General features: G+C 66.7%; 47 protein-coding genes and 2 tRNA genes. 19 read left to right on the top strand and 30 right to left on the bottom strand.

The window, feature by feature from the left end; genetic code table 11:
• Positions 1–60 precede the first annotated feature (60 nt).
• The 9 genes from AC5RWA_RS17200 to ilvD all read right to left on the bottom strand — a co-directional run bounded on the left by AC5RWA_RS17200 (position 61) and on the right by ilvD (position 13,857).
• Positions 61–900 carry a hypothetical protein gene (locus tag AC5RWA_RS17200; RefSeq protein ID WP_494058463.1) on the bottom strand — a complete coding sequence of 280 codons (840 nt, stop codon included), beginning with the start codon at positions 898–900 and terminating at the stop codon, positions 61–63.
• A 261-nt stretch (positions 901–1,161) separates the two neighbouring features.
• On the bottom strand, positions 1,162–2,721 hold the full coding sequence (metG, locus tag AC5RWA_RS17195) for a methionine--tRNA ligase (protein WP_494058462.1): 1,560 nt from the start codon (positions 2,719–2,721) through the stop codon (positions 1,162–1,164).
• A gap of 33 nt (positions 2,722–2,754) precedes the next feature.
• Positions 2,755–3,510 carry an ABC transporter ATP-binding protein gene (locus AC5RWA_RS17190; protein ID WP_079597736.1) on the bottom strand — a complete coding sequence of 252 codons (756 nt, stop codon included), beginning with the start codon at positions 3,508–3,510 and terminating at the stop codon, positions 2,755–2,757.
• Positions 3,507–6,302 carry an ABC transporter permease gene (locus AC5RWA_RS17185; protein WP_494058461.1) on the bottom strand — a complete coding sequence of 932 codons (2,796 nt, stop codon included), beginning with the start codon at positions 6,300–6,302 and terminating at the stop codon, positions 3,507–3,509. Before AC5RWA_RS17185 ends, AC5RWA_RS17190 begins: the two co-directional genes overlap by 4 nt.
• A gap of 214 nt (positions 6,303–6,516) precedes the next feature.
• Complete coding sequence (gene serA, locus AC5RWA_RS17180; protein WP_494058460.1) at positions 6,517–8,106, bottom strand: phosphoglycerate dehydrogenase; 1,590 nt, start codon at positions 8,104–8,106, stop codon at positions 6,517–6,519.
• 126 nt (positions 8,107–8,232) lie between these two features.
• Entirely contained in the window at positions 8,233–9,258 is a 1,026-nt protein-coding gene (gene ilvC, locus AC5RWA_RS17175; RefSeq protein WP_079597733.1) for a ketol-acid reductoisomerase, read from the bottom strand.
• A gap of 83 nt (positions 9,259–9,341) precedes the next feature.
• Positions 9,342–9,854 carry an acetolactate synthase small subunit gene (ilvN, locus tag AC5RWA_RS17170; RefSeq protein WP_079597732.1) on the bottom strand — a complete coding sequence of 171 codons (513 nt, stop codon included), beginning with the start codon at positions 9,852–9,854 and terminating at the stop codon, positions 9,342–9,344.
• 2 nt (positions 9,855–9,856) lie between these two features.
• Positions 9,857–11,764, bottom strand: a complete 1,908-nt coding sequence (locus AC5RWA_RS17165) for an acetolactate synthase large subunit (RefSeq protein WP_275730902.1) — start codon at positions 11,762–11,764, stop codon at positions 9,857–9,859.
• Positions 11,765–12,138: 374 nt separating this feature from the next.
• Positions 12,139–13,857, bottom strand: a complete 1,719-nt coding sequence (ilvD, locus tag AC5RWA_RS17160; RefSeq protein ID WP_079597730.1) for a dihydroxy-acid dehydratase — start codon at positions 13,855–13,857, stop codon at positions 12,139–12,141.
• Between the two features lie 321 nt (positions 13,858–14,178).
• Here ilvD and AC5RWA_RS17155 point away from each other — a divergent pair, with 321 nt between their 5' ends.
• Both AC5RWA_RS17155 and AC5RWA_RS17150 read left to right on the top strand, forming a co-directional pair.
• Positions 14,179–15,228, top strand: coding sequence for a sunset domain-containing protein (locus AC5RWA_RS17155; protein WP_494058459.1), 1,050 nt, complete (start codon positions 14,179–14,181; stop codon positions 15,226–15,228).
• 315 nt (positions 15,229–15,543) lie between these two features.
• Positions 15,544–15,619, top strand: a tRNA-Lys gene (locus AC5RWA_RS17150).
• 141 nt (positions 15,620–15,760) lie between these two features.
• Here AC5RWA_RS17150 and AC5RWA_RS17145 read toward each other — a convergent pair.
• On the bottom strand, positions 15,761–16,216 hold the full coding sequence (locus AC5RWA_RS17145; protein WP_079597727.1) for a MarR family winged helix-turn-helix transcriptional regulator: 456 nt from the start codon (positions 16,214–16,216) through the stop codon (positions 15,761–15,763).
• A gap of 96 nt (positions 16,217–16,312) precedes the next feature.
• Here AC5RWA_RS17145 and bcp point away from each other — a divergent pair, with 96 nt between their 5' ends.
• From bcp to AC5RWA_RS17105, 8 genes are all read left to right on the top strand, one after another.
• Positions 16,313–16,786: a thioredoxin-dependent thiol peroxidase gene (gene bcp, locus AC5RWA_RS17140; protein WP_494058458.1), complete on the top strand. Its 474-nt coding sequence runs from the start codon at positions 16,313–16,315 to the stop codon at positions 16,784–16,786.
• Between the two features lie 97 nt (positions 16,787–16,883).
• Positions 16,884–16,968 (top strand) — tRNA-Leu (locus AC5RWA_RS17135).
• A 261-nt stretch (positions 16,969–17,229) separates the two neighbouring features.
• On the top strand, positions 17,230–17,904 hold the full coding sequence (locus tag AC5RWA_RS17130; protein ID WP_079597724.1) for a fasciclin domain-containing protein: 675 nt from the start codon (positions 17,230–17,232) through the stop codon (positions 17,902–17,904).
• Between the two features lie 154 nt (positions 17,905–18,058).
• Complete coding sequence (locus AC5RWA_RS17125) at positions 18,059–19,729, top strand: ABC transporter substrate-binding protein (RefSeq protein ID WP_494058457.1); 1,671 nt, start codon at positions 18,059–18,061, stop codon at positions 19,727–19,729.
• 79 nt (positions 19,730–19,808) lie between these two features.
• The gene (locus tag AC5RWA_RS17120; protein ID WP_476245302.1) at positions 19,809–21,311 is read left to right on the top strand and encodes a malate:quinone oxidoreductase; all 1,503 of its coding nucleotides are present in this window, start codon (positions 19,809–19,811) and stop codon (positions 21,309–21,311) included.
• Between the two features lie 69 nt (positions 21,312–21,380).
• Positions 21,381–24,611, top strand: coding sequence for an efflux RND transporter permease subunit (locus AC5RWA_RS17115; protein WP_494058456.1), 3,231 nt, complete (start codon positions 21,381–21,383; stop codon positions 24,609–24,611).
• Positions 24,612–24,724: 113 nt separating this feature from the next.
• Complete coding sequence (locus tag AC5RWA_RS17110) at positions 24,725–25,834, top strand: LLM class flavin-dependent oxidoreductase (RefSeq protein ID WP_079597720.1); 1,110 nt, start codon at positions 24,725–24,727, stop codon at positions 25,832–25,834.
• Positions 25,834–26,304: a MarR family winged helix-turn-helix transcriptional regulator gene (locus AC5RWA_RS17105; RefSeq protein WP_079597719.1), complete on the top strand. Its 471-nt coding sequence runs from the start codon at positions 25,834–25,836 to the stop codon at positions 26,302–26,304. The genes AC5RWA_RS17110 and AC5RWA_RS17105 overlap by 1 nt, the downstream gene beginning before the upstream one ends.
• 37 nt (positions 26,305–26,341) lie before the next feature.
• Here AC5RWA_RS17105 and AC5RWA_RS17100 read toward each other — a convergent pair whose 3' ends face one another.
• Together AC5RWA_RS17100 and AC5RWA_RS17095 are read right to left on the bottom strand one after the other, a co-directional pair.
• On the bottom strand, positions 26,342–27,148 hold the full coding sequence (locus AC5RWA_RS17100; RefSeq protein WP_494058455.1) for a transglutaminase-like domain-containing protein: 807 nt from the start codon (positions 27,146–27,148) through the stop codon (positions 26,342–26,344).
• A gap of 74 nt (positions 27,149–27,222) precedes the next feature.
• Positions 27,223–28,044 carry a hypothetical protein gene (locus tag AC5RWA_RS17095; protein ID WP_494058454.1) on the bottom strand — a complete coding sequence of 274 codons (822 nt, stop codon included), beginning with the start codon at positions 28,042–28,044 and terminating at the stop codon, positions 27,223–27,225.
• 142 nt (positions 28,045–28,186) lie between these two features.
• Here AC5RWA_RS17095 and AC5RWA_RS17090 point away from each other — a divergent pair, with 142 nt between their 5' ends.
• Entirely contained in the window at positions 28,187–28,846 is a 660-nt protein-coding gene (locus AC5RWA_RS17090) for a DUF1684 domain-containing protein (RefSeq protein ID WP_079597716.1), read from the top strand.
• A 79-nt stretch (positions 28,847–28,925) separates the two neighbouring features.
• On the opposite strand, the gene AC5RWA_RS17085 is transcribed toward AC5RWA_RS17090, so the two are convergent.
• The 5 genes from AC5RWA_RS17085 to AC5RWA_RS17065 are packed head-to-tail and all read right to left on the bottom strand — an operon-like array spanning position 28,926 to position 34,820.
• Positions 28,926–30,083, bottom strand: coding sequence for a cysteine desulfurase family protein (locus AC5RWA_RS17085; protein ID WP_494058453.1), 1,158 nt, complete (start codon positions 30,081–30,083; stop codon positions 28,926–28,928).
• A gap of 7 nt (positions 30,084–30,090) precedes the next feature.
• Complete coding sequence (gene nadC / locus AC5RWA_RS17080; protein WP_079597714.1) at positions 30,091–31,008, bottom strand: carboxylating nicotinate-nucleotide diphosphorylase; 918 nt, start codon at positions 31,006–31,008, stop codon at positions 30,091–30,093.
• Entirely contained in the window at positions 31,001–32,791 is a 1,791-nt protein-coding gene (gene nadB, locus AC5RWA_RS17075; protein WP_494058452.1) for an L-aspartate oxidase, read from the bottom strand. Before nadB ends, nadC begins: the two co-directional genes overlap by 8 nt.
• 17 nt (positions 32,792–32,808) lie before the next feature.
• Positions 32,809–34,113: a quinolinate synthase NadA gene (gene nadA / locus AC5RWA_RS17070; protein WP_494058451.1), complete on the bottom strand. Its 1,305-nt coding sequence runs from the start codon at positions 34,111–34,113 to the stop codon at positions 32,809–32,811.
• Positions 34,110–34,820 carry an NUDIX hydrolase gene (locus AC5RWA_RS17065; protein WP_079597711.1) on the bottom strand — a complete coding sequence of 237 codons (711 nt, stop codon included), beginning with the start codon at positions 34,818–34,820 and terminating at the stop codon, positions 34,110–34,112. The genes nadA and AC5RWA_RS17065 overlap by 4 nt, the downstream gene beginning before the upstream one ends.
• Before the next feature lie 223 nt (positions 34,821–35,043).
• Here AC5RWA_RS17065 and AC5RWA_RS17060 point away from each other — a divergent pair, with 223 nt between their 5' ends.
• From AC5RWA_RS17060 to AC5RWA_RS17050, 3 genes are all read left to right on the top strand, one after another.
• On the top strand, positions 35,044–36,423 hold the full coding sequence (locus AC5RWA_RS17060) for an amino acid permease (protein ID WP_494058450.1): 1,380 nt from the start codon (positions 35,044–35,046) through the stop codon (positions 36,421–36,423).
• Between the two features lie 157 nt (positions 36,424–36,580).
• Positions 36,581–37,408, top strand: coding sequence for an alpha/beta fold hydrolase (locus AC5RWA_RS17055; RefSeq protein WP_079597760.1), 828 nt, complete (start codon positions 36,581–36,583; stop codon positions 37,406–37,408).
• Between the two features lie 95 nt (positions 37,409–37,503).
• A complete protein-coding gene (locus tag AC5RWA_RS17050; protein WP_494058449.1) occupies positions 37,504–38,151 on the top strand; it encodes a phosphoribosyltransferase in 648 nt (215 codons plus the stop codon).
• A gap of 81 nt (positions 38,152–38,232) precedes the next feature.
• On the opposite strand, the gene AC5RWA_RS17045 is transcribed toward AC5RWA_RS17050, so the two are convergent.
• On the bottom strand, positions 38,233–39,564 hold the full coding sequence (locus AC5RWA_RS17045; protein WP_079597708.1) for an MFS transporter: 1,332 nt from the start codon (positions 39,562–39,564) through the stop codon (positions 38,233–38,235).
• A gap of 254 nt (positions 39,565–39,818) precedes the next feature.
• Between AC5RWA_RS17045 and AC5RWA_RS17040 the strand changes: the two genes are divergently transcribed.
• On the top strand, positions 39,819–40,553 hold the full coding sequence (locus tag AC5RWA_RS17040) for an IclR family transcriptional regulator (protein WP_079597707.1): 735 nt from the start codon (positions 39,819–39,821) through the stop codon (positions 40,551–40,553).
• A gap of 53 nt (positions 40,554–40,606) precedes the next feature.
• Here AC5RWA_RS17040 and AC5RWA_RS17035 read toward each other — a convergent pair whose 3' ends face one another.
• From AC5RWA_RS17035 to AC5RWA_RS17020, 4 genes are all read right to left on the bottom strand, one after another.
• Entirely contained in the window at positions 40,607–42,001 is a 1,395-nt protein-coding gene (locus AC5RWA_RS17035; RefSeq protein WP_494058448.1) for an MFS transporter, read from the bottom strand.
• A gap of 90 nt (positions 42,002–42,091) precedes the next feature.
• Positions 42,092–45,181 carry an AAA family ATPase gene (locus tag AC5RWA_RS17030; protein WP_494058447.1) on the bottom strand — a complete coding sequence of 1,030 codons (3,090 nt, stop codon included), beginning with the start codon at positions 45,179–45,181 and terminating at the stop codon, positions 42,092–42,094.
• Positions 45,178–46,356 (bottom strand): exonuclease SbcCD subunit D, encoded by a 1,179-nt coding sequence (locus tag AC5RWA_RS17025; protein WP_494058446.1) that lies wholly within the window; start codon positions 46,354–46,356, stop codon positions 45,178–45,180. The genes AC5RWA_RS17030 and AC5RWA_RS17025 overlap by 4 nt, the downstream gene beginning before the upstream one ends.
• Before the next feature lie 56 nt (positions 46,357–46,412).
• Positions 46,413–47,378, bottom strand: a complete 966-nt coding sequence (locus tag AC5RWA_RS17020) for an aquaporin (RefSeq protein WP_494058445.1) — start codon at positions 47,376–47,378, stop codon at positions 46,413–46,415.
• 194 nt (positions 47,379–47,572) lie between these two features.
• On the opposite strand from AC5RWA_RS17020, the gene AC5RWA_RS17015 reads away from it, so the two are divergent.
• Positions 47,573–48,667 (top strand): ADP-ribosylglycohydrolase family protein, encoded by a 1,095-nt coding sequence (locus tag AC5RWA_RS17015; RefSeq protein WP_494058444.1) that lies wholly within the window; start codon positions 47,573–47,575, stop codon positions 48,665–48,667.
• On the opposite strand, the gene AC5RWA_RS17010 is transcribed toward AC5RWA_RS17015, so the two are convergent.
• Complete coding sequence (locus AC5RWA_RS17010; protein WP_079597702.1) at positions 48,648–49,124, bottom strand: DUF4395 domain-containing protein; 477 nt, start codon at positions 49,122–49,124, stop codon at positions 48,648–48,650. The genes AC5RWA_RS17015 and AC5RWA_RS17010 overlap by 20 nt on opposite strands.
• Before the next feature lie 99 nt (positions 49,125–49,223).
• On the bottom strand, positions 49,224–50,231 hold the full coding sequence (locus AC5RWA_RS17005) for a 3'-5' exonuclease (protein WP_079597701.1): 1,008 nt from the start codon (positions 50,229–50,231) through the stop codon (positions 49,224–49,226).
• Positions 50,232–50,298: 67 nt separating this feature from the next.
• Here AC5RWA_RS17005 and AC5RWA_RS17000 point away from each other — a divergent pair, with 67 nt between their 5' ends.
• A complete protein-coding gene (locus tag AC5RWA_RS17000) occupies positions 50,299–51,075 on the top strand; it encodes a DedA family protein (RefSeq protein WP_079597756.1) in 777 nt (258 codons plus the stop codon).
• A 72-nt stretch (positions 51,076–51,147) separates the two neighbouring features.
• On the opposite strand, the gene rdgB is transcribed toward AC5RWA_RS17000, so the two are convergent.
• The 6 genes from rdgB to clpS all read right to left on the bottom strand — a co-directional run bounded on the left by rdgB (position 51,148) and on the right by clpS (position 55,498).
• Positions 51,148–51,804, bottom strand: coding sequence for an RdgB/HAM1 family non-canonical purine NTP pyrophosphatase (rdgB, locus tag AC5RWA_RS16995; RefSeq protein WP_494058443.1), 657 nt, complete (start codon positions 51,802–51,804; stop codon positions 51,148–51,150).
• Positions 51,801–52,559 (bottom strand): ribonuclease PH, encoded by a 759-nt coding sequence (gene rph, locus AC5RWA_RS16990; RefSeq protein ID WP_079597699.1) that lies wholly within the window; start codon positions 52,557–52,559, stop codon positions 51,801–51,803. The genes rdgB and rph overlap by 4 nt, the downstream gene beginning before the upstream one ends.
• A gap of 65 nt (positions 52,560–52,624) precedes the next feature.
• Complete coding sequence (locus tag AC5RWA_RS16985) at positions 52,625–53,422, bottom strand: MBL fold metallo-hydrolase (protein ID WP_494058442.1); 798 nt, start codon at positions 53,420–53,422, stop codon at positions 52,625–52,627.
• Positions 53,419–54,432 (bottom strand): glutamate racemase, encoded by a 1,014-nt coding sequence (gene murI / locus AC5RWA_RS16980; RefSeq protein WP_275727437.1) that lies wholly within the window; start codon positions 54,430–54,432, stop codon positions 53,419–53,421. The genes AC5RWA_RS16985 and murI overlap by 4 nt, the downstream gene beginning before the upstream one ends.
• A gap of 123 nt (positions 54,433–54,555) precedes the next feature.
• Entirely contained in the window at positions 54,556–55,122 is a 567-nt protein-coding gene (locus AC5RWA_RS16975; protein WP_079597696.1) for a DUF2017 domain-containing protein, read from the bottom strand.
• Positions 55,115–55,498, bottom strand: coding sequence for an ATP-dependent Clp protease adapter ClpS (gene clpS / locus AC5RWA_RS16970; RefSeq protein WP_079597695.1), 384 nt, complete (start codon positions 55,496–55,498; stop codon positions 55,115–55,117). The genes AC5RWA_RS16975 and clpS overlap by 8 nt, the downstream gene beginning before the upstream one ends.
• 96 nt (positions 55,499–55,594) lie before the next feature.
• On the opposite strand from clpS, the gene AC5RWA_RS16965 reads away from it, so the two are divergent.
• Both AC5RWA_RS16965 and AC5RWA_RS16960 read left to right on the top strand, forming a co-directional pair.
• Positions 55,595–56,923 carry a nicotinate phosphoribosyltransferase gene (locus AC5RWA_RS16965; RefSeq protein WP_494058441.1) on the top strand — a complete coding sequence of 443 codons (1,329 nt, stop codon included), beginning with the start codon at positions 55,595–55,597 and terminating at the stop codon, positions 56,921–56,923.
• On the top strand, positions 56,923–57,561 hold the full coding sequence (locus AC5RWA_RS16960; protein WP_079597694.1) for an isochorismatase family protein: 639 nt from the start codon (positions 56,923–56,925) through the stop codon (positions 57,559–57,561). Before AC5RWA_RS16965 ends, AC5RWA_RS16960 begins: the two co-directional genes overlap by 1 nt.
• The last annotated feature ends 110 nt before the right edge of the window (positions 57,562–57,671 follow it).

Genomic DNA, 57,671 nt, shown 5'->3' with positions numbered 1-57,671 from the left:
CGGGGGCACGGCGCCGCGCGCATCATTCAGCCGCTTGCCGCCAGCACGCCAGCCGGCGTGCTAACTGCGGGCTTCGCCATGGCGGCTGCCGCCACCTGCCAGGGTTTTCCGGGCTGCAATGGCACCTCCGGCGAGCAGCAGGACGGCCGCGCCTCCGAGCCAGGGAGCCATCCCCGGATCCGGCTCAGACACCGCGGTCTGAACGTTGAAACCCTCGTTAACCGCGGTCACTGCACCGCCCCCGACGACAGCGCCTGCCGGGGCGGGGGCCGGGGCCGGAACCACGGCACCGGCCGGAGGTACGACCGCAGGCGGCACTACGGCAGGTGGAACCACCGGCGGAACAACAGGTGGAACTACGGGCGGTGCCTTCGTGGGAACGCACCCGTTGTTGTACGTGGCCTTCCCGTCGTCAGTCCAGTTCTGCCCCGCGGGGATTACCTTCCCATGGTTCGGCGGGATGATGTCCTCGGTGTGCTGGTGATGGTCACCGGCGTGGCCGTTGAGGCCCTGCAGGGCGATGATGATAACCATGTAGGGATTTGACGCCGATCCCGTCGCGTGGCAGATGGTGATTTTCTTGTCGTTGCCCTCATGCGGCGTTCCGCCCGGCTTGGCGCAGCCGGCATTCCACCAGTCCACCTTGTGGAGGTTCTGGCCTGCAGGCAGCATGCTGTTGGCCGGAATGATGTCCTCATTGTGCTGGTGGTCCAGGTGGGCTTTGAGTGCGTTGAGGCTCATGGTGACTGACACGTAGGGGTTCGTGTCTGAGCCCGTCGCGTGACAGATGGTGATCTTCCCGTCACCGCCGGATGACTCCGGTGGCGAGGCCACGGCTGTGGCTGACGCGCCTAGAAGGGCGAGGCCTGTGACCCCGAGTGCGGCTAGGATCCGATGCATTTTTCCGTCTCCGTCCATAGTCTGCTTCAAACTGCAAGACGTACGGGAGAACACGACCGCCCCAACCTGACGGGTCACAACGCAAACAGACAGCATCGGGGCGACGGTTCTCCCAGATGCGAACTGTCAGTTTGCTAACCCGTTCAGGCTATGGAAGGCGGGGCGGAGAGTCCCGAGTAGGAAATACCTGTGTTCGAACCGCCGGACTACTCCGCGACCGGAAAAATACCTGCACGGACGTTCCGGAGCCGGGCATACTGCTTAGGCTTCTGCAGGCTCCTCGTACTTCGGGAAAACCGGCGCCGGGGCAGGCAGTGCAGTTCCGGCAACGATCGGGGTACCGATGGCGGCAAACTGGCGGGCTTCCCCTTCGGGCTGGCCCAGGCTGTCCAGGAGCGCGGCCGTGGCGGTGGGCATCACCGGCTGGGCCAGGATGGACACGATCCGGAGTACCTCAAGCGTCACGTACAGCACGGTGTTCATGCGTTCGACGTCGGTCTTCCGCAGCACCCAGGGCGCCTGCTCGGCAAAGTAGGCGTTGGTATCGCCCAGGACAGTCCAGATGGCTTCGAGGGCGCGGCTGAATTCCTGCTTCTCGAAGGCAGCCCGGGCAGTTTCGAGGAGGCCGCCCGCCTGTTCCAGTATGGCGGTATCCGCGGCGGTAAACGCACCCGGGGCGGGAACCGCGCCGCCGCAGTTCTTCGCCACCATGGACAGCGAACGCTGCGCGAGGTTGCCGAAGTTGTTGGCAAGGTCGGAGTTCATCCGTCCCACGATGGCCTCGTGGTTGTAGCTTCCGTCAGCGCCGAAGGGAACTTCCCGGAGGAAGAAGAAGCGCACCTGGTCCAGGCCATACTGCGCCACGAAATCCGCGGGAGCCACCACGTTGCCGAGGGACTTGGACATTTTGACGCCGTTGTTGTGCAGGAAGCCGTGGATCATGACCCGCTTGGGCAATTCCAGGTCCGCGCTCATCAGGAACGCAGGCCAGTAGATGGCGTGGAACCGGGAGATGTCCTTCCCGATCACGTGGACGTCAGCCGGCCAGTACTTACGGAACTTCTCCGAATCGACGTCCGGGTAGCCAACGCCCGTGAGGTAGTTCGTGAGCGCGTCCACCCACACGTACATGACGTGTTTGTCGTTGCCGGGAACGGGCACGCCCCAGTCGAATGTGGTGCGGCTGATGGACAGGTCCTCCAGCCCGCGGCGGACGAAGCTGATCACTTCGTTGAACCGGGACTGGGGTGCGCCGAACTCCGGCTGCGCCTCGTAGAGGGCCAGGAGCCGGTCCTGGTAGGCGGAGAGCCGGAAGAAGTAGCTCTCCTCTGCCGTCCAGGTCACCTCGGTGTCGGTCTCTTTCGAGTAGCGCACACCGTCGTCCTTGACCACGGTGTCATCCTCACCGTAGAAGGCCTCGTCCCGGACGGAGTACCAGCCCTCATACTTCGACAGGTAGATGTCACCCTTGGCTTCCATCTTTTTCCAGATGGCCTGCGACGCGGCGTAGTGGTCCTCGTCCGTGGTGCGGATGAAGCGGTCGTACGTGATGCCCAGGGCGGAATGCGCCGCTTTGTACACCTCTGCGTTGCGGTCCACCAGCTCCTTGGGCGTGATGCCCTCCTTCTCGGCCGTCTGCGCGATCTTCATACCGTGCTCGTCCGTGCCGGTCAGGAACATCACGTCAAAGCCGTCCAGCCGCTTGAAGCGGGCCATGGCATCGGTGGCGATGTACTCGTAGGCGTGGCCGATGTGCGGCACGCCGTTGGGGTAGGTGATGGCCGTGGTGATGTAGAACGGCGTTTTCTCTGAAGCAGTCACGTGCGGACGGTACCTTCGGTGCGGAGGGGCGGGCTAGATCAGTTCAGTCAGGGAATCGCTGAGCCGGACCAGTTCGTGGTCGTGCGACGCCACCAGGACGGCGATTCCATCGGACGTGGTGTCTTTCAGGATACTGATAATGCGGTTGGCGGATGCGCGGTCAAGGCTGGCGGTGGGCTCGTCGACCACCAGGACCCTGGTACCCAGGATCAGAGCCCGGGCGATGGCCACGCGCTGGCGTTCGCCGCCGGACAGCTGGGCGGGGCGGTGCCGCATCCGGCGGCCCAGGCCCACCAGGTCCAGCAGGTCCTTGGCCATGTCCCGCCGCTGGTCCACTTCGCCGTCGGGAACGGCCGGCAGGAGCACGTTTTCGAGGGCGCTCATACCGTCGATCAGGGCGCCGCCCTGGTCCACGTATCCGATCAGCGCACGACGGCGGTCGGCGATTTCGTCGTCGCCCATGCTTTCCAGGGAGTCGCCTTCCCAGAAGACGCGTCCCGACGTCGGCAGCGTGAGTCCCGCGCCGACGGTCAGGATGCTGGTCTTGCCGGAGCCGCTTCGGCCGGCGACGCAGTGCATCTCGCCGGCGTGCAGGGTGAGGTCGAAGCCTTCCACAACGCTGACGGCTTCAGCACCGCCCTTGCCGCCGCCGTAGCGGATGGTGATGTCGCTCAGCTCCAGCGGGGTGGCGTGGTCGGCCTCCTTGACGATGGTGTTGGCGCGGGTCTGCAGGGGAACCTCGCCGGAGCCGCCCCGGCGGCTCCGCTGGACATTGGTCGGGTTTGTCATTGGACCACTTTCGTTGCAATCGGTATCCAGCAAAGTACAGCCACGAGGCCGGCGACGCCTGCCCACAATGCGGCATAGGGTGCCAGCAGGAGGCCGATACCCAGGGCGCCCAGCACGCCCAGGGGCAGGGCCACGGTTCCTACCAGCGCGTTTTCGAAGAGCCGGACCTGGCGGAGCATGTCCGGGTTCCATCCCATCGCCTCAAGGATGCCCAGGTACTGGCGCTTGGCGTTGAGCTCAAACCGGCCGGTGACCAATGTCAGCACCAGGCCCACCACAACCCCGGCGAGTGCCAGGAGGATGCTCGGCAGCGCGACGCTGGCGGCGGCCAGCCCGCTCAGGGCGCTGGCGCCGGCCGCGCGGGGGATGTCGATCAGCAGGGCGATCAGCCCGCCCACAGCGGCACCGAACACGCCGACGGCGACGGCCAGGGACAGCGTGTTGAACTTGTTGGTGCCCAGCTGCCGGTTGGCGAAGGTCAGCGGCGAGTCCACAGGAATTAGCCGCTCGTCGTGCTGCGGCTCCTGGTCGATGACGTCGCGGTGGCGGAGCTGCTGGGCTGCGAAGAGGGCAGCGCCTGCGTAGAGCACCAGGACGGCGACGCACACCAGGGCCGTGGCCAGGCTCCAGCTGAGCAGGCTGAGCACGATGCCGGCCACTGCCAGCAGCACGGCTCCCACGCCGAATTCCTCCAGCACCCAGCTGCGGATCCGCCGCTGCGTCCAGCCCATGGCCCGGAGGGTGCCTGCTTCGCTTCGCCGCTTGCGGATGTAGCTCACTGTTGACGCGCCGGTCAGCAGGGCGGCACCGCACAGGGTCAGGAAGAGCAGGGTGATGTTGGTTCCCGACAGCGATCCGGTGACCGCCTCCGCCGCATTCTGCCGGACCCAGGACTGCTGGACGGTGCCCAGGGCAGATTCCTTGCCGGCGTCGTCCTTGGAGTATCCGGGGACGAAGATGCTGGCGTCCTCACGTGCGGAGCCGGCCACGATGGTGGCTTCGAGGCCCATGGCGCGGATTTCGTTGGCGAGCTTTTCCACCTCGGGCTGGGCTTCCTTCCAGCTGCCCGGCGCCTTGGCACGGACACGGATGGCGTCGATGACGTCGGCGTTGTCCGTGTAGCCGCGGGCGGCAGCCAGACCGTAGTAGTCGGTGATGGCTCCGGCAGACTGGCTGGCGAGGCCGGTGGCGCTCAGGGAGGGTTCCAGCTCGGTGGCGGGCACGTCCTTGTCCTCGGCATCCTTGACCAGGGTGAACGGGGTGGGGTCGTAGCCGCCAAGGGGCAGCTTGTTGACGTCGCCGGCGGCCTCCGCCACAGCGGCGGGATCAAAGGTTCCGTAGACCATGGCCAGCGGAGCTGCCACCTGCTCCCCTGTGGCCAGGTTTTCCCGGTAGGAACGCTCATCCACGGGTTCGCGCTGGGTCTGGTCCACGGGGGTGCCGTTGGCGCTCTTTTCAGGCAGCCGGTTGATGGTTACCCATTCGCCGGGAACCGCGGTCCTTTCCACGGCGCCGTTGGCTGCGGCCTCGCCGTCGGTGTATTTGGGGGCGGCGGCAAAGTCGGTGCTCCAGGTGGCAGGGGTGTAAAGGCCCTGGTTGAAGTTGCCGGTGCTGCCCAGGAGGGAGGAGTGGTCCGTGGAGCCGGGCCAGGACAGGACGAAGGGGTCCTTGGAGACGAACGGCAGGTAATCCTTGTCCAGGGAACGGGAGACGGTTCCGACGTCCTTGACCACCTTGCCGGCGTCGTCGATCTCTTCGATCTTGACGTTGTACTTCAGGTCCAGGGAGGTGCCCGAGCGGACAATCAGCGGAATGGCCTGGGAGTCGGCGGTCAGCTGGCCGGTCCGCTTTGCCTGCTGGTACTGGGTCATCAGGGGTGCCCAGTACTTGAGCTTGACGCCCAGGAAATCCGGTCCTTCTTCGAGCTGGTCGAGGCCGATGCCGTTGGTGAAGAGGCCTTCGAAGTAGCGTCCGATGGCTCCGGCGTCGCGGGCGTCGGCAGGCGGGGCCTTCTCCAGCGGGGCAAGGAAGTCACCGGAGGATCCCAGCAGGGCGCGCTCGGCGGCGGGGTCCACGGCCACCACGGATTCCGTTACCTCGGGGGCCAGCGGCAGGGACACGGACAGGTTGAAGAGGTTGTGCTCGGAGCCGCCGGCCGGCGCGGGGAACTTGATGCCCGTTTCACCTTCGGGCGCGGCAATCCGGATGCTGTTGCCGCCGGCGGCCTTTTCCTCGACCAGCTTTGCCTTGCCAAGGCTTCCCTCGGCAGTGGATTTAAAGAGCGTTTGTTCGGAGACGCCGTCGGAGCTCACGGCGCTGGCAGTGAGGCGGTACTTCCTGGTTTCGTCGCTCAGCACGGACTCGGCCGCGGGCCACTTGTCCGGAGCCGTGGCGCCGGCCGCCTGGTCCGCCGTGGCGGTTCCGGCCAGCCCGGCGTTGTAGCCGAGGTAGTCCATGGCGTCCAGGCGCGGGGACTCAAGGTTCTGCGTGACGCGGGAGACCAGGCTGATGGGGGCGGCAACCGACGTGCCGGACAGCTTCCGTATCGAGTCCAGTTGTTCAAAGCTGATGCCACCGGTGCCGTTGGCGATTTCGGGCTGCAGCAGCGCACCGGAGGGCGCTTTCGCCTGGACCAGGACGTCGTAGAGTCCCCGGGAATTTTCATCCACGGTCCTGTTGAGTGCAGCCTGTGACTGGCTTTGGACGAGGACCGACAAGCACATGGCTGCGATCAAGATGGCCGCGGTCAACAGCAGCACTTTGCTTCTGATGAACCTCTGGACGGCGTTCATTGAACTCCCTGAAACCTGGATTGCGTGCGCACATACGTGTCCGGCCGGGCCGGACATGGGCGATTAACGGACGGATGTGCAAAAGGTATTGGCCGGTCTGCCGGCCCGGTCCTGAATCAGGACCCAGCCATTGTAAGCAGACCGGCCAATCATACGTGGCCCCGCTGGGGCGCGCCGAGGGGAGCCGCTGGTACGGCGTTTCCCGGATCCTGGGCTAGTCCTCCAGGTCCACTTCCCGGACCATCTCGGCGCCGATGCCGGCCTTGATGGCGTCGAGGACCTGCTGCGGCACGGAGCTGTCGATGGTCAGCAGGGCCAGAACCTGGCCGCCCTGGTCGTGGCGGGCCACCTGCATGCCGGCGATGTTGATGTTGTTCATGCCCAGGATGTGGCCGATGGTGCCAATGACGCCGGGGCGGTCGGTGTAGGCCACCACTACCAGGTGCTCACTGATGGGGATTTCAACTTCGAATCCGTTGATGCCCACCAGTTTCTGGATCTGCTTGGGGCCGGTCAGGGTGCCGGCCACGGAGATCTGGCTGCCGTCGCTGAGGGCGCCGCGGAGGGTCAGGACGTTCCGGTAGGACTCGGTTTCGGGGGTGGTGATCAGGCGGACGTTGATGCCGCGCTGTTCGGCGATGACCGGGGCGTTGACGTAGGAGACCTGCTCGGTCACAACGTCGGCGAAAATGCCCTTCAGCGCTGCCAGCTCCAGGACCTTGACGTCGAGCGACGAGATTTCGCCGGCTACCTCCACGTCGAACTGGGTCAGGGAATCGTGGGTCAGCGCGGTGAAGATGCGGCCCAGCTTTTCGATCAGCGGGATGCCCGGGCGGACGTCGGGGGCGATAACGCCACCGGCCACGTTGACGGCATCCGGAACCAGTTCGCCGGCGAGGGCGAGGCGGACGGACTTGGCAACGGAGACGCCGGCCTTTTCCTGGGCTTCGTCGGTGGAGGCACCGAGGTGCGGGGTCACCACCACGTTGTCCAGCTTGAAGAAGGGCAGGTCGGTGCTGGGCTCCTTGGCGAAGACGTCGACGCCGGCACCGGCGATTTCGCCGTCCTGCAGGGCCGTGAAGAGGGCCTCTTCGTCCACGAGGCCGCCGCGGGCCACGTTGACCACGTAGGCGGTGTTCTTCATCTTCTTGAAGGCATCGGCGCCGAGCATGCCCACCGTTTCCGGGGTCTTGGGCATGTGGATGGTGATGAAGTCGGACTGGGCCAGGAGCTCGTCCAGGGTGACCAGCTGCACGCCGAGCTGCGCTGCGCGGGCGGAGGTGATGTAGGGATCGTACGCAAGGATCTTGGTGTCAAAGCCTTTGAGCCGTGCTGCCACCAGGGCGCCGATCCGGCCGAGGCCGATGATGCCGATCTTCTTCTCGAACAGTTCAATGCCGGTGTACTTCGAGCGCTTCCACTCGCCGTCCTTGAGGGCGGCGCTGGCCTGCGGAATGTGGCGGGCGAGGCTGAGGATGTGGCCCACGGTGAGTTCGGCGGCGGAGACGATGTTCGACGTGGGGGCGTTAACCACCATGACGCCGGCCTGGGTGGCGGCCTTGATGTCCACGTTGTCCAGTCCGACGCCGGCGCGGGCGATGACCTTGAGGTTCTTGGCGGCCGCGATGGCCTCGGCATCGACCTCGGTCGCGGAGCGGACCAGGATGGCGTCAACGTCGCTGATCGCCGAGAGCAGCTGGGAACGGTCGGCGCCGTCGGTCTGGCGGATTTCAAAGTCCGGGCCAAGGGCCTCGACGGTGGCGGGGGAAAGTTCTTCGGCGAGCAGTACTACGGGTTTTGACACGGCTGATCCTCTGCGTTGCAGTCCTGGGGATGGAACAAGTCTAGGCCGACGGAAAGGCCGGGCTCACATTGTTAAGTGTGAACCCGGCCTCACGTTGCCCGTTATGGGGGGAAGGAACCGGCAGCCTTAGCGGGCTGCGGAGCCTTCAACGTAGTCCACGTCCTGCTGCTGCCAGGAGAACAGGGAGCGCAGCTCGCGGCCAACACCCTCGATGGGGTGCTGCTCAGCCTTGGCACGCAGTTCCTTGAACTCGACGCCGCCGTTGTCCTGGTCCTCGATGAACCGCTTGGCGAAGGCACCGGACTGGATGTCGGCCAGGACGGCCTTCATGTTTTCCTTCACCTCGGGGGTGATGACGCGGGGGCCGGAGACGTAGTCGCCGTACTCTGCGGTGTCGGAAACGCTCCAGCGCTGCTTGGCGATGCCGCCTTCCCACATGAGGTCGACGATGAGCTTGAGCTCGTGCAGGACCTCGAAGTAGGCGATCTGCGGCTGGTAGCCGGCTTCGGTCAGGGTCTCGAAGCCGTACTGGACCAGCTGGGACACGCCGCCGCAGAGGACAGACTGCTCGCCGAAGAGGTCGGTTTCGGTCTCTTCGGTAAAGGTGGTCTTGATGACGCCGGCGCGGGTGCCGCCGATGGCCTTGGCGTAGGACTTGGCGAGGTCCCAGGCGGCGCCGGAGGCATCCTGCTCGACGGCAATGATGTCGGGGATGCCGCGGCCTGCCTCGAATTCGCGGCGCACGGTGTGGCCCGGAGCCTTCGGGGCCACCAGGATGACGTCAACGCCTTCCGGTGCCTGGATGTAGCCGAAGCGGATGTTGAAGCCGTGGGCGAAAGCCAGCGCCTTGCCGGGGGTCAGCTTGTCCTTGATGGAGTCGTTGAAGATCGAGCGCTGGTGCTGGTCCGGTGCCAGGATCATGATGACGTCGGCCCATTCGGCGGCGTCGGCAACGTTCTTGACCGTGAAGCCTGCGTCCTCGGCCTTGGCGGTCGACGTCGAACCCTCCTTGAGGGCGATGACAACCTCGACGCCGGAATCGCGCAGGTTGAGGGCGTGGGCGTGGCCCTGTGAGCCGTAGCCAACGATGGCAACCTTGCGGCCCTGGATAATCGACAGGTCGGCGTCGTCGTCGTAGAACATTTCAGTCACTTGCGTAACTCCTCTTGAGTGGTGTGTAGATAGGTGTTGTGTGGTGGTGCGGTTACGGGCGGTGGTTCCGCCAGGGCATTCGCCTAGGCGGAGCGCAGCGCCCGGTCACTCATGGAGCGGGATCCCCGTCCAACGGCCAGGGTGCCGGACTGCACGATTTCGCGGATGCCGAAGGGCTCCAGCACTGAGAGCAGTGCCGTGAGCTTTTCGGGATGGCCGGTTGCTTCAATGACGACGGAATCGGTGGAGACGTCGACCACTGAGGCGCGGAACAGGTCTGCAGCCTGGGTCACCTGCAGGCGTGTTGCGGCATCCGCACGTACTTTAACCAGGATGTGGTCGCGTTGTACGGAAGATTCGGGGGTCAGCTCAACGATCTTAATGACGTTGATCAGTTTGTTGAGCTGCTTGGTGACCTGTTCGATCAGGTCGCCGTCGGCGTCGACCACCACGGTCATCCGGGAGATGCCGGGGACTTCGGTGGGGCCGACGGCCAGGGAGTTGATGTTGAAGGCGCGGCGGGCGAAGAGGCTCGCAACGCGGGTCAGGACGCCGGGTTTGTCTTCAACCAGGACGGACAGTGTGTGGCGGCTCATGGTCAGTCCTCTTCTTCCCATTCCGGGGTCATGTTGCGGGCAACCTGGATCTGGTCGTTGCTCACGCCGGCGGGCACCATCGGCCACACCATGGAGTTGGGGCTCACCACGAAGTCGATGACCACGGGGCGGTCGTTGATCTCCAGGGCTTTCTGGATGGTGGCGTCGATATCCTCGTCGCGTTCGCAGCGGAACGAGGCGCAGCCGTAGGCCTCCCCCAGCTTGACGAAGTCCGGGATGCGGACGGTGTCGTGGCCGGTGTTGAGGTCGGTGTTGGAGTAGCGGCCCTCGTAGAACAGGGTCTGCCACTGGCGCACCATGCCCAGCGAGGAGTTGTTGATGACGGCAACCTTGATGGGAATGTTGTTGATGGCGCAGGTGGCCAGTTCCTGGTTGGTCATCTGGAAGCAGCCGTCGCCGTCGATGGCCCATACCACGCGGTCTGGTTCGCCCACCTTGGCGCCCATGGCCGCCGGAACGGCGTAGCCCATGGTCCCGGCGCCGCCGGAGTTCAGCCAGGCGTGCGGGCGCTCGTATTTGATGAACTGCGCGGCCCACATCTGGTGCTGGCCCACGCCTGCCACGTACACGCCTTCGGGGCCGGTGAGGGCGCCGATGCGTTCGATGACCCGCTGCGGGGCGCTGAGGCCGTCGTCGGGTTCAGTCCAGCCCAGCGGATAGGTTTCCTTGAGGTTGTTCAGGAAGGCCCACCAGGTGGTGAGGTCCGGCGTGCCGGATGCGTCGAACTGCGTGCGGACGGCTTCGGTCAGTTCCGGAATGATTTCCTTGACCGATCCCACGATGGGAACGTCGGCGGTGCGGTTCTTGGAGATTTCGGCGGGGTCGATGTCGGCGTGGATGACCTTGGCCATCGGCGCGAAGGTCTTGAGCACACCCGTCACGCGGTCATCGAAGCGGGCGCCGAGGGTGATCAGGAGGTCGGCCTGCTGCAGCGCGGTAACGGCGGAGACGCTTCCGTGCATTCCGGGCATGCCGACGTGCTGCGGGTGCGAGTCCGGGAAGACGCCCTTCGCCATCAGGGTGGTCACCACGGGGGCGCCAGTGGCTTCGGCGAGGGCCAGCAGTTCGGCGCTGGCGTGCGCCTTGACCACGCCGCCGCCGACGTACAGGACCGGCTTCGTGGACGCGGCGATGAGCTTCGCGGCCTCGCGGACCTGCTTGTTGTGGCCGCGGGTGACCGGCCGGTAGCCGGGCAGGTCCACTTTGGGCGGCCAGGAGAAGGTCATCTGCCCCACCTGGGCGTCCTTGGCCACGTCCACCAGGACGGGACCGGGACGGCCGGTGGAGGCCAGGTGGAATGCTTCAGCCATGACATGCGGAATGTCATTGGGATCGGTCACCAGGAAGGAGTGCTTGGTGATGGGCATGGTGATGCCCACGATGTCGGCTTCCTGGAAAGCGTCGGTGCCGATCACTCCGCTGGATACCTGGCCGGTGATGGCCACCAGCGGCACGGAGTCCATGTGGGCATCCATGATGGCGGTAACGAGGTTGGTGGCACCCGGGCCCGAGGTGGCGATGCAGACGCCAACCCGTCCGGTGACCATGGCGTAGCCTTGCGCGGCGTGGCCGGCTCCCTGTTCGTGACGGACCAGCACGTGATTCATGGTGGAGGCCATCAAGGGGTCGTAGGTGGGCAGGATCGCGCCACCAGGCAAACCGAAAATATCGTCGACGCCGAGTTCTTCGAGCGAGCGGACAATAGCTTGCGAGCCGGTCATCACCGTTGGGGGTACAACGTTGTTCGGCCCAAGGACAGGAGAGACGGCAGCAAGGTCGGCGACGACGGCGGCATGGTCAGCCGCCCGATCGGCGCGTTCCGGAGCCTTGGTGGCTCCAGTGGACTTGGTAGCCATCAGCGAGGGGCTGATGGGCGATCCTTTGCTCATCGGACTCTTCCTTGTGGATCATCTGTGGTTCATGGAAACAGCGGGAAATAAAAAAACCCCTCAGCCTGAGCGGCTCTTCGAGGGGTTTGCGCGTGACGGTTCGTTACCGGAGGAGGCTAATGTGCCACGCGCTTGGTAAGGACGACGACGGTGCCGGCGGTAACGAAAGTCATGCGTTCAGTTTTCCCTCTGGTGAGATACGTGTCAACGAGCCGCTACCCGATCTCACCATGTGGACATCATTGTCCACGTGCTGATCCTACCCCGAACCTCCGGCGCAAGCGCCGTTCGCCCGGGGCCCCGGGATCAGCTCTTATTAAGCCCTGCCGCCTCCGGCAGTCGTTTCGCCGCCGGAGGCATGGGGCACTCAGGCATCAGCCGCAGTATGCGCCGGTACTGGCGCTGTGCACCAGCTTGGCGTACTTGGCGAGCACACCCTTGGTGTACCTGGCCGGCAGCGGCTCCCAGCCCACCTTGCGGGCTTCGAGTTCAGCCTCGTCCACCAGCAGGTCGAAGCTGCGCGCTGCGATGTCCACGCGGATGCGGTCGCCGTCCTTGACGAACGCGATGGGGCCGCCGTCCACCGCTTCGGGCGCGACGTGGCCGATGCAGAGGCCCGTGGTGCCGCCGGAGAACCGGCCGTCGGTGAGGAGCAGGACGTCCTTGCCGAGGCCCGCACCCTTGATGGCGCCGGTGATGGCAAGCATCTCACGCATGCCCGGCCCGCCCTTGGGTCCTTCGTAGCGGATCACCACAACATCGCCAGCGTGGATCCGGCCGTTGTCCAGCGCGTCCAGGGCACCCTGTTCGCGCTCGAAGACGCGGGCGGTGCCTTCGAAGACGTCGGCGTCGAAGCCTGCGCTCTTCACCACTGCGCCTTCGGGGGCCATGGTGCCGTGCAGGATGGTGATGCCGCCGGTCTTGTGGATCGGGTTGTCCAGCGCGCGCAGGATCTTGCCGTCAACGTCCGGCGGGTTGATGGCGTCGAGGTTCTCCGCCACGGTCTTGCCCGTGACGGTGAGGCAGTCACCGTGCAGCAGGCCGGCGTCGAGCAGTGCCTTCATGATCACCGGCACGCCGCCGATCTTGTCCACGTCGGTCATCACGTAGCGGCCGAACGGCTTAAGGTCGCCCAGGTGCGGAATCTTGTCACCGATGCGGTTGAAGTCATCGAGGGTCAGCTCCACCTCTGCTTCGCGGGCAATGGCCAGCAGGTGCAGGACGGCGTTGGTGGAGCCGCCGAAGGCCATGGTGACGGCGATGGCGTTCTCGAACGCCTTCTTGGTCATGATGTCCCGGGCGGTGATGCCCAGGCGGAGAAGGTTAACCACGGCCTCGCCGGACTTGCGGGCAAATTCATCACGACGGCGGTCTGCCGAGGGCGGGGCGGCGGAGCCCGGCAGGGACATGCCGAGAGCCTCGCCGATGCAGGCCATGGTGTTGGCCGTGTACATGCCGCCGCAGGCGCCTTCACCCGGGCAGATGGCCTTTTCGATGCGGGTCAGGTCTTCCATGCTCATCTTGCCTGCGGCGCAGGCGCCGACGGCCTCGAAGGCGTCAATGAGGGTGACTTCCTTTTCGGAGCCGTCCTCAAGCTTGACCCAGCCGGGCATGATGGAGCCGGCGTAAAGGAACACGCTGGACAGGTCCAGGCGGGCGGCGGCCATGAGCATGCCGGGCAGGGACTTGTCACAGCCTGCCAGCAGCACCGAACCGTCGATGCGCTCGGCCTGCATGACGGTCTCCACGGAGTCTGCGATGACTTCGCGGGAGACCAGTGAGAAGTGCATGCCCTCATGGCCCATGGAGATACCGTCCGAGACGGAGATGGTGCCGAACTGCATGGGGAAACCGCCGCCGGCGTGGACGCCTTCCTTGGCGCCCTGTGCAAGCCGGTTCAGCGAAAGGTTGCAGGGGGTGATTTCGTTCCATGAGCTGGCGACACCCACCTGGGGCTTTGCGAAGTCGTCATCCCCCATGCCGACCGCCCGGAACATGCCACGTGCCGGCGCGGCGTGGATTCCGTCGGTAACGACCCGGCTCCGGGGTTTGATGTCAGGCTTGTTCTCGGTTGCGATTTGGGTGTCACTCATAGGGGAAAGTCTATGGCTCCACGCGTGGCAGCAACGACCGCGAAGCTCCGGTTAAGCGCAAAATCAGGATTATTTCAATCAGATAGTGGACTGTCATCTCGAATAATGAGATGCCCGCCGCCGGGCCGACCAGTTCCTGTGGCGCAGGTCACCGGCACGCCTGCTTTCCAGCCCAGGGATGCGGCCGTGTTCCCTGCCCCGGACGTTGCCGCCGGCGGGACGCCCGGAGGGACATCCTGGCCGGTCAAAGTGCTGGACAGCGATGTGGACCCGACGTAGCGTCGGGGCAAGGGACCTTGCCGACCGACCGAAGGGCTTGCCATGGAAGCTGTCTTCTTGATCATTCTGCTCGCTGTACTGGTGGGTGTTGTGTGGTGGAGGCTGAACGCCAAGAAATCACCCGCTGCCCGAGGTGACGCCGGCCAGGCCGACGTGGCCCGCAGCGACCGGGGAACCCGCACTGATGGTGCTCTTTCCGGCGGCAGCGCCGCGGCGTCGGCCGAGGCCGCCGGCACCACGGGAATTCCCACAGCCGCGGGTTTTGGCCGGCCGGCCAAGCCCGCCGCGCCCGTCACTGCGGACGAACCGGCAGAAACATCGGCTTCGGTGGATGCACCGCGTCCTGAACGCACAGGTTCAGGTTCTTCCGCAGCCTCCCCCGCCGGTACGGCTGGAGCCGGCGCAGCGACTGCGGATGCGGGTGCTGGTGCGGCGACTGCGGGACCCGGCGACGACCGCAGGCGCCAGGACCAGGCCGAATGGGAAACCCAGTGGTCCGAAGCCAGCGGCGCTCCCTCCGCCCGGACCATTCCAACCCCGCCAATGCAGTCGGTCACAGAGAAGACGGGGACGCACCCGGAAGCAGCACCGGTCCATCACGCCGAGTACACGGAACCGCACGCCCCCACGCTTCCCGGCGCCGAGTCCGCCGCCGTGGAAGAAGCGGACGACGACGGCGCGGCAGCCTCCGCCGTCGGACGTTCAGCAGACCGGCCAGAGGCTGCGGGCGTTTCCGGTGGCACCATCCCGGCCGGTGCCGCCGCGGCGGAAATGCAGGACCGCACCCAGTCCTCTGCCCTCGTGGAGACCGGGGCGGACCATCTGCCGGAACAAGAGGCTGCCCCGCCTAGTCACTCGCCGGAGGCTGCCGGCCACCTGGCGGCCGACGAACCGTACGGGGCAGGCTCTGCCGCCGCGCGTGCCGATGGCAGCGGGCCGGCAGATTACGGCGTCAAGGCCGATGCCGGCGCCATGGTCTATTACGAGGAGGGGCACCCGGACTATGAACAAGCCAGGGCTGATGTCTGGTTTGAGTCGGCCGCCCACGCGGAGGCGGCAGGCTTCCGTGCCCCACGGCGCAGGCGCCTCTAGGAGCAGGTCCGGCCCGGCCTCAAGGACGAACCGACCCTGCTTCCTCCCCACGCGGGGAGGAAGCAGTAAATCATGTGGCCCATTTCACACGTGCGCAGGGGCGGATCAGGGCCGGGATCTTGACTCCCGAAGGAGGTTTCCGGCTTCCCGCAGGCAACCACACCCTTGATTTTCCGCGGATTTTGCCGCTGCCGGAATGATCATCCACCCGCATAGCCGGCCGATTTCACATGCACCAAAAGTTCGTGTAGAGTTACATGTCGTTGCGGAGATCAACGGGGAAAGAAAAGCCCCGAATGATTGAAACAAAAAGATGCACCTCTAGCTCAATTGGCAGAGCAATTGACTCTTAATCAATGGGTTCCGGGTTCAAGTCCCGGGGGGTGCACCACTGGGAAAACAGCCTCCGGCTTTGCGGAAACGCAAGCCGGGGGCTGTTTTGTTTGTGTCCCCAACTAACGGCACAACAAAAAAGGCGTGACCACAGTTTGCATACTGCGGTCACGCCCGGCCGGCCGGCGGCGAAGTGTAGTCAGGGTGAATTTTCCACGAGCGCGGCGGCGTTGCCGGGCGTGGTGGCGAACTGGCTTGCGAGCTCCCTGACCACTGCCTGGAGCTCCTGGCGAAGGACTTCGGGATCAATGGACGCCGAAGCCAGGACGGAACGCTCCATCTCCACGGCGGCAGCGACCGCCTCCTTGCCCCGTTCGGTCAGGGACACCACATGGCTCCTGCGGTCCGACGTGCTGCGCACGCGGGCGATATGCCCGTGGGACTCCAGCCGGCTGAGTGTCTTGCCCATGGTCTGGGCCTGCACGCGCACGTATTGGGCAAGCTGGGCCTGGGTCATGGGGCCCTGCGCGTTCAGCACCTCGATGGCAATGACCCCGGCGTGGGTCAGGCCGATGGCACCAAGTTTTTCGTTCCAGGAGTGTTCGACGAGGCGCGCAGCAGTGGACAAGAGGCGCCCCGTGGGCCAGTGATCCATATCAGGCATAGCAGCAAGTATAGCCAAGTGCCGATTAGCACTGGTTCCTCCCCCTTACTAGGCTGTTGTGACCCGCCTGCAACAAGGAGAAAAACATTGGCCGACAGACTCGTTACCGGTGATGAAGCGCCCGGTTTCACATTGAAGGATTCAACCGGCAAGGACGTTTCCCTGTCCCCCGGTGCGGGCCGCCATACAATCGTCTACTTCTACCCGGCCGCTTCCACTCCCGGCTGCACCAAGGAAGCCTGCGACTTCCGTGACAGCCTCGCTTCACTGCAGTCCGCGGGGTACGACGTCCTGGGAATCTCGCCGGACCCCGTCGAAAAGCTGGCCAAGTTTGCTGCCAGTGAGGAACTGAGCTTTCCCCTGCTCTCGGACCAGGACCATGCTGTAGCGGACGCCTATGGCGCCTGGGGTGAGAAGAAGAACTACGGCAAGACCTACCAGGGCCTGATCCGGTCAACCATCGTGGTGGATCCGGAGGGCAAGGTGGCGCTCGCCCAGTACAACGTCCGCGCTACCGGCCATGTCGCCAAGCTGCGCCGCGACTTGAAGCTGGACGCCTGACCGGCAGCGTTGCCTGCTCCGGTCGTGCCGGGGCAACGCTACAATAAAGACTGGCATCCGCCGTCGTACCTTTTGTGTGACGCCGGCAGGACGCCTGGCGCGAGTGGTGAAATTGGCAGACACGCAGGATTTAGGTTCCTGTGCCTTCGGGCGTGGGGGTTCAAGTCCCCCCTTGCGCACCAAGAAATACAAAAATCCCCTGGTTCACTACCGGGGGATTTTTTGTGTTTATGCCCTGCCAGGCACCCGGGAACTGTTCCCCGAAAAAGGCCTGATTCGTACCCCTCCGAAAAACTCCTTGGATTCCACCCATCCGTATCTGCGCATCGGCCGAATACCCAGTGAGACACCAGCCAAGGGCAGGTGCCCGCCAGCCAGACAAGAACAATGCCGTGAACACCAGTCCGCGGCAGGCATAACGCCATAATCCAAGGAGAACTCACATGCAGACAATCAAGCGCACAACTTTCACCGTCGCAGGCGTTGCAGCTGCAGCTCTGCTGAGCCTGACCGCGTGTGGCGGATCCGCCGGCTCCTCAAGCTCCTCGGCACCGGCCGAGTCCCCCGCACCTTCCAGCATGGCCCCGTCCCCGTCGGCCAGTTCCTCGGCCGCAGCGATGGACCCCGCCGCCAACCTGGTGGGCCCCGGCTGCGCCGGCTACGCCGAGCAGGTCCCCACGGGAGCCGGTTCCGTTGAGGGCATGGCCCTTGACCCGGTGGCAGTTGCCGCCTCCAACAACCCGATCCTGACCACCCTCACCGCCGCTGTATCCGGCAAGCTGAATCCCAAGGTGGACCTGGTGGACACGCTCAACGGCGGCGAGTTCACCGTCTTCGCCCCGGTGGATGAGGCCTTCGCCAAGATCGATGCAGCCACCATCGAAACACTGAAGACCGATGATGCCCTGCTGAGCAAGATCCTGACCTACCACGTTGTTCCGGGCCAGATCACTCCTGACAAGATCGCCGGCACGCACGCAACCGTCCAGGGTGGTTCGGTGACGGTTACGGGCAGCGGCGACGCACTCAAGGTTGACGATGCCAGCGTCATCTGCGGCGGCGTCCAGACCAAGAACGCCACCGTTTACCTGATCGACTCGGTGCTGATGCCCAAGTAGCCCCCGGCAACCCACGCCTTCTGAAGCCGTGCCCGCACAAGCGGGTACGGCTTCAGTTCTGACCGGCCTCCCCGGGAGCCGGGACCCGGTCAACTAGACTGGGTCCCGCGGCCCGCAAGCGGCGGAGCCGGCAAGATCCAGAGGTGATAAACGAGTGCCCAGCAGTACATCGCGGCGCGCGGTCCTTAAGGCCGGCACCGTCCTCCTGGCGTTGGGGGCAACCTCGTGCACGGCAGTACCGTCCCCCTCACCGTCGTCGGAATCACCCAGCGCCACAACCCCTGCCGAGCCCACCGCCACCTTCAACTTCGGCACCGCCGCACAGCCCCTGGGACTGGACCCCGCCCTCTCCAGCGACGTGGAATCCCAGCGCATCACCCGCCAGATCCTTGAAGGCCTGGTGGGCGTGGACCAGACCACCGGCAAGCCGACACCCCTCCTTGCTACTGAATGGAGCGAGTCCAACGAGGGCCGCTCCTACACTTTCACGCTCCGCACCGGCGTCACCTTCCAGGACGGCACGCCGTTCAACGCCGACGCTGTCTGCGCCAACTTCAACCGCTGGTTCGCCTTCCCGGCAGACCTGCGCCGGCAGGCACCCGGCAGTTCCTTCAAGGGAGTGTTCAAAGCCCACTCGGACGAGCCCGACCTGTCTATTTTCAAGAGCTGCACCGCCCTCTCTGCAGACACTGTGCGGATCGACCTCACCCAGCGCTTCACGGCGTTCCTCCAGGCCCTGACGCTGCCGGCCTTCGCCATGGCGTCTCCCGCGGCCCTGGCGTCCGGCACCGCGGACGTCCTTGACCAAAGCCGCGGCGGGCGGCCAGTCTCCGCCTTCGCCACCCGCCCTGTGGGCACAGGCCCGTTCAGCTTCGCGTCATGGGACGAGCAGAGCGTTACCTTGGTGTCCAACAACACCTACTGGGGCGACCGGGGACAGATCGCCACCATCAACTTCATGGCATACAACCACCCCCAGACCAGGCTCCAGGCCCTGCTGGACGGAAAGATCGACGGCTACGACGCCGTCACGGTGGGGAACTTCGACCAACTGGTCAAACGGGGTAAGCAGATTGTCCAGCGCGATCCGTTCTCGGTGATGTACGTGGGCATCAACCAGGACATCCCGGTGCTGCAGAACCAGAAGGTCCGGCAGGCAATCGAAATGGCAATCGACAAGGACACCCTGATCCGCAGGTTCTTCATCGACAACACCGCCAGGGCAACCCAGTTCGTCCCTCCCAAGATCAGCGGCTTCAACAACGATGCCCCCGAACTGGGCCACGATCCGGCCAAGGCCAGAGAGTACCTTAAGGAAGGCGGCTACGCGGGCGAGGAACTGAAGTTCTACTACCCGTTGAACGTCACCCGGCCGTACCTGCCCACTCCGGAAAAGGTCTATGCCGAGATCAGCCGGCAACTGACGGCTGTGGGGTTCAACATCCAGCCTGTCCCCGTGGACTGGTCGGACGGCTACCTCCAGAAGGTCCAGTCACCCGGCGACCACGCGCTGCACCTGCTTGGCTGGAACGGATCCTATTCCGACGCCGACAACTTCGTGGGCCCCCTCTTCGGTGAAAAGAACGGTGAGTTCGGCTACCAGGACCCGCAGGTCTTTTCCAAGATCAACCGGGCACGCGGCCTGCCGGAAGGCGAGGAACGCGATGAGCAGTACCACACCATCAATGCCCAGATCGCAGCCACCGTGCCGGCGGTTCCCATCGCCTTTCCCATCTCGGCCCTGGCCCTGTCCGACCGTGTGGTGAGCTATCCCGCATCGCCGGTCTTAAATGAAGTTTTCACGAAGGTGCAACTAAAGCCTTGACGGACTGGTCCAATTTCAGTATGTCGGCTGCCCGGGGATATTCTGTGACAGCCAGAGCCGCTGCAATCGGAGACTGATCGTGACCTTCATTTCCAAGACCCCACATGCCGACGTCGTCCTGATTGGCGGCGGCATCATGAGCGCCACGCTGGGGGCATTTCTCAAGCAGCTGGAGCCGAACTGGACCATTTCCCTGTTCGAGCGGCTGGACCAGCCCGGACTGGAAAGCTCCGACCCCTGGAACAACGCCGGAACCGGCCACGCTGCCCTCTGCGAACTCAACTATTCCCCTGCAGCCAAAGACGGCTCAGTGAACCCTGCCAAAGCCCTGCTCATCAATGAGCAGTTCCAGCTCTCCCGGCAGTTCTGGTCCCACCTGGTGGACCGGAACCTGATCGGCTCGCCCAAGGGCTTCATTAACACGGTCCCGCACATGAGCTTCGTGCTCGGCGAGGACCACACCCGGTTCCTGAAGACGCGGTATGAGGCGCTGAAGCCCCACACCCTGTTCCGGAGCATGGAGTACTCCGAGGACCACGGCCAGATCGCCAAGTGGGCGCCGCTCATCGTCAAGGGACGCGACCCGAAGCAGCGCATTGCCGCCACGCGCGCCGTCGAAGGGACCGACGTCGACTTCGGGGCACTCACCCGGGAGCTGACCACCTACCTCGGGAACAACGGCGTCGAAATCAATTACGGCCATGACGTGACCGGAATTTCCCGGGCGTCCGGCGGCGGCTGGGACCTCTCCCTGAAGTACCCGAAGTCCGGTGAACACGGCAAGATCCACGCCAAGTTCGTCTTCGTCGGCGCCGGCGGCGGTGCCCTCCACTTGCTGCAGGCCTCCGGCATCCCGGAGAGCAAGGGCTATGGCGGCTTCCCCGTTTCCGGCCAGTTCTTCCGCTGCACCGACGAAACCATCGCCGCCCAGCACAGCGCCAAGGTCTACGGCCAGGCGTCGGTGGGCGCTCCCCCCATGTCCGTCCCGCACCTGGACACGCGGTACGTCAACGGCAAGCGGTCGCTGCTGTTCGGCCCCTACGCCGGGTTCTCCACCAACTTCCTGAAGAACGGCTCCTACCTGGACCTGCCGCTCTCCATCCGCCCCGGCAACATCATCCCCATGCTGGCCGTGGCCAAGGACAACATGGACCTCACCGCGTACCTGATCAAGGAAGTGGCCAAGCGCCACGGGGACAAGGTCGAGGCGCTGCGCGAGTACTACCCGGAGGCCAAGGACGGCGACTGGGAACTGATCACCGCCGGCCAGCGTGTACAGATCATCAAGAAAGATCCGCAAAAGGGCGGCATCCTGCAGTTCGGGACTGAAGTGATCGCCGGCCGTGACGGCTCCATCGGTGCGCTCCTTGGCGCCTCCCCCGGAGCATCAACCGCTGTTCCCATCATGATCGAACTGCTGCAGAAGACGTTCCCCAAGAACTTCAAGGGCTGGCAGTCGAAGCTGAAGGACATGATGCCCGGCTACGGGGTGAAGCTGGATGAAAATCCGGACCTCGCCGTCGAGCTGGAGCAGGCAACCGCCAAGTCCCTCCAGCTGGAGGGCGTTTCCGCCAGCCGCTGACCCTGCCGGGGTCAGCGGCCGGCACCATCGGGTCCGCACCAGTTAGTCAACCCCACAGGAGTTCATGCGATGTTCCGGCTGGCACACCTTTCACTGGCGAACCGGGCGCTGATCGCACTGATCACTGTTTTCGCTTCCGTTTTCGGCGTAATCACCATGTCGTCGCTGAAGCAGGAGCTCATTCCCTCCATTGAGTTCCCCCAGATCACGGTGCTGACTGCCATGCCGGGGGCCTCTCCGGAGGTGGTGGACAAACAGGTCAGCGGGCCGCTGGAGACTGCATTGAACGGCGTGGAGGGGCTGGAATCCACCTCCTCCACGTCGCGCAACGGGGTTTCGCAGATCACCATGGTCTTCACCTACGGTTCCAACCTGGACCGGGCACGGAACCAGATCGACCGGGCCATCTCCAACGCCAAGCGGTCCCTGCCGGAGGACGTCCAGCCGCAGGCCATTGCCGGCAGCATCAGCGACTTCCCCATCGTGTTCCTCGCGGTGTCTTCGGACAAGACCCTCAGTGAACTGAATGCGGACCTCCAGCGGCTGAGCGTGCCCCGGCTGCAGAAGATCGACGGCGTCCGGGGCGCTGATGTCACAGGCGGCGCCTCCCAGCACATCGAGATCCTCCCCCGGAGCGACGCCATGGCGTCTGCCGGAGCGTCCCTCACGTCCATCCGGGATGCGCTGGCAAACAACGGCGCGCTGCTGCCGGCCGGAACGCTGGAGGAACAGGGCAAGACGCTCTCGCTGCAGATCGGCAGTCCCGTCGATTCGCTCGACGCCATCAAGGCCCTCCCGTTATCCGGAGCAAAAAATGCGGCCACCATCGGCTCGGTGGCGGACGTGTCCCTCCAGGACGACGAGCGGACGTCCATCACCCGCACCAACGGGACTGAAACCCTGGCCGTGTCCGTCACCAAGAAACCCGAGGGTGACACGGTGGGCATTTCGCACGCAGTGCGGGACACCCTGGACGAACTGGAGGCAGAGCTCGGCTCCAACGCGAAGTTCACTCCGGTCTTCGACCAGGCACCCTTCATCGAAAAATCCATCAAGGACCTCACCACCGAGGGACTGCTGGGGCTGGGCTTCGCCGTCGCCGTCATCCTGGTCTTCCTGATGTCCGCACGCTCCACCCTGGTCACCGCGGTATCCATCCCGCTGTCCCTGCTGATCACCTTCATCGGGCTCTCAGCCACCGGCTACTCGCTCAACATCCTCACTTTGGGTGCGCTCACCATCGCCATTGGCCGCGTGGTGGACGACTCGATCGTCGTCATAGAGAACATTAAGCGCCACCTTACCTACGGCGAGGACAAGGTCACCGCCATCCTCACGGCCATCCGCGAAGTGGCCGGCGCCATCACGGCCTCCACGTTGACCACCGTTGCCGTATTCCTGCCCATTGCCTTCGTCGGCGAGCTGGCAGGTGAGCTGTTCAGGCCCTTCGCCCTGACCGTCACCATGGCGCTGCTCGCATCCCTGCTGGTCTCGCTGACCATTGTTCCGGTGCTCGCCTACTGGTTCCTCCGGACCCCCGGTGCCTCCGGAAGCTTCCAGCCTGATTCCCCCGCTGCCCGGTCATTTGCCGCCGAGGCGCGGGCGAAGGCCCAGGAAGCCGAACAGCGCAGCAGGCTGCAGCGGGGCTACCTGCCCATCCTCAGTAAGACGCAGAAGCACCCCGTCATCACCCTGGTGGCAGCAGTCCTGGTTCTCGGCGCCACCGCCGCCATGACCCCGCTGCTCGCCACCAACCTCCTGGGCAATTCGGGCCAGAACAGCCTGACGGTCCGCCAGGTGCTGCCGGCCGGAACCAGCCTGGCGGACACCAGCGCCGCGGCCATCCGCCTTGAGGAGGTCCTGCGCGGGATCGACGGCGTCAAGGACGTCCAGGTGACGTCCGGCAACGCGCAGGCCGGCTTCGCCGCCCTCATCTCCACCGGCTCCTCCAACTCGACGTTCACAGTGGTGACCGACGAGAAGGCAGACCAGGTGCAGCTGCAGGACACCGTCCGTTCGGAGCTGGCCAAGGTACCGGATTCGGGCAAGGTTTCCGTGGGAACGCAGCAGGGCGGCTTCGGCACGTCCTCCACCGTGGATATCACCCTCAAAGCCGCCACCACGGCGGATCTGCAGGCAGCCAGCGACACCATGGTCGAAGCGATGAACGGTGTGCCCGGCACCAGTGAAGTGGCAACCAACCTTGCCGCCACCCAGCCGGTGGTCCAGGTCAAGGTGGACAGGGCCAAAGCCGTGGCGGCCGGCCTCAACGAGGAACAGGTTGCAGGCGTCCTGGCATCCACCATCAGCCCCATCCCGGCAGGGGAAGTACGGATTGACACTGATGACTTCCCCGTCCAAATCGGCAAGGGCACCAGGTTCACCAGCATCGAAGCCGTCCGGAACATTCCACTGCCGGCAGGGGGCGCCCCCGTCACCCTGGGCAGCATCGCCTCCGTGGAGCAGGTGGAGGTCCCTGTGTCCATCACCGCCAGCAACGGCCAGCGGACCGCACGGGTGTCTGTGACGCCGTCGGGGTCCAACCTTGGAGCGGTCAGCGCCGAAGTCCAGAAGCGGCTCGCGGACGTGCAGCTTCCGCCGGGCGTCACGGCGGAAATCGGCGGAGCGACAACCCAGCAGGCCGAGTCCTTCAGCCAGCTTGGCCTGGCCCTGCTGGCGGCCATCGCCATTGTGTACGTCATTATGGTGGCCACCTTCAAGTCCCTTATCCAGCCGCTGATCCTGCTGGTCTCGGTTCCGTTCGCTGCCACCGGAGCCGTGGCGTTGCTCCTGGTGACCGGCGTCCCGCTGGGCCTGCCGTCCCTGATCGGCATGCTCATGCTGGTGGGCATCGTTGTCACCAATGCCATCGTGCTGATCGACCTGATCAACCAGTACCGGCAGCCGCGGGACGGACAGCCGGGCATGAACGTTGCCGACGCCATCACCCATGGCGCCCGGCAGCGCCTCCGGCCCATCCTGATGACCGCACTGGCAACCGTGTTTGCCCTGACCCCCATGGCCATGGGGCTCACCGGCGGCGGAGGCTTCATCTCGCAGCCGCTGGCGGTAGTGGTGATCGGCGGCCTGATCTCCTCCACCGCCCTGACCCTGGTCCTGGTCCCGGTCCTGTACAGGCTGGTGGAGGGCCGGCGCGAGAAAAAGGCCCTGCTGCGGGAGCTTCAGGAACGTCCCGAATTCGCGGCTGCCACCGATGTGGACGAGGAATTCCAGGACTGGACCACCGGCATGGTTCCGAAGGTCAGCGGACGCCGGGCGGCTCCCGGCAGCACCGAGTAAAACAGCGGAATATTTTCGTGCGGGATGCGTTGTATCCGTCGATAGATGCAAATGCATCTAAATTGGTCTACACTGGAACCAAGCCAGCAAGTCCACGAACGGAAAGGCACATCATGCAGATCGGTGTTTTCAGCGTCAGCGACATCACCACGGACCCCACCACGGGCCGGACCCCCACCGAGAACGAGCGCATCAAGGCCTCCGTTGCCATCGCCAAAAAGGTCGAAGAAATCGGCATGGATGTCTATGCCCTGGGTGAGCACCACAACCGGCCGTTCTTCTCCTCCTCCCCCACCACCACCCTCGCCTACATCGCCGCGCAGACCGAACGCATCACGCTGTCCACGGCCACCACGCTCATCACCACGAATGATCCGGTCAAGATTGCCGAGGACTTCGCCATGCTCCAGCACCTTGCAGACGGGCGCGTTGACCTGGTGCTGGGCCGCGGCAACACCGCCCCGGTCTACCCGTGGTTCGGGAAGAACATCCAGGACGGCGTGGAGCTGGCCATCGAAAACTACAGCCTGCTGCGCCGGCTCTGGGACGAGGACACCGTCAACTGGTCGGGCAAGTTCCGCACGCCGCTCCAGAACTTCACCTCCACCCCGCGCCCGCTCGACGGCGTCGCCCCCTTCGTCTGGCACGGCTCCATCCGCACCCCGCAGATCGCGGAGGTGGCTGCCTACTACGGCGACGGATTCTTTGCCAACAACATCTTCTGGCCCAAGGAGCACTACCAGCAGCTGATTGGCCTTTACCGTGAGCGCTACGAGCACTACGGGCACGGCAAGGCGGACCAGGCGATCGTGGGCCTGGGCGGCCAGTTCTTCATGCGGAAGAACTCCCAGGATGCCGTGAAGGAATTCCGGCCCTACTTCGACAACGCTCCCGTCTACGGCCACGGACCGTCGCTGGAGGACTTCACATCGCAGACACCGCTGACAGTCGGCAGCCCCCAGGAAGTCATCGAAAAGACCCTGACGTTCCGTGAGTACTTCGGGGACTACCAGCGGCAGCTGTTCCTGATTGACCACGCCGGGCTTCCACTGAAGACCGTGCTGGAGCAGCTGGACCTGTTCGGCGAGGAAGTCCTTCCCGTCCTGCGCAAGGAGTACGCTGCCCGGAAGCCGGCGCACGTCCCCGAGCCGCCCACCCATGCAGCCCGCGTGGCCACGCTGCTGGCCTCGCAGGACGCCGAGAAGACCTCCGCGGAGGCGTGATGGCTGCCGGAGGATCGGAATCACCCGTCCGCCTTGCCGCGGAGACCTGGGAGTCGCTGTTCCGGGCACAGGTGGCGGTCATGCGGAAGCTGCAGTCGGGCCCGGCCTTCCGGAAGCTCGCGGTGAATGAGTACGACGTCCTGTTCACGCTCTCCCGCTGCCCGTCCGGCTGGCTCCGGCTCAACGAGCTCAATGACAACGTCCTGTTGAGCCAGTCCAGCCTGAGCCGGCTGGTGGAGCGGCTGGAGAAGCGGGGGCTGGTGGCCAGGATGCCGGCCCCGGAGGACGGCCGCGGCGTGCTGCTGAAACTGACCGACGAGGGGCGGGAACTCCAAAAGGAGATTGGCCGCGAGCACGTGCGTGACATCTCCGCGCTGGTGGGCCCGGCCCTTACGGCTGCGGAGCAAAAGGAACTCCGAAGGCTGACCGACAAGCTTCGGAGCTCCCTGGGCCCGCGCCCGCCCCGCTAGGCAGCAGCACGCGTGGGCCCCGGCAGGTGGCAGCCAGTCAGCCCAGTTGCACCAGCCGGGCAGGGTCCTCGACGGGCAGGTCGCCGTTCACCACGGCGGTGACCCCGAGCTGGTTCAGGACCAGGCTGCCGCCCACGGTGGACAGGAAGGCAGTGTCGGACGAGTCCCGGCCGGCCGTGATGCGCAGCATCGACTCCCGCGGGGCCAGCCCCGTGGGGTCGATGACGTGCCAGGCACCGTCCACGTGGGCCTCGGCCACCGCGTGGAAGTCCATGGGGCTGAGGCCGGGCGCGTAGACCGCCGCCAGCCGCGCCGGGATGTCCTTTGAGCGAAGCAGGGCGATGGCCAGGTGTGCAAAGTCCCGGCACACGCCGCGCCGGCTGAGGAGCGTTTCCACCGCCCCGTCCGTGCCCCGGGATGAGCCGCTGAGGTAGCGCAGCTCGCCGTGGACCCAGTTGCGTACCGCATGCAGCAGGTCGCTGCCCTGGTCAGAGTCGAATTCCGCATAGGCGGTGGGCAGCAACCGGTCTGATTCCGCGTACCTGCTGGGGCGGACGTACCGGATGCGGTCCGCCAGGTCTGCGTCCTCCGGTTCCGCCCTGCCGGCCACGGTGGCGGAGTACTCCACGGTCACGTCTGCGGGCTCCGCGAATTCCATGTAGTGGAGCCGGCCGCCGTGGTGGTCGGAGACCTCGGTGAGCGGGACCTGTTCGCCGCCGGCCATCACGGACAGGGATTCCTCAAACGAGGAGTAGCCGCTGTTCCTCGCTACGGCGATGGCCATGGCCACCTTGGTGTTGGCTACGGTTCGAAAGGCCAGGCGTGCGGAAACAGAGCGTTCCATGAATCTCCGGGGGTATCGGCGTCGGAAGGAAAGCCGCCGTTTGCCCCGGCACCTGTGGGAGCCGGAAACGGGGACTAGTTTTTGATCTCCAGAGACATTAGCATCCGCTGGACGTTCGCGAATTCCGAACTTTCGCCGGTGTACTCAGCGGCCTGGCCCAGGGTGTCGAACGCCTTTGCCGGAGCCACCTTTTCATCCGGCGCGAAAGCCTTCAGGGACACCACGTCGCCGAACGACCAGTCTCCCTTGCCGGCCGGTCCGCGCACCACATTCCGAAGCTCGCAGGCCTGGTTGTCCGCACCGCCCACAACGTTGGTGATGCCGTAGGAACCGAAATACCGGTAGCCCTGGATGACGCGGAAGACCATACGCGGCGGGATGGTCCCTTCACCGCCCTCGGCGGATACGTCCACGGGAACGCTGCTGATCACCGTATATGCCTTCCGGGAGCCTTCCGGGCATTCAGCGGACGACGGCGGCAGGCCCGTCCGCAGGGCAGCGATGTACGTGCCGTCGGGCTTCTTCACCTCGATCTTGAGCGCTCGGGGCAGGGTGCCTTCCTCCGGGGCCACCGATTGGGCGATCCACTCCTGCGGCAGTTCGAAACTCACCGTCTTTGCGGGATCCGAGAACGTCTTCCAGGCAGAGGCGGTGGCAGCACCCTGCGGCGTTGCGGAAGCGGAAGCATCGCCGGTGGCTGACGGCGTTGCCCCGGCAGACGGGCTCGAGGTTCCGGAGGCCCCCGGGCGTTCCGAGCTGTCCGGCGGCACTGTCGGACCAGGCTGCGCCGTCCAGCCCGGACCGCTGCCCTGCGGACTTGAGCAGGCCGCCAGGACAAGCGCGACCGCCAGCAGTGGTGCCCCGGACAGGACTGTCTTTGATGCCTTGCCTCTCATGAAGCCAGCCTAGCCGCGGAGCCTGTGCCGGCCGTCCACCCGGCGGGCGTTTCCTGCCAGGTCCCGCGGGCCGGAACCGGTGCACCCGCGGGGCGTGTCGCCGTCGGACGGGTGTGCCTGCCCCGGGGGCTAGGCTGGGGCTATGGCGGAACAGCACGGCATAGCCGAAGAAACCCCGGCGGACATCTCCGCCGTCGACATTGCAGACTGGCGGCTGCGGACATTTGCGCTGTATGACAATGTCCGGAAGCTTTCCGCGGAGAATCCGGCGGAGGCGCATTCCTACTGGCGGCACCAGCGCGACCTAATGTTTGCCACACACCCGGCGTCCGCGCTGACCGCGGCAGACAAGGCACGGTTTTCGGGGCTGAAGACTGCGGACTACGATCCCATCTACCGCTTCCATGTGCCGCTGACCAAGGAAGGTGCCGGCCGCGAACTGACCGTGGATACGGGCACCGACGGCGTGGTCCGCTTCATCCGGCTGGGCACGTTCGACCTGCCGGAGATGGGGCAGCTCGCGGTCTGGAAGCTCCACGGTTACGGCGGCGGCATCTTCGTGCCCTTCCGCGACGCCACAGCAGGGCAGCCGGGTGGAACCTACGGGGCAGGCCGGTATCTGCTGGACACCATCAAGGGCGCTTTCCACGGCGTCCAGGGCACCGGCCCCGGTGCCACGTTCGTCCTGGACTTCAACTTTGCCTACAACCCCTCGTGTGCGTACAACGAGGCCTGGGCATGCCCTTTGCCCGGCCCGTCCAACAGGCTGGCCGTGGAGATCCCGGTAGGCGAGCTTTACTGACGAGTGACGGATCCATTTTCCTCCCCCGCCCTCGTGGAGGAACAACAGCCCGTCCACCGCCTGCTAGGACCAGGCACCGCTAGCCCGCGCCGAGGGTCCTGACACTCGCGACCGCCGTGCTGACTGCCCGGGCAGCGGCGTCCAGGTCTTCCGTCGTCACCGACGCGTCAAAACTGAACCGTACCGCCGTCTGCGCAACCTCGGCGGAAATCCCGAGGGCGGTCAGCACGGGTGAGGGCGCATCGGAGCCGGCGGCGCATGCTGATCCGCTTGAGCACACTACACCCTGGCGTTCCAGTTCCAGGAGCACGGATTCGCCGCTCGTCCCGGGAAAGCAGAACGACGCCACGGATGGAAGCCGCTCTGTGGGATGGCCGGTGAGGACCGCCCCGGGTACAGCGGACAGCACGGCACTGATGAACGTGTCCCTGAGCGCCGTTACCCGCACTTCCTGGTCCCGCTGCCGGGACTGGGCAAGCGTCAGGGCGGTGGCCAGGCCAACGGCTCCCGCCACATTTTCCGTCCCGGAGCGCCGGCCGCGTTCCTGGCCGCCGCCGTGGATGACCGGCTCCAGCCTGGTCCGGCCGCGCACGAACAGCAGGCCGCAGCCTTTGGGCGCACCGAGCTTGTGGCCGGAGATGCTCATGGCATCAACGCCCAGCGCCTTGGTGTCCAGCGGCAGCCAGCCCCCCGCCTGGACGGCATCGGTGTGGAAGGGCACACCGTACTCCCGGGCCAGGGCGGCCAGCCGGGCGACGGGCTGGACGGTGCCCACCTCGTTGTTGGCATACATGACGCTGACAAGAGCGGTTTCCGGCCGGAGAAGGCCGGCCAGTGCTTCCGGCGTAACCTGGCCGGTGCTGTCCACGGGAAGCACATCGACGGTGAAGCCGTGGAAGCGCTCGAGGTACCGGGCTGACTCCTCCACCGCGGGATGTTCGACGGCGCTGATCACCACCCTGGTCAGCGCCGGGTCGGCAGCCTGCCGTGCCAGGGCAATACCTTTGACGGCCAGGTTGTCCGCCTCCGTGCCCCCGGAGGTGAACGTCGCCTCGCCGGGCCGGCAGCCGAGGACGGCAGCAACCGAGGCCCGCGCATCTGCGAGCGCCCGGGCCGCTGCCTCACCGAGGCTGTGATGGCTCGAGGGGTTTCCGAATTCGCCGGTCAGGTAGGGCCACATGGCGTCCAGCACTTCCCGGCGGACCGGGGTGGTGGCGGCGGCGTCGAGGAAGATCACGGCGTGTTCACCGCACGGTCAGTTCGACGTCCAGGCCGAGGTCCAGGGCCGCCACCGTGTGGGTGAGGGCACCGACGGAGATGACGTCCACACCCGTCGCGGCGATGGCTGCAACGGTCTCCAGGTTGACGTTTCCGCTCGCTTCCACCCGTGCCCGTCCTGCCACCAGGGCCACGCCCGCCTTCAGCTCGTCCACGGTGAAGTTGTCCAGCATGATGGTGTCCACGCCTGCGGCCAGGACGGGTTCGATCTGGTCCATGCGGTCCACTTCCACTTCGAAGTGCGTGGTGTGGCCCAGCTGGGCCTTGGCGGCCAGCAGGAGTCCGGTGAGCTTGGCCGGGTCCCCGCCGGTCATGACGGCCAGGTGGTTGTCCTTGGCCAAAACGGCGTCGGAGAGGCTGTAGCGGTGGTTGGCTCCCCCGCCGCAGCGCACGGCGAACCGTTCCAGGACGCGCAGCCCGGGGGTTGTCTTGCGGGTGTCCGTGATCCGGGCGGACGTGCCCTGCGTGAGCTGCACGAACTCGGCGGTCCTGGTGGCGATGGCGGACATCCGCTGGACCAGGTTCAGCGCTACCCTTTCGGCAAGGAGCACCGACCGCGCCGGTCCGTTGACCCGGGCGAGGTGGGTTCCGGCGTCGAACGTTTCCCCATCGCCCACCAGCAGCTCAACGGAGGTGCCGGGATCCACGAGCTGCATGGCGTCCCGGAAGACTGTTGCCCCGCTCAGGACGCCGGGGACGCGGGCGTTCAGTACGGCCGTGGCGCGTGCGTCCGCGGGAATGAGGAGCTGGGACGTGATGTCACCGGCAGGAGCGTCCTCGGCGAAGGCGCGTTCGAGGATCTCCCGGACGGGCGCCGCGGGCAGGGTCAGCGCGGGGGCCGCGTGCCTGCGGGTGGCCTGGTCCAGCACGGAGTGTTCAGTCATTGAGGAGGCTCGCTTTCGGGCGAAGGGAATACGTTTCGGGTTCGTCGGGCTCGTCGCTGCGGTAATGCGCCCCAAGGGAGTCGCGGCGGGCAAGCGCGGCAGCGACCAGCAGCCGGGCTGCCAGCAACAAATTCCGGTCCTCGAGTTCCACAGGATCGCCATCCCCGCCGGCAGCAACAGCATCGGGAAGAACGACGGCGGCCCACCGGTCGAGGATTCCGGCCGCCTCTACCAACAGTTCCTTGGAGCGCAGCACCCCGGCATGCGAAGTCATCAACCGCCGAAGAGCATCCCGCGAAAACGGCTCCCCTCCCCCACCGAAGGTGGCAAGCAGGCTCCCACCCGAAGCACCCGATTCGGCCGCCGCGTTGATCGGAAGCCCTTCTGAAGGTGACCCGCCCTCGTCGACTGCCGGGGCTCCGGAAGCGTACGTCAAAGGGAGGCCGCCCGCGGCCGAGCTAGTACGCGGAGGAGCGCCGTCAGGCGACACCCAAGCAGAACCGGAAAGAAAGGATTGAACAGCGCGGCGCCCGAAGACGAGTCCCTCGAGGAGGGAGTTGCTGGCCAGCCGGTTTGCCCCTTGGACGCCGGTGCAGGCAGCTTCGCCGGCAGCGTACAGGCCGGGGATGCTGGTGCGGGCGTGGAGGTCGGTGGTGATGCCGCCCATCCAGTAGTGGGCAGCGGGCGCGACGGGGACCAGTTCGCGGGTCCAGTCGATGCCGGCCTCGCGGGTTTTCCGGGTGAGGGTGGGAAACCGGCGTTCGAGGAAGCCGGTGCCGCGGGTTTCTTCGATGACCCGGGCGTCCAGGTAGACGTGGCCGTTGGGGTCGCCGAGCTTGGCCAGGTGCAGGGCGATGCTGCGGGACACCACATCGCGCGGGGCAAGTTCGGCGTCGGGGTGGTAGGCCCGCATGAAGCGGCGGCCACCGGCATCCAGCAGGATTGCCCCTTCACCGCGGACGGCTTCGGAAATCAGCAGGGGCCCGTCCAGACGGGCGGGGTGGGCCGTGGCCGCGTTCACCAGGCAGGTGGGGTGGAACTGGAAGAACTCCAGGTCTGACACGGCGGCGCCGGCGCGGACGGCGAGCGCGAGGCCGTCGGCTGTGGCCACGGCGGGGTTGGTGGTCTGGGCGAACAGCTGTCCCGCTCCCCCGGTGGCCAGGAGGACAGCGTCCCCCTGGAGGCTGCAGCGGCGGCCGTCCCGCAGGTACTCCAGGCCGGTAACCTTGCGGTCCCGCTGCACGAGGGCGGTGGCATAGGCCTCGGCCAGGACGGTGAGCTTTCCCTCCGCCTCCCTTGCCAGTACCGAGCGGATGAGGCCTTCAGCCACCTTGGCGCCGGTGGCATCGCCGCCTGCATGCAGGATGCGGGGGGCACTGTGTGCCGCTTCCAGGCCCAGGGCCGGGCCGCCGTCGTGTGCCAGGTCGAAACGCACGCCGAAGCGCTGCAGCCCTGCGATGTCCTGGCACGCTTCGGTGCACAGCAGGCGGACGGCGTCCTCGTCGCAGTGCCCGGCCCCGGCCTGGAGCGTGTCGGCAATGTGCGCAGCCACGGAGTCTCCGGGTGCGGGGTCGGCGAGCACGGCCGAGATGCCGCCCTGGGCGTACCAGGTGTTGCTTTCATCCAGCTGGCCCTTGGTCAGCAGGACAACGTCTGCGCCGGCGTCCGCTGCCAGCAGCGCGGCATACAGGCCGGCGATGCCGCTGCCGACGACGATCAGCCGCCGCCGCGGGACGCTGCCAGCGTTGCCCCGCGGCTGGGTTGCCGCCCTGTGGGCGGGCATGTTCGGCTGCCTCTTCATTATGGCCTGGCGGCGAGCATGCGCTCGAGCGCGGTCCGGGCGTTGGCCTGCACGGCGTCGTCAACGGTGATCCGGTTGACCACCCGGCCGGCAACGAGTTCCTCGAGCACCCAGGCGAGGTAGCCCGGGTGGATCCGGTACATGGTGGAGCAGGGGCAGATCACGGGGTCCAGGCAGAAGATGGTGTGCTGCGGGTATTCGGCCGCCAGCCGGTTCACCATGTTGATCTCGGTGCCGATGGCAAACGTGGTGGGCTCGGTGGCGCCGGCGATGGCCTTTTTGATGAAGTCCGTGGAGCCCGCCGAATCCGCAGCGTCCACCACCTCCATGGGGCACTCGGGGTGGACGATCACCTGGACACCCGGGAAATCGGCCCGGGCTTTCTCGATCTGCGCCACGCTGAAGCGCTTGTGGACGGAGCAGAACCCGTGCCACAGGATGACCCGGGAATCCAGGAGGGCCTGCTCGTCATTCCCGCCGAGGTCCTTGCGGGGGTTCCACATGGGCATCTGCTCCAGCGGCACGCCCAGGGCCTTGGCGGTATTGCGGCCCAGGTGCTGGTCCGGGAAGAACAGCACGCGGCGGGCCCGCTGGAAGGCCCATTCCAGGACGGTTTTGGCGTTGGACGAGGTGCAGACAATGCCGCCGTGCTCGCCGCAGAAGGCTTTGAGGGCTGCGGAGGAATTCATGTAGGTGACGGGGATGACCGGAACCCGGCCGTCGGCGTCGGGCTCGGAGCCGAAGATTTCCTCCAGCTGTTCCCAGCACTCAGCCACGGAGTCGGCGTCCGCCATGTCGGCCATGGAGCATCCGGCGGCAAGGTTGGGCAGGATGACGGCCTGTTCGGGGGTGGAGAGGATGTCTGCGGTTTCGGCCATGAAGTGGACGCCGCAGAAGATGATCGCTTCCGCGTCGGGCCTGGTGAGTGCGGCGTTGGCCAGCTGGAAGGAGTCACCCACGAAGTCCGCGTACTGGATCACTTCGTCCCGTTGGTAGAAGTGGCCCAGGATCACGGCGCGGTCCCCCAGTTCAGCCTTTGCCGCGAGGATACGTCCGGCCAGCTCGGCGTCGCTGGCCTGCTTGTACTCCTCGGGAAGTTGACCCTGGCGGGGCGTGCCGGCCGGGGCAACGTCGGCACTGGACGCTCCGGGACCGTAAGCGGGCACGCCGGCGAGGGCCTCGGCCAGGTCGTAGTCCCACGGGCCCTTGGCGAGGGCGGGGCTGCAGGTGCTGCCCTTCGCCGCCGCGCCTTTTTCGGCCTGTTCGCGCGTGATCAGCTGGATTGCTGTGTTGACGCTGCTCATAGTGTGCTCCTGTTGTCTGGGTCAAGGCCGGGCCGGCCGGTAAAGCGGTAGAGGCGTGGCGGGCGGTGCTTGCCGCCCTGGAGGAAGTGGTCTGTTTCTTCGATTTCGGGGGTGGACCTGAGTTGCCGGCGGAAGTTTGCGGGATCCAGTTCGCGGTCCAGCACCGCCTCGTAGACTTCCCGGACCTGCGCCAGGGTGAAGTACTCGCCCAGCAGGTGGTAGGCCACGGAGCCGTAGGCAAGTTTGTTGCGCAGCCGCCACAGCGCGTAGTCCACGATGGCGTTGTGGTCGAACGCCAGGTCCCCAAGGCGGTCCGCGCGGAACCACCTGACGTTCTCCGAGACGTCCGCCAGGGCAGCCTCCGTCGGCTGGACCAGCGCCCAGTAGACGATCGAGACCACGCGCTGGGTGGGTGAGCGGTGCAGGCCGCCGAAGGCGTACAGCTGTTCCAGGTAGCTGGGGGCCAGCCCGGTTGTCTCCCGAAGGTTCCGCGACGCGGCGTCCTGCAGCGATTCGCTGTGCGTGAGCGGCCCGCCCGGCAAAGCCCAGAGTCCCTTGAAGGGCTCCCGGATGCGGCGGACCAGCGGCAGCCAGAGCGTGGGCCGGCCGGACGTCTCGCTGGGCCGGAGCGCGAAAATGACGGTGGAGATGGCCAGTGACGGCGGCGCAGCCTGGCGCTCCGAGACATTCGCTGAGCTGCTGTACATGCTTCCACCGCCTTCGGCCGATTCGGGCGCTGGGCGCCCGCTTTAGTTATGGTCATCGTGACCAAAACTAATTCTACGGGCATTCCGGCCGGAATGGGAAATGTTTCCGGCCGCACGTAGTCCGGCACCGGATCTGCCGGGTACGGCCGGCGCCCCCAACACGGTAAATTCAAGTGGTCCCACGAGGAGCCCTTTCCCTAGACCCCAAGAAGGTTCAGCCCGCATGACAACGAAGTCCGCCACCGCGCGTCCGCACAGCCACCTCGGCCACAACATGAAACCCCGCCAACTCACCATGATGGGACTGGGCAGCGCCATCGGCGCAGGACTGTTCCTCGGGTCGGGGGCCGGCGTCCAGGCGGCAGGCCCCGCCGTGCTCATCTCCTACCTGGTGGCGGGAACCCTCATCATCCTGGTGATGTGGGCGCTGGGTGAGATGGCTGCCGCGAACCCGAACAGCGGCGCCTTCTCCGTCTACGCCGAACGGGCCATGGGCAAGACCGCGGGCGCCACCATCGGCTGGCTGTGGTGGCTGCAGCTGGTGGTGGTGATCGCTGCGGAAGCACTTGGCGCAGCGGGCCTGCTGTTCTCCGTCTGGCCCGTGGTTCCCGTCTGGGCGCTGGCACTGGTGTTCATGGTGGTGTTCACCGGCATCAACCTTGCCGGCGTCCGGAACTTCGGTGAGTTTGAGTTCTGGTTCGCCATCCTCAAGGTGGCGGCAATCGTGCTGTTCCTGGCCGTGGGCGCCGCCCTGCTCCTGGGCATCCTTCCGGACGTCGCGTCCCCCGGCCTGGCCAACCTCACCGCAGATTTTGCCCCGCAGGGCCTGGGCGGCGTTGCGTCGGCGCTTTTTGTGGTGATCTTCGCGTTCGGCGGCACGGAGATCGTTTCGGTGGCGGCCGCGGAGACCGAAGACCCTGAACACAGCGTGGGCAAGGCCATCCGCACCGTGGTGTGGCGCATCCTGGTTTTCTACATCGGTTCGGTCTTTGTGATTGCCGCCGTGCTGCCGGCCACCTCCGAAGGTTTGGCCTCACCCTTTGCGGGCGTCCTGGAAGCGGCCAGGATCCCCGGCGCCGCAACCGCCATCACCCTGGTGGCCGTCGTCGCCCTCCTGTCGGCGCTGAACGCCAACCTGTACGGGGCGTCGCGGATGGTCTACTCCCTGGCCGAGCGGGCGGAGGCGCCGCGCTTCCTGTCCCGGCTGAGCGGCGCGAGCGTCCCGATGCTGGCGGTGGGCGTGTCCGTGGCCTTCGGCTTCATCGCCACGGTCCTGGAACTGCTGTTCCCGGAGCGGATCCTGCCTGCCCTGTTCCAGCTGGTCGGGTCCACCTGCCTGGTGGTGTGGGGCAGCGCACTGGTGTCCCAACTGGTCCTGCGGCGCCGCGCCGACCGTGACGGCACTCCCCTGCCCCTGCGGATGAAGGGATTTCCGGGGCTTACCATCCTGGGACTGGTCCTGCTGGGCCTTATTTTCGCGGTGGGCTTCAGCGCCGACAGCAGCCGGGTGCAGCTCTTCAGCACCTTCGCACTGATTGCGGGCATTGCGGCAGCCTGCGCAGTCGGTGCCCGGCTCACCGGCCGGACACGGCAGGACCGGTAGGCCGCGCCCCCGCTTGGAGTGGAAGGGGGCAGCGGGCCTCGGTTTTTCCGGTTCGCCCGGCAGGTAGAGTGGTGCCTACCTTCGCGGGCACGGCTCCGAAGGATGAGGAACCGTAGCGCCGGGTCCCCGGGCGCCGTAGTTGATGAGGACTGACACCATGAGCGGCAGGCACACAGGGCAGCAGCAGACGCACACCGTGGAGGGCACCGACCCGCAGCTGTATGTGGCGCTGCATGATCCCGCCGTTGACGCCGGGCTCCGGCCGGTCCTGCTGCTCCACGGCTTCTCTTCCTCCTCCAAGCTGAACTGGGAGGACACCGGCTGGGTGGCCGCCCTCCTCGAGGCCGGACGCCGGGTCATCACCGTAGACCTGCCGGGCCATGGCCGCAGCGGCGCCCCCGAGGACCGCGACTCCTACTCCCCGAGCAGGATCCGCGCGGACCTGCTGCAGACAGCGTTCGACGCCGGCGTGCGGCCCCTGCAGGACGGTGACCCTTCCAGCGGCCTGGACGTTGTTGGTTATTCACTGGGTTCCCGGCTCGCCTGGGAGTTTGGGGCCACCCAGCCTGAACTCGTCCACCGCCTGGTCCTGGGCGGGCCGAACATTGCCGATCCGCTGGCCGAGTTCGATCTTGTGGCCGCGCAGGACTACCTGGCCGACGGCACGCCCATCGCCGACGAATCCACGGCCAGGCTCCTGAAGATGGCCCTGCTGCTGCCCAGTAACAACATCTTCGCGCTGCTCTCCCTGGTGGAGGCGATCAAGGCGGAACCCTACGACCCGTCCGAAGCCGTCCCGCACGTGCCGATGCTCCTGGTGGCCGGTGACCAGGATGAACGGATTGGTAGCCTGCCGAAGCTTGCGGAGCTGGCGCAGAACGCCGGCTCTATGGCCGAGCAGCTGGTCCTGCCGGGGCGGAACCACACCAACGCTGTCACCAGCAGGGCGTTCAAGCAGGCCGCCATCACGTTCCTGTCGGTCTGACGTCCGGTTTCCCCAGCGGAACGTCCGCCGAACGCACCGTGCCGGGTTCCTGGCGGTAGGCTGAAACCGGGGGCCTGGAAAGCCTGGAGGAGCAGATGGCTACGCTTTTTGAAGACCGCACGGAGGCGGGTGAGCGCCTGGCCGCGGTGCTTCCGCAGTTCCGCGAGCGGCCGGACACCCTGGTCCTGGGCCTCGCCCGCGGCGGGATCCCGGTGGCCGCTGCTGCAGCAAAGGCCCTCTACCTTCCCCTGGGAACCGTCCTGGTCCGCAAGCTGGGGATTCCGGGCCATGAGGAAACGGCCTACGGGGCGCTGGCGTGGGCACGCGGCCGCACCGTCCGGCTGATCAACAAGCCCTTGCTGGACCGCGTGATGGAGCACGGTGTCCGCCCCGAGTGGCTGGACGAGGTGGAGAAACGCGAGCGCGCCGAACTGCTCCGGCGGGTGGACGTCTACCCCGGAACCGGCCGTGACGTTGCCGGCAAGACGGTCCTGCTCATCGACGACGGCCTGGCCACCGGGGCCACCATGCGGGCCGCCGTCGAGGCCGTTCGCGAGGGCGGTGCGGCCGCGGTGGTTGCCGCCGCCCCGGTGGGGTCCATCGACGCCGAAGCCTCGGTAGAGCGGGTCTGTGACGCCGTGCTGTGCCTGCACGTACCGGGCAAGTTCCGCGCGGTGGGCAGCTTTTACCGGCATTTCGAACAGCTGACCGACGACGACGCCATCGGCTTCCTGAAGCAGTAACAGCGCCTGGAATTGGCAGGCAACGACGGCGGGCCCGGACTGGAGAAGTCCGGGCCCGCCGTCGTCATGGGACGGTGGGGATTAGTGGTGGCTGACGCCCAGCGGCCGCCCCTTCGTTTCCTTTGCCAGCAGCACCCCGATGGCGGAAATGACGCACAGCACCATGATGTAGATGCCAATGGACCCCGTCCATCTGGTCGTCTGCAGCAGGAATTCAGCGATGGTCGCGGCGAAGGCGCCGCCCAGGATGGCGCCAAAGGCGTATCCGATGGAGATGCCAGAGTACCGGACATTCGCGGGGAACATCTCGGCGTACATCGCGGACATGGGACCGTAGGACAGGCCAAGGCCGATCGTGAGGACGAAGAGCGCCAGGCCGTAGAGCCAGATGTTTTTGGTGTCGATCAGGGCGAACATCGGGATCATCCAGGCAAAGATGATGGCGTAGCCGGTGAGGAAGGTCTTGACCCGCCCGATGCGGTCCGAGAGCCAGCCGCCGGCCAGGGTGAAGATCAGCCAGCCGAAGGAGGCCAGGGTGGTGGCCAGGAGGATCTGCGGGGTGGGCATCTGCAGTGTGCGGGTGGCGTAGGCGATGAAGAAGGCGATCAGCAGGTACCCCGCCGCGTTGTTGGCGATGAAGATCATGGTGGAGTACAGGACCGGCTTCTTGTGGCTGCGGACCAGCTCGCCCAGGGGCGCCTTGCTTTCCGCTTTCCGGGCCGCCATTTCCTGGAAGACCGGGCTTTCGGCCACGGCCCGGCGGATGAGGTAACCCACCACGATCAGGACGATGGACAGCAGGAACGGCACCCGCCAGCCCCAGGCAGCGAAGTCCTCACGGGACATGCTGCTGTTGAGGAAGAACAGCAGGCCGGTGGCAAGGATCATGCCGATCGGCACGCCGATCTGCGGGTAGGCGCCGAACAGGCCGCGCTTGTTCAGGGGCGCGTGTTCCACGGCCATGAGCGCCGCGCCGCCCCATTCGCCTCCGGCGGAGAAGCCCTGGATGATCCGCAGGAGGATCAGGAGGATGGGAGCCCAGGCGCCGATCTGCGCGTAGGTGGGCAGCATGCCGATCAGTGCGGTGGCGGCACCCATCATCACCAGGGTAAAGACGAGCATGGCCTTGCGTCCCAGCCGGTCGCCGAGGTGGCCGGCGACGACGGCGCCCAGGGGCCGGAACAGGAAGCTGATGCCGATCAGGGCAAAGGAGAGGATCTGCGCCAGCCCCGGGTTGGACTGGTTCAGCGGCGCCAGGAACAGCGGTGACAGCAGCGTTGCGGTCAGCTGGGCGAAGATGAAGAAGTCGTACCACTCGATGGTGGTGCCGACGAGGGTGCCGGCGAGGACTTTGCGTTCCTCCTGCCGGGTACTGGGACCGGCAAGAGTGTCCACCTTGGAAGGTGTGGTCATTGAAACTCCATTGTTTATCGGCAGCAGTGCCGCCGGGACGCCTTCATGATTACCGACAGAACGGTCAGTTAGTTAGTAGGGTACTACGAAAATGTGAGGCGGGACACGCCTGACGCAAACTTTGCCATGATGGACTCCGGAAGCAGTGAGTTCTATATTGGAACCGCCTGTTCTTATTCAGGAACGCTAGCCTTGTAAGGGCTGCTCAACAAGAGCCGCAGTACCGCGGCGGACGGCCACCTAGGATGGACACCATGACTCCCACCGCCGCAGCCCCGGCCGGAGCAGCGCCGGCACAGGCTTCTCCGTCCCAGACTCTCTCCCGCGGGATCCGCGCCCTGGAAATCCTCGCAGCGGCGCCCGGCCCGCTGACCATCGCAGAACTGGCCGATGCCATGGGTGTGCACCGCTCGGTGGCCTATCGGATCCTGCGCACCCTTGAGGACCACTCGCTCCTGGTCCGGGATGACGCCGGCCGGGTGCAGCCGGGACCCGGGCTTGCGGTGCTGGCGCGGGGAGTTTCGCGCAACCTCCAGACGGCCGCCCTCCCCGAGCTCACGCACCTGGCCAACACCCTGGACATGACAGCGTTTGTGGCGGTGTGGGACCACCACGACTGCATCACCCTTGTCACGGTGGAGCCCCGGCATTCAGGGGCAACGGTTGCCCAGCATCCCGGTACTCGGCATCCCATCAACGCCGGCGCTCCGGGTATCGCCATCCAGTCGGCAATGACCGAGGCCGAATGGGACCGGCTGAACACGGGCGTCCCCTACCGGGCGGAGGCCGGCGAGGCCCGCCGGAACGGATACTCGGCCAGCCACGACGAAGTGATCGCCGGCGTATCGTCCCTGGCAGCCCCGGTTCGGGTTCCGGGTGGACGGCCGGCAGCACTCGCCGTCGTCTACATCCGCTCATCACACGAGCCGGAAAGGGTCGGCGCGGCACTGGCCGAAAGCGCGGCCCGGATCGAGCGCCAGCTGGCCTGACGGCAAGGGCGCCATCGCCTTAAGGAGCAGCCCTGCGGGATTGTTTCCGTCGGTCAGGGCACCTGTGTCCGGTTGCGTTTGCGGCGGAGGACGACGGCGGCAGCAGCTCCCAGGAGGGCCAGCGACACCGCGGCGCAGACGGGCACCAGGAAAGCCGCGTGATGGCCGCCCGCCTCGGCGAGGTGGCCGCCGATGGACGAGCCAAGGGCCGTACCCGCCACAATGCCGCTGGCCAGCGCCGTCATGACCGTGCCAAGGCGTCGTGCCGGCGCCACCACACCGCCGACGGCGAAGACAGTCACCATGACCGGCCCAACCGGGAGCCCCAGGATCAGCAGCACCGCCACCATCGCGGCCAGCGACGACGGCACCAGCAGGAGCAGTGCCAGCGCCGCCATCAGGCCGGCGCACAGGACCCAGCGCCAGGACAGGCTGAACCGCCGGGGCCAGTAGGCGACCGACAGTGCGGTGGCCGCTGAACTCAGGCCCATCACGGCGTACAGCAGGCCGGCGATTTCCGAGCCGGCGAAACCTGCCGAGAAGGAGCTGAGGGCAGCCTGCGTTGAGCCAAAGAACGTTCCCATGCAGACCATGGCGAACACGGGCAGCGCGACCGCCGGCGGGATTCTGCCGGCAACCGGGACGGTGCCCGTCGCCTTGCCCGCCGCCCGGCGGTGTGGCCGCACCGCACGGTGTGTGGGGTGGGCGGCGAAGGCCGGCACCAGCGTGATGGTCATGGCCGCTGCCAGTGCCAGCGGAAGCCAGGGTGCCAGGAGGCTTGCCAGGATCCCCACCAGCGCCGGTCCGAGGACAAAGGTCACCTCGTCGGCGGTGCTTTCATAGGAAAGCGCGGTGTCCAGGTCGCGCGCGTTGTCCTGCAGGCGGCCGCGTGACGTCAGGGCCATCCACCTGACCCGGGCCAGCGGGCCCACCTGTGGGCAACTGGCACCGGCCGCGAAGGCTGCGGCAAGGACGGCAGCCTGGAAGCCGGACGTTCCCATGCCGGCGGCGGCGAGGATCAAAGCCAGCACGGCTGCGGTGTTGATGACGGCGGCGGCGACCAGCACCGGCCGCTGTCCCTGCCGGTCGGCCAGGGCTCCCAGCAGCGGGGCGCCCAGTGCGGAGCCGATCCCGACCGCTCCTGCTGCAACACCGCCCACAGCGTAGGAACCGCTAACGGAGGTGACCATGGTGAGGGTTCCCACCGTCAGCATGGCAAGGGGCAACCGGGCAAAGAGGCCAAGTGGGATGAAGCTGCGGCCGGCCAGGAGGGGAAGGCGGGCGAAACGGCCGCGTCCGGCAGCCCCCGCTGAGGCGGAACGACCCGGGCCTGTGCCGGCGGCGTGGTCAGGGGAAGCGGCGTCCGGGGTGGCGTGTGGACTGGTGGCCTGTGGCGCGCCGGGGGTTTCTGTGGCGCTGGTGGTTGAAGGGGAGGCTGATGATGTCAATTCCGGGCTCGTTCAGTCATGCGCATCGTCCCTCCTCCCGATTCTCGCAACCCGGTAACTGACCCAGTATACCGCCGTAGCAGGGCAGCCTTATGCTCCCACCAGCACGTCCAGCGCCTCGGAAATCCGGAGGGTGGATCCGTTGCGGCCTTTCAGCACCTGGAGCTGAGTGCCGATGCGCTGCTTCATCTCCCCGACGTGGCTGACAAGCCCTACCACGCGGCCGCCGTCGCGCAGGCCCTCGAGGGCGTCCATGACCTGTTCCAGGGACTGCTCGTCGAGGCTTCCGAACCCTTCGTCCACAAAGAGCGTCTCGATTTCCACTCCGCCCGACTCCTGCTGAACGACGTCCGCCAGCCCCAGTGCCAGTGACAGCGACGCCATGAAAGACTCACCGCCGGACAGGGTGGACGTGTCACGCCGGTATCCCGTCCACTGGTCCACCACTTCCAGGCCGAGCCCCGATTTTGCACCGCGGGCGGCCTTCGCGTCCGTGTGCTGCAGCAGGTAGCGGCCGTCACTCATGGCCACCAGGCGTTCGGACGCTGCGAGGGCCACCTGCTCCAGGCGCGCGGCCAGGACGTAACTGTTCAGGCTCATCCGGTAGCTGTTTTCACCCCGGCCGGCCGCCGCGTCCGCCAGCCCTGCCAGCATCTGTGCCCGTTCGGCCGGTTCCCGCGCAGACCCGGCGAGAGCCTCATACTCGGCTCTGATGGCGGTAAGCGAAGACAAGCACCGTTCGGCCAGGCCGGCTGCGAGGTCCGCTGTGCGGGCCTCCTCCCGGGCGGCAGCAGCCTCGTTGCGCATGAGTGCGAGCCTCTGCACGTCCACCTCGAACCCGGCCGACTTTTCCTGAAGGGCCAGCACGATGTCATCTGAAGCAAACAGTTCGCTGACACGGGCAGCCTCGTCCTGGGCGTCACGGACCTCAGCGTGCAGCGCGGTTGCCTCCGCCGCAGCAAGCAGCTGGCTGCGCGCTTCATCAGCCGATTCGAAGCCCGCCTTGGGCAACGCGAGTGCCAGCTGTTCATGGGCCTCGGCCGCCTGGGCATGTGCAGCCGCAAGGGACGCCTGCGCTTCCACTGCCTTGTCCAGCACAGCTACGGCGTTTTCCAGCGACCGCAACCGCTGGGCCAGGCTGCGGTGGCTTCCCCTGAGTCCGGACAGTGCCTTGTCCAGCGCGGCCGACTGTTCGGCCGCGTCCCCAAGCGAAGCCACAGCGTGGGCAAGGTCGGCTTCGGTAGCGGCCTTCGCCGTCCGCGCGGCTTCAATGCCGGCGTCGAGCGTCTCAAGCCGCCGCCTGACCGATGCCAGCTCCTTGACCGCATGCTGGGCGTCCGCCGCCGCAGCCCGCGCCTGCTCAGCAGCAGCAACAGCCTCCGCTTCTGGAGTGTCTCCACCCTGGCCGGCGAGGACCGCCACCAGCTGGTCGGCGTTGGCCAGTTCGGCGCTGACCCGGGTGAAGGCGGCCTCGGCCGCCTCGAAAGCTGCGTGTGCAGCCTCCTCTTCCTGCGCAAGCCCTGGCCCGCCGCTGCCCGCGGCAGCAGGGGCAGGATGCTCTCCGCTTCCGCAGACAGGGCACGGCTCCCCCTGCTCCAGCTGGCCGGCAAGTTCGGCGGCGGCATTGGCCAGCCGTTCCTCCCTGATATCCAGCCAGCGGCGCTTCACCTCCAAATGGTCATCGCGGGATTCTTCATACCGCAGCTTTACGGCATGGCGCGCCGCAACGGCGGCACCATAACGCCGGACAACATCCAGCAGTTCCCCGGCCGATGCAGCTTCCTTGCTCCGCAGGGCGGCGGTACCCGCACGCTGTTCCAGGTGCTCCAGCCCCGCCTCGATGCCTGCCTTCTCCTCGCGGAGCAAACCCGCGCGATTGTCCAGCTCGGCGGCAGCCGCGGCAAGGTCCTCCCGCTTTTTCACGAGCACCCCGTGCCGTTTTCGGAGGGCCTGGAGCCTGTCCTCGTCCGGCAACCTGGCCTCGACGACGGCAAGGAGCGACCGCAGGCGCCCCAGTTCTTCCGCGGCAGCACCGGCCGTCGCGGCGTAATCCTGTCGGCGGTCTTCGGCCACGTCCAGGTCCAGATGCGCCAGGTCCAGGTTGGCCAGCTCATCGTCCTCGGCGACGGCCATGCGGAGCAGGGTGAAGGCTGATTCGGCAGCCCTGGCGGCGCTGCTGACCTTGGCTGCGGCGGCGTCGACGCTGCGGAGCTGCCCGTCCAGGACCTCCGCCTGACGGTGGCGGGCAAGCCGCATGGACAGGTCTTGAAGCCGGGGCGCTGCTTCCTCCACAGCGCCCTGCCGTGCTGTTGCTTCCTCCAGTTTGCGGCGCCTGTCCTGGCGGGCGGCTTCCTCCTCAACGGCGTCAGCCCGCCGCATACTTGCCGCGTGTGCAGCCTTTGCCTGCCCGGTCAGTTCACCCAGGCGTTCCTTAACGGCGGTCCGCAGCCACGAAAGCCGGGCTTCGGTGTTTTCCACGGAAGGGGAACCTGCCTCATCAAGCCCGAGTGCGGCCGCTTCGGACTCTGCCCTTGCCGCCAGGAGCCCAAGCTGCCCGGCCAGGACGGATACGTTCTCCCGGGCATCCTGTGCCTGGCGCGAAAGTTCCTGCTCCAGGGCTTCAAAGCGCTGGGTGCCGAAAAGCTTCTGCAGCAGTTCCAGCCGGTCCGCGGCTTTCGACCGCAGGAAGGCGGCGAAGTCACCCTGCGGCAACATGACGACGCGGGTGAACTGTTCGCGGTCCATCCCCAGCAAAGCCATAATCTCGGCTCCGGCTTCATCGTTCCGGGCGGACTTTTCCACCCACGCGCCATCCACGCGCTCACGCAGCAGCGTCTTGGCCTGCTGGGTGGTGAAGCCGTTCCTGCCGCGGGCGCTTGGCTTGTCCCAGGCGGGCGACCTCGTCACTTCGAAGCGCCGCCCCTGCGCGGAGAATTCACAGGTCACGGCCGGTTCCTGCGCCGGCTCCGCATGGTCGCTGCGGAGGCGTTTGCCGTCCTGGCGGGCACCGGGAACAGAACCGTACAAGGCAAAGCAGATGGCGTCCAGGACGCTGGTCTTGCCCGCGCCGGTGGGCCCGTTGAGGAGGAAGAGGCCGTGTGCGCTCAGCCGGTCAAAGTCGATGTCCTCGGTACCGGCAAAGGGGCCAAAGCCGGAAATCCGCAGGTGGTGGATCCTCATCGTGAGCCCTCCAGGAGGCGGACGTTCTCCAGGGCTGCGGCGAGCGCTGCCTTCTCTGCGTCGTCAGGGACGCGGCCGCGGACGTGCTCCAGGAACCCGCAGCATACCGAGAGGTCATCCGGCGCCTCGGCCAGTCTGCTGCTGTAGGTGGCAGCCGGGGCAGCGGTGCCTCCCTCCGGATCGAATCCCAGCACAAGCGTGTGGGGGAACCGCGCGCGCAGCCGGTCCATGGCCCGGGCGGGGCGTTGCGCATCCGTCAGCGTGATCTGGCAATATGCGGCCTCAGCCCATTCGTGCTGCGGTGACTCCACGAGGTCGGACAGGGAACCCCTGAGCACGGCCAGGGCACGCGGGGCTTCCCACAGAACTTCCTCTACGGCGCCGACCCCGTCGGGACCGATGTCCACCAGCCATGCCCCTTTTTGGTGCCTGGCTTCGGAGAAGGAGTACGCCAGCGGAGATCCGGAGTACCTGACCTGCGGCGACAGGGACTGCCGGCCGTGCAGATGGCCCAGGGCAGTGTAGCTGAAGCCGTCGAACAGGTCCAGGGGGACCGCCCCCACGCCGCCGATGCTGAGGTCGCGCTCGCTGTCCGAGCTGATGCCCCCACTGGCGAAGGTGTGGGCCAGGACCACCGAATGGACTACGGAGGACGCTTCACGGCGTTCGATGTCCTGCCGGATCAGGGCTGTGGCCGCCCGGGTCACCTCGAAGTGGCTGGCGGTATCCACCCCGAGCTGCTCGGCGACGAGCCGGGGTTCGAGCCACGGGATGCCATAGATGGCTGCCACGCTTTCTTTTCCTGCCGCATCCTGGCCCAGCGGCAGCAGCAGCGCCTGGTCCAGGCTCTCCAGCCTGGTCCGGAGGTGCACTCCCCCGCGCTCCAGCAACCGGGCAGCGAAGCCCAGGCGGATGGCCGAGTCATGGTTGCCGCTGGTCAGCACCACTTTGGCCCCGGCGGAGGTCAGCCGGACCAGGGCGTCGTCCAGCAGGTGGACGACGTCCACTCCGGGCAAGGCGCGGTCATAGACATCACCGGCAATCAGGACGACATCAACGTGGTGCCGGGACACAGCAGCCACGAGCTGGTCGATGAACGCGCGCTGGGCGTCCAGCATGCCCACGCCGTGGAAGGAACGGCCCAGATGCCAGTCCGATGTATGAAGTAACCGCATATTCCTAAGCTATCGGCTGCCACTGACAGTGTGCGTAACCGGCGCAGTTGCCGGCATCACGCCCGCTTGCCCTCGAAAAACTCCTGCGCCTCGCTGTCTGCCTGCGCACCGCGTGATTGGGCTTTGTCCGCCTGCACACCGTCCGCCGGTGCGCTGGCCGTTCCATCCGCCGCGCTGGCCCCGGGCACTTCCTGGTGTTCGTCGTCGGCCTCCCCGGCGGGGGCTCCCGTCGTCGTCGCTGCAGCGCCAGCGCCGGGGCCAGCGGACGCTGCAACCCGGAAACTGCGGAACAGGAGGCCTGCAATGGCAGCTCCCACAAGTGGCGCCGCCAGGAAAACCCACAGCTGTTCCAGCGCCCAGCCGGAACTGAAGATGGCGGAGGCAGCAGCCCGCGCCGGATTGAACGGCAGGTTGCCCACCGCCTGGCCCAGCTGCAGCAGGGCAGCGAAGGTCAGGCCAACGGCAACCGGGGCAGCTGCCCCACTGATGCGGTCGCGGGCGGCCGCACCCAGGAAGACGGCCACGATGATGGCAGCGCCCAGGACCTCAAGGAGCAGCACCGCTGCCAGTGGCGCGGAAATGATGGAGTGCTCGCCAAAACCGGCGGTGACCGTATCAAACGCCGTCCGGCTGTCGGCGATGCCGGGAAGCGTGCGCAGTACCGCGTGCAGGGCCAGGGCACCCACCGCGGCACCCGCCAGCTGTGCTGCGGCATAGGCAGCGGCTGCGCCGGCCCGGATCCGGCCGGCCAGGAGGTGGCCCAGCGTAATGGCCGGATTGAAGTGGCCACCGGAAACGTGGCCGACGGCGAGCATCGCAGCCGTCACCGCAAGGCCTGCGGCGAGCGCCGCGGGCAGCGGGCTGGACTGCGGGATGCTGAAGAGGGGCACCCCGAGCCCGGCAACCGCAACGAAGAGGCTGCCGAAGCCCTCGGCAGCAAGCCTGGGCAGGAGCCCGGGCGGGGCAGCGTCCGGACTGCCTGCCGGCAGGTTGTCGTGTGGGGCTGGATCGGGCGTGCTCATGGGGGAACCTTCAGGTTGGTGTGTGGCGTACGGGGTGCTGCCGCCGGGCAACCCAAGCATTATTCCAGCCCAGACTGTGCGTTTGCTGGACTGTGCTTCTGCTGGATGTGCTTCTATCTGGCGTGTTTATCGGAACGGTACGTCTTGCTGGCAGGGCTGACGGCGCCTGTCCCCCGCCACGGTAAATTTACTGCATGAGCATCGAGACCCGCGCTTCCGCGCCCACCCTGAAGTCCCGCATCAACGGCTGCCTGCTGGGTGGCGCGCTGGGGGATTCCTTGGGGTACGCGGTGGAGTTCGACGCGATCGATGAGATCCGGCGCCGCTTCGGGGCCCAGGGCCTCACCGGTCTTGCGGAGCTTCCCGACGGCGCCCATTTCTCCGACGATACCCAGATGACCCTGTACACCGTGGACGGGCTCGTGGAAGCCCTCGAATGGGCCAACTCGGGCGTCGGCGCGGACGTCAACGCCTGCCTGTGGCTGGCATACCTGCGCTGGCTCGCCACGCAGGGTGAGGACGCTGGTCCGGCTGCACCCGCCCCGCAGCCACGCTGGATCGACGGAAACACGGTTCTCCACCAGCGGCGCCACCCCGGGAAGGCCTGCATCTCCGGACTGGCAACAGGAGAAATGGGAACCTCCGTGCGCCCCGTCAATCCCGACTCCAAGGGCTGCGGCACGGTGATGCGTTCTGCCCCGTTCGGACTGATCCCGCACATCACGCCCGACGCCGTCTACAAGTTGAGTGCCGACGCCGCCTCACTGACGCACGGCCACCCGTCCGCCCGCCAAAGCGCCGGAATCTTCAGCCTCCTCATCCACCGCCTGGTCACCGGCGAAAGCCTGCAGGAGGTGGCCGCCGGCGTGGCCGCCCATGCCGCCACCCTCACCGATGTGGCGCCGGAGCTGCCGGAACGCCTTGCGGCAGCCCTCCGCCTGGCGGACAAGGGCGTTGTGGCGCCGGAAGAAGTTGTCAGCACCCTGGGCGAAGGGTGGGTGGCCGAGGAAGCGCTCGCCGTCGGACTCTATGCGGTCCTGGCCACCATCCCTGACCCGGCCGCCGGCGGCCGGGACCCCCTGCCTGTCCGTCACTTCCGTGCCGCGGTGGCCCTGGCTGTCAACCACAGCGGCGACAGCGACTCCACCGGATCGGTGGCCGGCAATATCCTGGGGGCCTACTACGGCGAGGACTGCCTGCCCGGCGAGTGGCTGGAAGCATTGGAAGCTCCGGAGGTCATCCGTGGCATGGCTGACCAGCTGGTGAAGGTCACAACCGGCGAAGGCTGATGTCGTTGCAGGCCTCACAGACCTCCGCCGGAATGAGGCCGCGGCGCTGCAGGAGTCCGAAGATCGCGCACCCCAGGCAGAAGCCCAGGAACGCTTCCAGGGAGGCCGCGACGACCAGGATGCCCAGCACCGTCCATGCAGCCGGTACGGCTCCGGCAGCGAAGAGCAGCAAGGACGCGGTTGACACGAAGGCACCCATTCCCTGGGCAAACCGCTTGGGCGGGCCGGGGACCAGCTTCACCTTCCCCAGCCTGGGCGTGATGACTTTCACGGACAGAAGAGCCAGGGGCGAAATCCGCGGACCGAACAGCAGGCGCAGCCAGAAACCCGCGGCGATGGCCAGCAGCCCCCACACCGAGCCGGCCGCGGCGGTGACCAGCGCCAGGAGGACAACCAGGCCGGCCGTGACGCGGGCGGCGTACTCATTGACGGGATTGGGGAACGCAAACAGGGACATGGTGCAAGGGTAGGAGCGGGCGGAAGGGCAGGGAAGGTTTATTGCGTCCCGTGAACCCGGCCGTGCCTGGCTGGCGGGGCAGCCCGGCACCAGGCAGCCCTACGCGGTGGCTCCCGCAAAGCTGCCCACCATCTGCAGGAATTCACCCTCGGACAGCACCTCGATCGACTGTCCGCGTTCGTGGAGCTCCAGCACGCGGCGCGCCTTGCCCGTCAACCGGCCCGAGCGGAGATCTGAAGCCACAAAACCGTCACCCACCACCAGGACAGTGGTGCGGCCGGTCACCCGGCTTTCCGTGCGGGCCCCCACCTCGGCCGAGCGCACCTTGGCTTCCGGGCGTCGGATGGAGAGCTGGCCCGTAAAAACCACGGTCTGCCCGAACAGCGGATGGCCGGGCTCGGCCTCCGGATTCGGGTCAGGATTGATCCCTTCCTCCGGCCAGCCGGACTGGAACGGCCGGACCAGCGCCGCGCCATTGGCAGAGGAGCCGGCGACGGCGGCGAGGCTGGGTTTGGACAAGGCGTCGACGGCCGGGTCGAACGCCTGTTGCCGGGGCATCACCAGGCCGAGCGAGAGGTAGAGCTCGGCGAGGCTGTTGGCACCGTTGCGCCGCGCGATGTCGATCAGGATGCCGGCGCAGGCGCGGGCGTCCTCCGCGGCGTCGTGGTGCTTGACCAGGGGCACACCGGCTTCCTCGGCGGCAAACGGCAGGGAGTTGGACACCAGCGAATAGCACCGCCGGGACAGCATCACGGTGCAGACATAGTCGTAGGCGGGCCCGGGAAGCCCCGACACCTCCAGGGCTGAGCGGATCACGCCGAGGTCGAACGCCGCATTGTGGGCGGCCAGCACGTCATCACCGATGAAAGCACCGATCTCGGCGAAGAGTTCGCCGAAGCGGGGCTGCCCGGCGACGTCGGCGGCGCTGATGCCGTGGATCCGGACGTTGTGGTAGTCGAAATGGTCGTGGTTCCGCGGGGGCCGCATCAGCCACGAGGCTTCCTCAACGATCCGCCCGCCCCGGACCTTGGTGAGTCCCACCGAGCAGGGCGAGCCCCGGAAGCCGTTCGCCGTCTCAAAGTCGATCGCAGTAAAGTCCAAACCCACGGCCCAACCTTACCGCCGGAAGCCGGCCAAACCTGTCAAGTACCCTTGAGGGGTGAACTTTCCTGTGATGAACGACCTCGCTGTGTCCATGCTGGGCGGGGCAGGACCGGTCCAGCCGCAGCTGGCCTCCTTCCTGCCCGACTGGCTGAACCCCCAGATCTTCCTGGCCGATCCTGCCCTCGCACCGTGGGTGGTCCTCCTTGTGTGCGGAATCGTCTTCGCGGAAACCGGCCTGCTGGTGGGGTTCTTCCTGCCGGGCGACTCCATGCTGTTCACCGCTGGCCTGCTCGTTGCAACGGACACCATCAAGTTCAACGTGTGGCTGTTCGCGCTGCTGATTGTGATTTCCGCCATCATCGGCAACCAGACGGGGTACCTGATCGGCTCCAAGGCCGGCCCCGCCATCTTCAACAAGCCCAACTCCCGCCTGTTCAAGCGTGAGAACGTGGAGAACGCGCACGCCTTCTTCGAAAAGCACGGCGGCAAGGCGCTGATCCTTGCCCGGTTCGTCCCCATCATCCGTACCTTCGTCCCGGTGATCGTGGGCGTGGCGCAGATGAACCGGAAGAAGTTCTTCCTTTACAACGTCATCGGCGCGGTGCTGTGGGGCGGCGGCGTTACCCTGCTCGGCTACCTCCTGGGCGACCGCATCCCGTGGGTCCGCGACAACCTCGACATCATCTTCATCGTCATCGTGCTGGTGTCGGTCCTGCCCATCGGGGTGGAGGTCCTCCGCGGCCTGTCCGCGAAGCGCCAGGCCGCGGCGTACGGCACCGACCCGGTGGACGAATTCATCGAGGAACACGCTCCGGAGGACGAGCAGAAGACGCCCCGCCTTCCGTAGTGACTGGATAAAAAAGGTGTGCTCCCCGGCCGGGGAGCACACCTTTTTCGTTCACCGGGCGCGGCCGGAATGTCAGGCCTTTGTTGCCTCCAGCGCTTCCACAATGGACGGCAGGAGCGCGCGGAACGCCTTGCCCCGGTGGCTGATGGCGTTCTTTTCCTCGGCGGAAAGTTCGGCGCAGCTGCGGTGCTCGCCGGCGGGCTGCAGGACGGGATCGTAGCCGAATCCTCCCGCGCCGCGGGGCTCGCGGAGCAGGACGCCCTCCAGCTGCCCGTACTCCACCACCTCGCGCCCGGGCGAACCGTCCGCCGCGGGCACGGCAAGGGCTGCCGCGCACACGAACGCTGCGCCGCGGTGCTGGTCCGGAACATCGGACAGCTGGTTGAGCAGGAGCGCCAGGTTGGCCGCGTCGTCGCCGTGGCTGCCGGACCAGCGGGCGGAAAAGATGCCGGGCGCTCCGCCCATCACGTCCACGGCGAGGCCCGAGTCGTCGGCGATCGCAACGAGTCCCGTGGCCTGCGCGACGGCGCGGGCCTTCAGCAGTGAATTCTCCGCGAACGTCACGCCTGTTTCGACGACGTCGGGGGCACCTGCCGCCGCCGCGTCCACCACCTGCGTGTCGACGTCGAGCCCCGGAACCTGCCCCCGCAGCAGCTCACGCAGCTCCCGGAGTTTGCCCTTGTTGTGCGTGGCGAGGACCAGCCGCGGGGCGGCGCCTGCGGCGGTCACAGCGTGTCGGCCAGGGTTTCGCGCTGGATGGCCGCGAGCTGGGTGGTGCCGAGCAGTGCCAGGTCAAGGAGCTGGTCCAGCTCGGCCCGGTCGAACGGCGCACCCTCCGCGGTTCCCTGGACCTCCACGAACTTTCCTGAGCCGGTGACCACCACGTTCATGTCGGTTTCGGCGCGGACATCCTCGACGTAGGGCAGGTCCAGCATGGGGACGCCGTCGATGATTCCCACCGAGACCGCGGCAATGGTGTCGATGAGGGGCTGTGCGTTCCTGGCGATCAGCTTGTTGTCGCGGGCGAAGCGGATGGCGTCGGCCAGCGCCACATACGCGCCGGTGATGGCGGCCGTGCGGGTTCCGCCGTCGGCCTGGAGGACGTCGCAGTCAAGCACAATGGTGTTCTCGCCCAGGGCCTTGGTGTCGATGATGGAGCGCAGGGACCGGCCGATGAGCCGGGAAATTTCGTGGGTACGGCCGCCGATCTTGCCCTTCACGGATTCGCGGTCGGAGCGGGTGTTCGTTGCGCGCGGCAGCATGGCGTACTCGGCGGTGACCCACCCCCGGCCCTCCCCCTTCAGCCAGCGGGGGACGCCGGCGGTCAGCGAGGCGGTGCACAGGACCCTGGTGTTGCCGAATTCGATCAGTGCCGATCCCTCAGCCTGGTTGGACCATCCGCGGGTGATACTGATGGGCCGGAGCTGGTCCGGGGCGCGGCCGTCGGCGCGCACGATGGGCACTGCAGTTGCTTCAGAAGTCATGCCTTTAGCTTATCCACTGCAGCTGGCGCCGGCCGCTGCCGGGAGCCCGGACCCCGCCGGACAACCTAGATGGTGTAATGCACTCCGGCAACGGCCACCGCAACGTCCCCGCCAAACACCGGCCGCGCCTCGGCCATCACGTTGGTCTGGGATGTCCACACGGGAATGTGGGTCAGCAGGAGGCGTCTGGCGCCTGCGGCGGCGGCGGCCTCCCCCGCGCGCTTGCCGGTCAGGTGGACGTCCTTGATGCCGTCATCCCGGCCTTCCTCGAAGGCAGCCTCGCAAAGGAAAAGGTCGGCGTCCTTGGCCGCTTCCTCGAGCCCCGCGCAGGAGTCCGTGTCGCCGGAATAGGTCAGGACGCGGGAGATTTGGTTGCCGTCCTTGTCAGGCTCCACCACCTCGACGCGGAGTGCGTAGCACTCCTCAATGGGGTGGTTGACCGCGAACGGCGTGACGGTGAACGGCCCCACGGTCACGGGCTGCCGCTCGGCCCAGTTGGTGAAGTCGAATTCCTCGTGCATCCCCGGGTCGAGGTCCAGGCCGTACGCGGTGGCCATCCGGTCCGCCGTGGCCGCCGGCCCCCAAACGGGGATCCGGTCGCGGCCCCAGCCGCCCGGCTTCCACCGGACCGCTACGTGCAGGCCGCAAAGGTCCATGCAGTGGTCCGGGTGGAGGTGCGTCAGGAAGATCGCATCGATGTCCTCAAGGTCCGTGTACCGCTGGATGGCACCGAGCGCACCGCTGCCCAGGTCCATGACAACTTTCCAGGTCCGTTCGCCGTCGGTGGCGGTCAGCAGGTAGCACGACGCCGGCGAGCCGGGGCCGGGAAACGAACCGGTGCAGCCTACGATGGTCAGCTTCACAGGGCGGAACCTCCGGAGCGGCCGGCATCCGCGAAGCCGGTGTCCACGAAGTTGGAGATCCGGGGGCGGTTCCGGGCGGCCTGCGCGGCGGCAATCATTTCCGGGGTGATCCGCGCCAGGCTTCCGGTGGGGTACTGCGCTGCCACATGGTCGACGTGACGGACGGACAGCACCTCGGGGCCCAGGAACCTCCTGGCCAGGGCCTCGAACTGGGCGGCGTCGCCGGTGGCCACGAAGTGGTGTTCGGGCGGCGTCCCGGCCGTCCGCTGCAGGTCATGGGTGGCCAGGGCCCGGTACACGTCCTTTGCGGTTTCCTCGGCGCTGGACACCAGAGTCACATCGGCGCCCATGACGTAGGAGATGACGCCGGTCAGCAGGGGGTAGTGTGTGCAGCCCAGCACCACGGTGTCCACTTCGGCGGCCTTCAGCGGCGCCAGGTATTCCTCCGCGACGGCCAGCAGGGCGGGCCCGGTGGTGATGCCCGCTTCCACATAGCTGACGAACTCGGGGCAGGCAACGGACGTGATGGCGAGGTCCGGAGCGGCTGCGAACGTGTCCTCGTAGGCGCGTGAGCCGATGGTCGCGGACGTGCCGATCACGCCCACGCGTCCCGTGCGGGTGGCCGCCACGGCCCGGCGGACGGCAGGCTGGATGACTTCGATGACCGGGATGCCGTACTTGGCCGTGTACCGTTCGCGGGCGTCACGGAGCACAGCGGCCGACGCCGAGTTGCAGGCGATGGTCAGCAGCTTGACGCCGGAGTCCACCAGTTCGTCCATCACGCCCAGGGCATTCGCCCGGACTTCGGCGATGGGCAGGGGGCCATAGGGCCCGTGGGCGGTGTCCCCCACATAGAGGATGGACTCGTTGGGGAGCTGGTCGATGATGGAGCGGGCCACGGTAAGGCCCCCTACACCGGAATCGAAGACGCCGATGGGGCGTGCTTCCAAGGCGGCGGCCGGGAGGCCGCCGGCTGCGGAGGCCTGTTCAGCTGCCGCTGACGGGTCCATGCTCGAGGCTGTTGTCATGATTATTCGAGGATAGGTGCTCGCTGAAGCGTCAGCCATCATCTTGTGGCCCGCGACTCATGTCTAATTTGTCACAGGGCCGGCAAGGACGGTGGCGGACACCCCTCAACGGCGGCTTTCAAGCGACTGCAGCATGGCCTGGACCAGCGATTCCTGCAGCCAGGTGGCGAAGTTGTAGACCAGGGCCAGGTAGCTTTCCACGTCCTCGGCCTGGGACCAGTCCTGCATGAGGTGGACGTGCTCGGCGTCCTCCTCATCCCGGATGTCCAGGCGCTCGGCCAGCACCAGCCGGACGTCGTTCAGCGCCATGGACCAGTGCTTGGCCCCCTCGGGCGTCAGCACGATCTCCTCTTTGTCCAGATCCAGCGCGGCGGCCCGCAGTGCCCCGATCTTCGTCTCGCGCAGGGACCGCTCGGTGAGCTGGCGGAACTCAAGGGACGCGGCGCCGTCGTCCTTCACAACGTTGGGCAGGAGGCGCTTGACCGCACGGTCGGACGGCTCAGCCACGTCCATGTCCAGGCCAATGAGCGCAGCCAGGGGATCCTGGCCGGTACGGTCCTCCGGCTGCAGCATGGAAATGACATCATCGATCAGGCTCCGCAGCAGCTCCCGCTCAGCCGGTTCGAGGTAGCCCGTGATGCCTTTCAGCCCGTTCTTGAATGCCTTAGCCACGTTTCCCCTTGCCCTGGCCCGGTCCGCCGGACTTCCCTGAGTTGCCGCCGGGACCGCCGCTGGCTTTTTCCACGGTGGCCCACAGCCCGAAGCCGTGCATGGCTACGGCGTGCCGTTCCACCTGTTCCTTGCTGCCGTGGGTCACGATCGAACGGCCCTTCTTGTGGACCTCCATCATGAGCTTGTTCGCTTTGCTCTCCGAGTAGCCGAAGTAGCTTTGGAACACGTAGCTGACGTAGCTCATGAGGTTGACGGGATCGTTCCAGATCACCAGGTTCCAGGGGATGTCCGGTGCGGTCAGGGAATCTGTGGATTCCGCTGTTCCGGTCCGGGTGCCCTCCTGCGTATCAGGGCCGAGCGCAACGCTTAAGGTCATCTGTCCATTCTATGGGGAGGATGGGCCCACGACGGCGAGGGCCCCGCGGCGAAGCGAAGCGAGACGTGGGAGCCGGTGGGGACTAGAGTGAATTTCGTGAGTACCTCTGCCGGCTGGGACCATCCCCGCACGTCCTTTTACACTGACCACTACGAGCTGACCATGCTGCAGGCATCACTCCATTCGGGCGCCGCGCACCGCAAATCGGTATTTGAGGCGTTCGCCCGCCGGCTCCCCGACGGCCGGCGCTACGGCATCGTGGCCGGCACGGGCCGGCTCCTGGAAGGCATCGCCAACTTCCGCTTCGGCGAGGCCGAGCTGGAGTTCCTGGAGCGCACCGACGTGGTGAACCGGCAGACATTGGAATACCTGGCCTCCTACCGTTTCTCCGGTGACATCTGGGGCTACGCCGAGGGCGAAGCGTACTTTCCCAACTCCCCCATCCTGATCGTGGAGGCAACGTTCGCCGAGGCCTGCATGCTTGAGACCTATCTCCTGTCAGTCCTTAATCACGACAGCGCCATCGCCTCCGCCGCCTCCCGCATGGTCAGCGCGGCGCACGGCCGCCCGTGCATCGAGATGGGTTCGCGCCGCACCCATGAGGAAGCGGCCGCGTCCGCGGCACGCGCTGCCGTCATCGCCGGGTTCGACAGCACCTCCAACCTGGAGGCCGGTATCCGCTACGGCATCAAGACCGTGGGCACCGCAGCCCATTCCTTCACCCTCCTGCACGACACAGAACGGGACGCCTTCGAGGCGCAGATTGCCGCGCTCGGCGACGGCACGTCCCTCCTGGTGGACACGTACGACGTCGAAACGGCCGTCCGCACGGCCGTGGACCTGGCAGGTCCCCGGCTAGGCGCCGTACGGCTGGATTCCGGCGACCTGGTGGACCAGGCCCAGTGGGTGCGCCGGCTCCTGGACGACCTCGGCAACGAGAACACCAAGATCGTGGTCACCTCCGACCTCGATGAATATGCGATCGCCGCCCTGCAGTCCGCCCCGGTGGATTCCTACGGTGTGGGCACGTCCCTGGTGACCGGTTCCGGCGCGCCCACCGCGAGCATGGTCTACAAGCTGGTCAGCCGCACCGACGATGACGGGGACTTCGTCTCCGTCGCCAAGGCCGCCAAGAACAAGGCCAGCGTGGGCGGGCGCAAGTACGCGCTGCGCAAGCTGGACGAACGGGGCATTGCCACCGCCGAGATCGTGGGCGTCGGCCGCCGCCCGGAGGATGACGGCAATGACCGGTCGCTGCTGCAGCAGTTCATGAAAAACGGCGAGCTGCTGCCGGGATGGACCGGACACGAAGGCGTACTCCGCGCGCGCCGGCGCCACGCTGATTCGATGGCCGAACTGCCGCCGGTGGTCAACCGCCTGCAGCGCGGCGAGGCTGCCATCCCCACCATCTACGAGGAGAACTGATGTCGCGTGCACTGATCATCGTCGATGTCCAGAACGATTTCTGCGAGGGAGGCTCGCTCGCCGTCGAGGGCGGTGCAGCGGTAGCCGGCGCCATCAGCGACTATGTGGACGCCCACCACAACGAGTTCGACCACATCGTGGCCACCCAGGACTGGCACATCGATCCCGGCGACCACTTCTCGGAGAACCCTGATTTCAAGGACAGCTGGCCGCCGCACTGCGTGGCCGGCACCCGCGGCGCCGAGCTCCATCCGGACCTGGATACCGAATACATCCAGGCGTACTTTCAGAAGGGCCAGTACGCCGCAGCGTATTCCGGCTTCGAGGGGCTCCTGGCTCCCGAGGACGCCGTGCCCACCGGAGAGCGCCAGCCCGGCGCCCTGCCCGGCGGCGACGATGTGGACAGGTTCGCTCCCGACGAGGACGCCATCGGCCTGGACGACTGGCTGCAGAGCCATGACGTGGAGGACGTTGTGGTGGTGGGCATCGCCACCGACTACTGCGTGATGGCCACGTCGCTCGACGCCGTCCAGGCCGGCTATGCAGTCACCGTGATCCGTTCCCTGACTGCGGGAATTGCCGGGGACCTCGAGGAGGCCGTGGCGGAGATGGAGCTTGGCGGCGTGGACGTCGCCTGACGCCGGCCTCCCGACAGCCAAGTGCAATAGGCAGGACAAAACGGTGGCACAGGTGGTCCGCCCCCCAGACCACCCTCTTTCACTCCCCCCCTTTTCCGCCAACAAAACAA

This window comes from Arthrobacter sp. 210 2, assembly GCF_059093025.1.
This window is presented reverse-complemented; position numbering and strand designations above follow the sequence as displayed.

Bases quoted from the DNA above. Each gene is read 5' to 3' on its own strand.
- AC5RWA_RS17200 (WP_494058463.1), bottom strand. From the start codon at position 900: ATGCATCGGATCCTAGCCGCACTCGGGGTCACAGGCCTCGCCCTTCTA.
- AC5RWA_RS17190 (WP_079597736.1), bottom strand. From the start codon at position 3,510: ATGACAAACCCGACCAATGTCCAGCGGAGCCGCCGGGGCGGCTCCGGC.
- AC5RWA_RS17185 (WP_494058461.1), bottom strand. From the start codon at position 6,302: ATGAACGCCGTCCAGAGGTTCATCAGAAGCAAAGTGCTGCTGTTGACC.
- ilvN (WP_079597732.1), bottom strand. From the start codon at position 9,854: ATGAGCCGCCACACACTGTCCGTCCTGGTTGAAGACAAACCCGGCGTC.
- AC5RWA_RS17165 (WP_275730902.1), bottom strand. From the start codon at position 11,764: ATGAGCAAAGGATCGCCCATCAGCCCCTCGCTGATGGCTACCAAGTCC.
- ilvD (WP_079597730.1), bottom strand. From the start codon at position 13,857: ATGAGTGACACCCAAATCGCAACCGAGAACAAGCCTGACATCAAACCC.
- AC5RWA_RS17155 (WP_494058459.1), top strand. From the start codon at position 14,179: ATGGAAGCTGTCTTCTTGATCATTCTGCTCGCTGTACTGGTGGGTGTT.
- AC5RWA_RS17145 (WP_079597727.1), bottom strand. From the start codon at position 16,216: ATGGATCACTGGCCCACGGGGCGCCTCTTGTCCACTGCTGCGCGCCTC.
- AC5RWA_RS17130 (WP_079597724.1), top strand. From the start codon at position 17,230: ATGCAGACAATCAAGCGCACAACTTTCACCGTCGCAGGCGTTGCAGCT.
- AC5RWA_RS17115 (WP_494058456.1), top strand. From the start codon at position 21,381: ATGTTCCGGCTGGCACACCTTTCACTGGCGAACCGGGCGCTGATCGCA.
- AC5RWA_RS17110 (WP_079597720.1), top strand. From the start codon at position 24,725: ATGCAGATCGGTGTTTTCAGCGTCAGCGACATCACCACGGACCCCACC.
- AC5RWA_RS17105 (WP_079597719.1), top strand. From the start codon at position 25,834: ATGGCTGCCGGAGGATCGGAATCACCCGTCCGCCTTGCCGCGGAGACC.
- AC5RWA_RS17100 (WP_494058455.1), bottom strand. From the start codon at position 27,148: ATGGAACGCTCTGTTTCCGCACGCCTGGCCTTTCGAACCGTAGCCAAC.
- AC5RWA_RS17095 (WP_494058454.1), bottom strand. From the start codon at position 28,044: ATGAGAGGCAAGGCATCAAAGACAGTCCTGTCCGGGGCACCACTGCTG.
- AC5RWA_RS17090 (WP_079597716.1), top strand. From the start codon at position 28,187: ATGGCGGAACAGCACGGCATAGCCGAAGAAACCCCGGCGGACATCTCC.
- nadC (WP_079597714.1), bottom strand. From the start codon at position 31,008: ATGACTGAACACTCCGTGCTGGACCAGGCCACCCGCAGGCACGCGGCC.
- nadB (WP_494058452.1), bottom strand. From the start codon at position 32,791: ATGCCCGCCCACAGGGCGGCAACCCAGCCGCGGGGCAACGCTGGCAGC.
- nadA (WP_494058451.1), bottom strand. From the start codon at position 34,113: ATGAGCAGCGTCAACACAGCAATCCAGCTGATCACGCGCGAACAGGCC.
- AC5RWA_RS17065 (WP_079597711.1), bottom strand. From the start codon at position 34,820: ATGTACAGCAGCTCAGCGAATGTCTCGGAGCGCCAGGCTGCGCCGCCG.
- AC5RWA_RS17060 (WP_494058450.1), top strand. From the start codon at position 35,044: ATGACAACGAAGTCCGCCACCGCGCGTCCGCACAGCCACCTCGGCCAC.
- AC5RWA_RS17055 (WP_079597760.1), top strand. From the start codon at position 36,581: ATGAGCGGCAGGCACACAGGGCAGCAGCAGACGCACACCGTGGAGGGC.
- AC5RWA_RS17050 (WP_494058449.1), top strand. From the start codon at position 37,504: ATGGCTACGCTTTTTGAAGACCGCACGGAGGCGGGTGAGCGCCTGGCC.
- AC5RWA_RS17045 (WP_079597708.1), bottom strand. From the start codon at position 39,564: ATGACCACACCTTCCAAGGTGGACACTCTTGCCGGTCCCAGTACCCGG.
- AC5RWA_RS17040 (WP_079597707.1), top strand. From the start codon at position 39,819: ATGACTCCCACCGCCGCAGCCCCGGCCGGAGCAGCGCCGGCACAGGCT.
- AC5RWA_RS17030 (WP_494058447.1), bottom strand. From the start codon at position 45,181: ATGAGGATCCACCACCTGCGGATTTCCGGCTTTGGCCCCTTTGCCGGT.
- AC5RWA_RS17025 (WP_494058446.1), bottom strand. From the start codon at position 46,356: ATGCGGTTACTTCATACATCGGACTGGCATCTGGGCCGTTCCTTCCAC.
- AC5RWA_RS17020 (WP_494058445.1), bottom strand. From the start codon at position 47,378: ATGAGCACGCCCGATCCAGCCCCACACGACAACCTGCCGGCAGGCAGT.
- AC5RWA_RS17015 (WP_494058444.1), top strand. From the start codon at position 47,573: ATGAGCATCGAGACCCGCGCTTCCGCGCCCACCCTGAAGTCCCGCATC.
- AC5RWA_RS17010 (WP_079597702.1), bottom strand. From the start codon at position 49,124: ATGTCCCTGTTTGCGTTCCCCAATCCCGTCAATGAGTACGCCGCCCGC.
- AC5RWA_RS17000 (WP_079597756.1), top strand. From the start codon at position 50,299: ATGAACGACCTCGCTGTGTCCATGCTGGGCGGGGCAGGACCGGTCCAG.
- rph (WP_079597699.1), bottom strand. From the start codon at position 52,559: ATGACTTCTGAAGCAACTGCAGTGCCCATCGTGCGCGCCGACGGCCGC.
- murI (WP_275727437.1), bottom strand. From the start codon at position 54,432: ATGGACCCGTCAGCGGCAGCTGAACAGGCCTCCGCAGCCGGCGGCCTC.
- clpS (WP_079597695.1), bottom strand. From the start codon at position 55,498: ATGACCTTAAGCGTTGCGCTCGGCCCTGATACGCAGGAGGGCACCCGG.
- AC5RWA_RS16960 (WP_079597694.1), top strand. From the start codon at position 56,923: ATGTCGCGTGCACTGATCATCGTCGATGTCCAGAACGATTTCTGCGAG.